Genomic DNA, 55200 nt, shown 5'->3' on the forward strand with positions numbered 1-55200 from the left:
AATTTGGTGGATCTATGCGCAAATGGGTTGTCTCTATTCTTTCTCTGATCGGCATCGCTGCTGTGATTGGAGGATCTTTTTACTGGTTGAATCAGGAAGAAACGCTTGCCGTCCCAAAGACGCACATGGAAGAGGCCCTTGAAATGCAGGTGGCTACTCGTTTTGTTGAGGATGGTCGTTTTGCAGAAGCTTTGGCGATTATTCGGCAATATGAGCCTGAAATGGAGCGATATTCTGCGAGTGGCAAGCAATGGCTAAGACTCATGATTGATGCCAGTGAGAAACAGGGGAACATTCAACAATTACTGATTTTGCATCGTTCATTTCCAGATGCCTTTGACGCAAACGAAAAGGCTGCTTTGACGATAGCGGATAAGTGTGTGCTTGATCAAAAGACGAAAGAGTATCAGTGCATTCGGTCTCTTTGGGAGGGGCAGGAGGGACAAAAAGAAAAATGGCTTTTCTTAGATGTGGAAATGTTGGCACGTGCAGGCCGTCTTTCAGATGCGATTACACTCCTTAAATTTCAACCATTGGGCGATCAAAAAAGCGAATTAAAACGGTTGAGCCATTTGGCGCTTCTTCATCTCAAAGATCAAAATCCACGCATGGCCTGGGATTACCTCAATCAAGCGCATAAGCTTTCTCCGCATGATCCAGAAATTCGTTCATATCGTGGAAAAGTTCTTGAAACCATCGGGAAAAAGCAGTTGGCCTTCAGTGAGTATTTAGCGGCTCTTCAAGAACATCCTGATAATCTGTTTTTGATTGACCAGGCTGCCGAATTTCAGCTTAGACAAAAAAATTATGTGGATGCAATCGACTTGTGGACCAGAGGGCTTCCTCTTCCGAGTTTAGACACTATTTGGTTGAAAGCCTTATTTTGGAGTCGCATGACAACTCCGGCTCAATTTAATTGGAAGGAAGAAAAGGCTCCGAGAGGGAAATTAAGGCCGTTCATCAATTATTTATTAGTTTTAAAGCCTGGTGAATTTTGGGATGCGCATGCATTTGCACAATTGAATGCCTCAGAGGTTTATCTCAACAATCAACAAGCCACATTTTGGTTGCAAATGTTAGCGGAGCTTAAACAAGGGAACGAAGAAGCTGCTTACCAATTGATTGCCAAAAATCCATTTAAATTTGAGTCTTGGAATCCAGAGCTTGAGCAGGCATTACGCCAAATCATCTCCTACAGACAACGGAAAGAGCTCGAATCTTTTGATGAATTATTAAAAAATGAATCGGCTCCTCACCCCGAAGACACGCTTTTTTCAGAGCTAAACACTTATGTGAGAAGTGGTTTCAGGCCGGATGAATTCCCTCAGCCCTTAAAAGAAATTCTGGAGAGTGACCATGCTTTTACGGTGGCACTTTTAGCTGCGGGATGGAATGAGGCGGCTTTGGCGATGTATAATGGAAGAGACCTCTCCGAAAATATTCCAGACTGGGTTGCTTATCGTTTAACGCACGCTCTATGGGAAAATCGCAATGCCGAAGAGGCATTACGTTTTGCGCTTGGACAAAAGAAGTCTCCAGAGCTCTCGTTAACGATCGGGGAACTCTTAATTGAGCGGGGCGATATTGACGTGGCTCGTGCAAGGCTTCATAATTTGGTTGGAGAGCCAGAAGTCGGATTAAGAGCCATTCAATTAGTCAGCGAATTGTACCAGAAACAAGGCCTCTATGGGCAAGCCAAAAAATTCATCGAGCAATTTCCCGATTTCAGCGATTCCATCATGGGAAAAGAGGCCCTGGCTCGCATCGCTTTAAAGCAAGGAGATGAATACTCAGCACGTATGTTTTATCGCTCAATTCAGGATGAATCAGCAGATGCGAAAGCTTATTTCGTGCGGAAAGCGATTGAAGAAAAAGATTGGGGACAGGCCAAAGCTTTAACTCTAAGTATGCTTGTCGAATCTCCAACGGATTCTTTTTGGTTGGATACACTGAAAAAAATCAAAGAAGAGCAACAAAAGTAAAAAATCATGAAAAAGAGAGTTGCAATAAAATCCGAAAATTTGCATACTCTCTATTTTCACTTGAGCCGCGCCTGTAGTTCAATGGTAGAACAGTAGCCTTCCAAGCTACGAGTGTCAGTTCGATTCTGATCAGGCGCTACTTTTCACAATCCAAATAAACATCAAAAAAAACCAAGACCGAAATTTTTCCCTCAGGGAGAAATGCCGTCGTCAAAAGAAAGGGACAAGGCTTGGCACAACAAGAAACATATCAAGAAGTTACAATAAAAGATTTATTGGAAGCTGGCGCGCATTTTGGACACCAAAAACGTCGCTGGAATCCAAAAATGAAGCGCTTCATTTTCGAAGAGCGCAACGGTCTTTACATCATTGACTTAGCAAAAACATTGCAGCAAATCCGCTACGCAAAAGAAATTGTTAAGCAAGTTGTCGAAAGCCATAAATCTATTCTGTTCGTTGGAACAAAAAAACAAGCAAAAGCCGTTGTTCGCGATTTAGCTGAACAGTGTGGCGAATTCTACGTTTGCGAGCGCTGGTTAGGTGGAATGTTGACAAACTTGACAACCATTCGTCAGTCAATCAAGAAACTTGAGCGTATCGAAAAGCGTATTGCAGCAGGAACAGAAGGATTCACCAAAAAAGAATTCTCCTTGCTCACTAAAGAACAAATTAAACTTGAAAAAAACCTTTCCGGCGTTCGTGGCATGCGCAAACCGCCAGGACTCGTGATCGTTGTTGACCCAAGCAAAGAACACTTAGCTGTTGCAGAAGCAAACAAACTAGGCATCCCAGTCATGGGCTTGGTCGATACAAACTGCGATCCAGATCCAATCGAATACGTCATCGCATGTAACGACGATGCTTTGAAAAGCGTTAAACTCATCGTGCAAGCATTGGCACAATCGATCATCGAGAAAAAGAATGAAATGCGCGTCGCATCTAGCAAAGGTGACTTTGTGGAAGAGGATGAGGAAGAAGGCGAAGAATTTATAGTGCGCGTTGGCTCAGATGATGATGCAGGCAGAGGGGAGGAGTAAACTATGTCCACACCCGTAACTGCAGCAATGATTAAAGAGCTTCGCGAGCGTACAGGCATCGGCATGGGTGCTTGTAAAAAAGCTTTGGAAGAAGCAAATGGCGACATGGAACTCGCGATCACTAATCTACGTAAATCTGGAGCAGCTTCAGCTGTGAAGAAAGAAGGACGTACGACGAATGAAGGCATGATCGGTGAAGCTCAGAACGATAAAGCCATCGCCCTTGTAGAAGTGAATGCAGAGACAGATTTCGTTGTTAAAAACGAACGTTTTCAGCAATTTGTACAAGCCATTGCGAAAGAAATTGCAGACACAAATCCAGTATCTTTAGAAGCATTTCTTCAACAGAAATATTCTCAAGACAGCAACATGACAATCGATGATCTGCGTTCTTCGCTCGTTCAAGCAATTGGCGAAAACATCCAAATTAAACGCTTAAAAGTGCTGCCTAAAAAGGCAAACACTTCGGTTGGAGTTTACTCTCACCTTGGCGGGAAAATGGTAACTGTCGTTGAAATCACAGGAAGCAATGAGCAAGAAGCCCTCGCAAAAGATATTGCGATGCATGTTGCAGCAGCAGCACCTGAGTATGTATCTCCAGAGCAAGTTCCAAGCGAAGTATTGGAAAAAGAAAAAGAGATCGCACGCAGCCAAGTTGTTGGAAAGCCTGATTTTGTAGCAGACAAGATTATTGCAGGGAAATTGAACTATTTCTACGATACAGCATGCTTAGTTTGCCAAAAGTACATCAAAGACGATTCAGTCAAAATCGAAGATCTCGTCAAACAGAAAGGCAAAGACCTTCAGTTGACAAGCTTTGAACGTTGGACTGTTTCTCAGTAATTTTATGAAACCAATCGTGAGTTATCTTGCGATTGGTTTTTTTTATGAAGTTCATTTTAAAGAGGATCAAATGACTAAGAAACTTTCTCTTCTGTTAGTTACTTTAGTTGCTTTAACCCAAACTTTATTCGCTGATGAGCTTCGTCCAATCACAGCCGATACTCCTCGTTTTAATCAATCCATTGAATCTGAAGCAAATCCTCTTGCACAATTAGACCACGTGATAAAAGCATCTGAAGAACTCTCGCAGCAACAAAAGCAGTTGAAAGAGTTATTAACAGAATATGTGCGTATGCAAAACGAGTATATTCACAACCAACAAGATCGTGAAATGCTTTTTCGCCTTGTGAAAGTGGCTTATAAGGCTCAAACTCTCATTGAAGAAACCCATTTGTCCCATGCATTTCCTCCTGAGTTTTTAAAAGAACTTAGCCTTTTCTCCCAAGTTGGAGCAAAGCGTGGATTGCCAAGACCCTCTTAATATGGAAACCATTCAGTATATCGATCGCCTTTCACAGACAGTAGAGACCGAAAAAGTTTACGGAGGACAATTCCTCAAGCTTTTATATGGACGCGATCTATTAAGTCGAACCTTGGGGGCATCCGTTCTGTTTTTTCTTGCGCGCTTTCCCATTTTTTCTTCCTTTTATGGTTGGTGGCAATCGCAATCGTGGACAGCAAAAAAAATTCAGCCTTTCATCGATGCATTTCAGGTAAATCCATCAGAATTTGCTCTGCCTGTGGAACAGTTTAAGTCCTTTAATGATTTTTTCATCCGTAAACTCAAACCAGATGCTCGTCCCCTTGCCAAAGAAGAGAATGTGGCGATCATGCCCGCTGATGGACGGTATTTGTGCTATCAAAACATTGAAACGATTGATGGGTTTGTTGTGAAAGGGAAGAAATTCTCTTTGGATGAATTGCTTAAGGATTCAGAATTAGCCAACCGATATCGACAGGCGACCATGGTGATGGCGCGTTTGTGCCCCACAGATTACCATCGGTACCATTTTCCTTGTGAGTGTATTCCTGGCATCACAAATATGATTCCTGGCGACCTTTATTCCGTTAACCCCATTGCCATTCGGCAAAACGTGGAAATCTTCACGGAAAACAAAAGAACGCTATGTGAGCTCGAAACGGCTCAGTTTGGCAAAGTGCTTTTCATTGAAATTGGAGCCACCTTCGTCGGTAGTATTCACCAAACTTACACTCCCCATTCCCCAATCAAAAAAGGGGACGAAAAAGGGTATTTTTCGTTTGGAGGATCCTCCCTTATTCTCCTTTTTGAGCCAAACACGTTGCATTTAGATGAAGATCTTGTTCAGGCAAGCTTGAACCATATCGAAACTAAATGTCTAATGGGTCAATCGCTCGGACGTAGATTATGAATAGATTGCTCCTTTTTCTCTTAGTTGTGTTTTCTTTATTGTGGTCCAGCCATTCCTTTGGGAAAATTTTAAGAAGGGGATATGTTTTGTAGTTTTTGTAAATAATTTTTTATTGGGTTTGTCGGCTGTGAAAATGTTCTTTTATGTGAGTTTTTAATAGATCCGCATTCTACAGAGACACAAAAATTAAGAGAAAAATACAATGAAGCTGACATTAAAATTTTAAAAAATTATAGACCTGATAACATCCTTCATATGTCTCTTCAAAAGCTAATGGAATGAATTGAGAATGCAGAAAAAGCTGCAAGCAATTTCTATAGTTGTATCATTACACTTCCTTTAGGATATCCTTGCTTTATTCTTTTCAATAATTATGCCACAAACAGCTTTTGAACCGTTTCCATGGGTAGAAATAATGTTAGATCACTATCTTGGCATTCTATAAAACCGAAATGCTTATAAAATGCTTTTGCATTTGAATCTTTGGCATCTACAATAATCGCAAAAGCTGCAATAAGTCGAGATGCTTCATGAATTCTTAAAAGAGCATCGATCAGCAAAAATTTGCCCACCCCACTTTTTTTAAATCTTTCATCAACAGCAAGTCGTCCTATTTTTGCTATAGGAGTGGGATATTTTGGTAAGCCTGCTCTTTTATCATTAGGAACTGAGGAAAAGGCTAAAGAACCCATACTTATGGTATAAAAACCTATAACAATGCCCTCTTCTTTCAATACAAACGTCTTTCCGAGGCCTTTTTATGGTTACCTTTTGCATATCTTTTTTAGATATTCATCGAGCTCTAAGCTGCCACAAGAAAAGTATTTATAGCTTTCGGGAGTGACTTCCAAAAGAGATAATGTATTTTTAAGTGCACTACTCATATTTTTTTTTGTATTCTAGAAAAGCATTTTTTAAGTTTTCATTTGGTTCTGGAGGATTTTCTAGAGCAGCTAAAAATGTATCTCTATCTCTATCTGACAGAACGAGAAGATTGCTTTCTTTTACAATTTCAGCAGATCTCTCTAGAGCAGCCATCCGTAAAAAAGCAGATAAATTTATACCAAGATACGTGGCTGCTTTCTCGAACTGCTCCCTTTCTTGATGGGAAGTTCTAGACTCTACGCGATCTTTTTTCATAAATGCTCCTATACTATTTCTTTAATTTTAGCAAAATGTACGTAATTTGTACAAACAAAGCGACCCTTTATTGCATTAAATCCTAGTATGGGATGAGGGTTTTTTTTAAATATTGTACTCTATTCGACATTTAATAGATTTTTTATTATCCTTGTTTAAAAGGAAAGAATTGAGAGATGTTGGTCTTCCACAAGAGGAAAGCATGGAAAAAATTTTGGAAGTTCTTCAAGAAGAATTCAAAGCATCATTGAGCAAAACGACAGATAGCATTAGGCGTAATTATCAGTTTCCTGAAGCAAAAAATATTGCCAAAGTTGCGGTTGGAATCATGCGCTCTGGAAAAACGTATTTTTTATTCCAAACAATGAGAGATCTCATTTCATAATATTTCATTAGATCGTCTACTTTATCTTAATTTTGAAGATGATAGATTGATGCCAATTGACCAAAAAAAAATGGGGGAAATGGTCGATGCTCTCTATATACTTCAACCCGATTTACACAACCATCGCTGCTTTCTTTTTCTTGATGAAGTTCAAAATGTAGAAGGATGGCCCTTGGTTATTTGGATACAAAAGACGTTGAAATTTATGTCACCGGCTCGTCGGCTAAGTTACTTAGCAAGGAAATTTCAACATCCTTACGTGGGCGGTCTCTATCCGTAGAAATTCAACCTTACAACTTTATTGAATATTTAGATTCTCAAAGTATTCCTTTGCCTTCTAAGCCATTTGGGAAAAAAATCTTAGATAGCTATCGCTTTCACCTATTAGGATTTTTCCAAAAAGGGGGATTTCCGGGCATCCAAGCATTATCGACTCACGAAAGACTAGAAACATTACAGAATTATGTGGAAGTGGTTGTTTTCAGGGATATTGTAGAACGGCATAAAGTAAGTAACATAAAATTGCTTAAGTATTTTGTGAATGTGCTTCTGAAAAATGCTGCTTCTAGATCCTCTATCAACAAGTTTTATAAAGATGTGACTAGCCAAGGACATAAAGTAGGAAAGGATACGTTATACAGTTACTTAGAGTATTTGGAAGACGCTTTTGTTATTTTTGCGATTCCCATGTTTACAGAATCTGTGCGCGCTTTAGAAACAACGCCGAAAAAGATCTATGCTGTTGACAATGGTTTAATTAATGCATACCTTCAATCTTTCTCTAAATTTTGGAAAACTGCTCGAAAATCAGGTTTATCTAGATTTGCGAAGGCAAAAAAAAGAGATTTTTTATTACAGCACCAGCGAAGGTTACGAAATAGATTTTATTACAAAAGATCGTGAAGGGCAGTTCGAAATGATTCAAGTTGTTTGGGATAAAAGCGATCCCCTTACATTTGAAAGAGAAGAAAGAGCTCTTATATCTGCAGAAAAGGAATTAGACATCAAGGGCAGAATGATCGATTATGAAACATATCTAAAATCTTTTCAGACGTTCTAGAGCGGACTTACATCATCGGTAAACAGTTTCACAAAAGTTTCAAAGTAACGACCATCTTTAAAAGCTTTTTGGAGATTCAATCGAGCATCTCTAAAACAGCGATAAATTTCCCTATTTTCTTTTGCGTTTGATTCATGATCAATGACCATACATCCAGGGCTTAAATAAGAACTTAAGTTCTTATTTCATCCAGAGAGACATAGGAAAGTGAGTTTTTGGATTGAACTTCTATTCGCAAAAGCAACAGAATTATTTCTTCCAAATCCAAGCGGAATCCCGAGTAAAATGTCACTATGAAGTCCTGTGTACTCTTTATTTTTTTGATTGCACAATTTATCTAAGAAATAATCAGTGGGTTGCATGGAGTGGGTGCTTTTTTGAAATAAATTTAGATTTTCCTCTATCACCTTTTTAGCAGCTGATTTATTCACGATCACAAACAAATTCGATTCTGGGATCAATCGTAGGACATAACATTTTGATGAGAAGAGGTGCTCGTATTTTTTCCTACGTATTCCAACCATTCCACTCAATCGAGTAGGGGAACCATTGGAGGAATTTTTGAAAGTTCACAAAATTGTTCAATAGAAACCGGTTTTTCACCGCATAAAGTATATCCAACAAACGTCTGGTGCATTAAATATTTTAAAAAAAGACTTGAGTTTTTCCTGGTCATTCGGAGGGCATAAGTATTTGAAACGATTAGGCGAACAATGCAAAAATAAAAGAAATATTTTTTCATGTAATAGTTAAAGAAAGCCACTCCCAGAGGAGTGGCTTGTGGATTTAGCGGTCTCTCAATTTAGATAGTAGGCGTAAAAACTCTACATACAGCCAAATTAAGGTCACCATTAAAGCGAATGCTCCATACCACTCCATGTACTTTGGAGCTCCTTGACGGGCACCTTTTTCGATGAAGTCAAAGTCCAAGATGAAGTTCAATGCTGCAATGACAACCACGAATAAGCTAAATAAAATGCCGAAAGGTCCGCTTCCATAAATATACGGAACATTGATTCCAAACATAGACAGGAGCATGGTTGCAACGTAGACGAGTGCAATGCCGCCTGTCGCAGCCACTATGCCTAGTTTAAAATTGTCGGTTGCTTGAATAAAGCCGGAACGGTAGGCGGCCAGCATGGAAAACAGTGTGCCGAAAGTCAGTGCTGTGGCTTGAATGACAATACCTGGGAATTGTTTTTCAAAAATGGACGAAATTCCCCCGATAAAGAGTCCTTCAAGTAAGGCATATCCAACGGATGTAACTGGTGCCCATTCTTTTTTAAAGGCTGTCACGAGAGCTAAAACTAAGCCTCCAATTGCACCGAGCATCATCCAAGGGTAAACCACTTGAACGTCACCTGTTTGGTAAAACTTAATCCATGTCCAGCCGGCTGTTAAAAGAACGCAGGATAAAAGGATTCCTGTTTTATTAACGACCCCAGACACAGTCATTTGTTCGTCTATCGAATAGTATCTTTCGCTTCGGAAAGTGTTGTCTTGTAAAGTAGGATTTGATGAACGCATAGTTCTTTCCTCCATGGTTAAGAAAGTATTCAGATTAACTGATTTTGGAATTCTTGACAAAGTTGAGAAAAAAAAGCTGCCAAGCGGCAGCCCTTCTTAATTTCCTAACACATAGTTGAAAACGAGCGGAGCGACGATTGAGGCGTCTGATTCAATGATAAAGCTGGGTGTTTCAACACTCAATTTTTCCCAGGTAATTTTTTCATTCGGAACGGCACCACTATACGAACCAAAAGAGGTAATACTGTCGCTGATCTGGCAAAAGTACGCCCATAAAGGAACTGGTTGCTTTAAATCTTGTCTCAGTAAGGGGACGGCACAAATGGAGAAATCTCCTGCAATCCCACCCCCAATTTGAAAAAAGCCCATCTTGTGTTGTTGGGATTGTTGCTTATACCAGTCCACGAGCACAGCCATTTGTTCAAAGCCTGTTTTCACAATTCCATAAGAGCTAAGGTCTTTTTTGATGACGTGTCCGATGAAGATATTCCCTAACGTAGAGTCCTCCCATCCAGGAGTAAAAATCGGAAGATGTTTTTCTTTTGCCGCGATTAGCCAGGAATCTTTCGGATCAATTTCGAACGATTTTTGAATGCTTGGCGAGTCCAAAAGTTGATACATGTACTCATAAGGAAAATAGCTTGAGTGGCTTTCGTCAGCCTTTTTCCAAAGTCCCAAAATGTCTTTTTCAATGCGTCGAATGGCTGTTTCTTCAGGAATACAGGTATCCGTAACTCGGTTCATCCCTTTCTTTAATAGCTCGTTCTCATCAGCTTTACTCAAGGTGCGATAGTGAGGAACGCGCACATAGTGATTGTGTGCGACCAGATTAAAGATATCTTCTTCTAAATTAGCCCCTGTACAACAAATGGCATGCACTTTGTCTTGTCGAATTATCTCTGCCAACGAGATGCCCAGCTCTGCAGTGCTCATGGCCCCTGCCATAGTTAGAAACATTTTCCCCGATTGGCTTAAATGGGTAATCCATGCTTCAGCGGCATCTACACAAACAGCGGCGTTAAAATGTTTGAAATTTTTTTGCATGAAAGTTCGAATGCTCATGATCTACAACCTATTTGAATAAAATGTATAGCTTAATAATTTATAAATGAGCTTGGCGGCCAAAAAATCGCAAGAAAGATTGGCGGGATTTGGGCAGAGTTCTACGACATCAAATCCCACAATTTTTTTGTGTTTAGCTACCTTTTTTAAAAGTTGTGTGGCCTGATTCCATTGCAATCCTCCTGGCTCAGGTGTGCCTGTAGATGACATTAAGGAAGAGTCGAATGCATCAAGATCGAAAGTGATGTATACCTGGTCTGACAGTTTTGAAAGGACTTGGTCGATCCAATGTTTGTTGTCATCTAGCGTATGCGCAAAGAAAGTATTTGGAGGATCAAGATTCGGGAGCTCTTCGGAGCTCATGCTACGTATGCCAACAGAGACTATTTTGTCGACTTGTGAAATCTCTTTTACACGGGCCATCACGGAGGCATGACTCCATGGATCATCTTCATAGGCATCTTGCAGGTCTGCATGCGCATCAAATTGTAAAACGGAGATGGAACCAAAGTGTTCGGCATGGGCGCGTATGGGGGCGTAGGAAATGGAATGCTCTCCACCAAGTGTAACGACAAATTTGTTATGGGAGAGGAGTGTCTTGGTACGCTCATGAGTTTGCTGTAACATGTCTTGAGAAGTCTTGGCTTGAATAGGCTGATCTGTATAGATGCCTTTTTTGTAGACTTCGGAATCGGTTTCAATATCATACAATTCCATGTTTCGAGAAGCTTCAATTAGGGCCGCAGGTCCTTTGTCACTGCCTTTTTGGTAAGTCGATGTTAAATCAAAGGGAACCGGGAGGATCACGATTTCAGCACCTGATAATTGTCCGTAGGGGTCTGGCAGCCCTACATATCTGCCGGCAACGCCTATGCCTTGCCCAATGGGGTGTTTTGATTGCATGGGATAAACCTTTTTTTAAACAACTAAATACGTATAACTTTCAAGGGCTTGCTTGAATTTTTTCTTAATTTGAGCCGATTCTGAAAGAGTAATACGACCAGCTTTTAAAGAACGCTCAATGTGTTCATGTAAGCGTGTCGTTAGCTTTTCTGAGTTATATTGCACATAGGAAAGCACATTGGCCATGGTATCGCCTTCAACAAGTCTCGATAAGTCCCATTGCCCATTGGCTCCAAGTTCTGCATGCACAACATTTGTATCTCCAAAAAGATTGTGCAAACCCCCTAAAATTTCCTGGTAGGCTCCCACAAGGAAAATGCCAACGTAATAGGGTTCATTGCGATAGTCGTGCAGTCTTAAAAAGTGATTGGGTTCGTATTCTCCAATAAAGGAATCAATCTTGCCGTCACTATCACAGGTAAGGTCAGCCAAAATGGCTTGATGGGAGGGTGTTTCATGTAAGCGTTGAATGGGCATTACAGGAAATAGTTGATCAATCGCCCAGGCATCTGTCAGCGATTGAAATACTGAGAAATTACAGAAATAGGTTTCGAGCAGGATTTTGTCTAATGTTTCGAGTTCTTCAGGAATTTGACGGAGCTGTTTGTAAAATGTGCGAATCTTGGCCAATAGGTGACGGATCGCTTTTTCTGCGTAGGCTCTTTCTTTTAAATTCATAGTTCCATAAATAAACTCTTCGAGTACCCGATCTTTCAATTCCATGACGTCATGTAATGTTTCACGGCAATTTTTTAAAGAAAGTTCATCCTGTAATTCATCCAAAGTTGTTAATATTTCATGCTTGCTATGTGCATTCCATTTTTCTGGGATATTGGGGGTGGTGGTGACATCGATGACTTCTGTAACTAAAACAGAATGATGGGCGACAATTGCACGTCCTGCTTCTGTGATGATGATTGGATCAGCAACATCGGCGGAAAGGCAGGCCTCTCCAATGGCAAAGACCACATCACGAGCATATTCTTCCATGGTGTAGTTCATAGATGAATCAGAATCGCTTTTTGATCCATCATAGTCAACAGCAAGTCCACCACCAACATCAAAGAAAGATAAAAAGGGAAGCATCGTGGCCAACTCTGTATACATGCGTGAAGCTTCTTTCAGGGTTTTTTTGACAGATTCAATCGTCGTAATTTGACTTCCCAAATGAAAGTGTAAGAGCTTCAGCCAATGGGTTTTTTCATGGTGTTGAAGCGTTTCGATGCATGCAATAATTTCATGGGAGAAGAGACCAAATTTAGAATGTTCGCCTCCAGAAGATTTCCAACGGCCAGAACCTGTATTGGATAGCTTCATTCTGAATCCAATTTCAGCCTCCACTCCTAATTTTTTGGCGGCATCTAAGACAAGCTGTAATTCGTAAGCTTGTTCAATAATAATGAGGGTTCGACGCCCTAATTTACTAGCGATTAACGCTAACGAAATGTATTCGATGTCTTTATATCCATTACAGAGTAGAATGGTGTCTGGATGTGTATCGATAGCAAAAACAGCGATGAGTTCAGGTTTACTGCCGACCTCTAATCCCATTTTAAACTCTTGGCCAGCATGTTGAACAGTTTCAACGACGTGCCGTTGTGGATTGACCTTAATGGGAAAAACCATTTGATGGGTATTGCGGTAGTTAAATTCCCGAATGGCAGCTTGGAAGGCGGCATTCAAGCGTTGAATACGATCCCTAACGATTCCATTGAATCGAATCAAAATGGGAGCTTCAATGCCTTGTTCGACTAAAGATGTCATGAGTTCAAAAAGATCGCCACCGGCTCCTTGTCGATTTGGTTTGACGACGATATGTCCTAGGGCGTTTACATCAAAATACTCTTCGCCCCATCTTTTGATCCAATAAAGGTCCTCATCATGCATTTAAATCATCCTCTTTAGGAATCACATCTATTTATTGTGGATATAACGCATGCGCGTTAATTTTGCGATAGCTAAAATAGAGCGAGTTTTTCTTTCTTCTTTTCGAAAATTGAGAGAAAATGAAGATCGAATGGATTAATTGGAATCGGCATGGCAAAAAATCGTGAACCCAGAAGGTTTTACCGACCTTCCATACAGAATTTAGATATTCCGGCAAAGGCCAATCGGGTCTTAAATGTGATCTTAGTTGCACTTTTGCTTGTGATCGTACGCGTATGGCATTTATCTGTGGTTCAGTATGAAGATCGTTTGGAATCATCTAGTAGACCACAGAAGAAAGTAGTCTTAGAAGCCTCTAAAAGGGGAACGATTCGGGATCGCTTTAATATTCCTTTAGCCGTTAACAAAATCCAGTACAACGCGGCGATTGTATATGCTGAATTGCAGCAAATTCCTTCTACGTCAACCGTTTATGGAGCTGACGGAAAAAAAACTAAGGTTTACAAAAGAAAAGAATATATTGAAAAACTCACCCAAATTTTGGGCAAAGAGTTGCAGCTGGATCCAAATTGGATTGAAGATATCATTTACTCAAAAGCTGCCTTCCAATATCACGTTCCTTTTGTCATTAAACGAGAAATTACGGAGCAGGAGTATTACCGACTCAAAGGTTTAGAAAGTGAATGGCTGGGTATTCATGTGATGTGCGTGCCTAGGCGTTATTATCCGCAAGGAAAAATAGGGTCTGACATCATCGGTTATATGGGCTCTATTAGCAAAGAAAAATATGAAGGAATTTTAGCTAAAATTTCAGAGTTAAAAGAGTATATCCACAAGGAAGAATCGGGAGAAGATCCCTTTCTACCTGATGGGTTTGATTCCTCTCAGCAGGTTCGACAAGCTTTAGTCGAGCTTGAAGAACATGCTTATACGATTAACGACTGGGTCGGCAAAACGGGAATTGAATCTCAATTCGAAGCTGATCTAAGGGGCTATCACGGCAAAAAATTTTACCATTCAGATGCACGTGGAAATTTTCTAAAAGAATTGCCAGGTTCCACCGAACCTTTATCAGGACGTCGTTTTCTTTTGACGATTTCTTCTGAATTACAAAGTTATGCGGAACAATTGCTTGCCCAAAACGAACAAATTCGGAAAGTCCGGGTAACCAAGGAAGATTCGGTCAATTTGACTACACGTGAGCCATGGATAAAAGGGGGCTCCATTGTCGCCATGGATCCAACCAGCGGGGAAATTTTGGCCATGGCAACCTATCCACGCTTTGATCCAAACGACTTTATCTCTTCTAGCCATAAAACAATTGGCAAACAAAAACGGGCAAATGTGCTTAGGTGGTTAGAGAATGAAACCTACATTGCAGATATCTGGAATCAGCGACGGCCATTTGAAAGAGAATTCTATGATAAGAAAAAAGAAGAGTTTTACGAAGAGGGAATCATGATGGAGTGGGAACAATTTCTGTCGATGATTTTGCCTCCTGATAATGCTGTAAGGACCCCTCTTCAAAAGATTAAAAATATCAAATTAGCTGTCGAATTTTTGAATCATATTGAAGCTTTGATTCAATTATGTGAAGATTGTCGCCTACCCGCCATTCTTAATCAGCTCTATAGGGAAGATGGGCACATTCTTTTAGGCAAGGCACTTCCTGCCATGGAAAAAGAAGCGTTACTTCGAAAGATTCGGGAAAACCAAGAGGCTATTCAGGCACTAAAACAAAAGCTTTCTCCTTATTTTGAATCTCTTTCCACCAACTATGACAAAATATTGCTGGTAGATATCTGTCGGTTAGCTGTGCAAGAACAAGCATTTTCTCCTGAGCTTTTAGCTGCTGTTGGAGATCAGACTCTCGTCTTCTATTGTGATGCTTCTGCAGCACAAGTCGGCCTTATGGAGGGCATTTGTGCCATCTCTAAAGAATTATTTCACAAAGTGGATTTCGCAGATTGGAGAAAGCAAAATCAGCAAGTCTTTTTAAAACAAAAGCGTCTTGAAGAAAAACAAGCGAAGCAATATGCCCGTCCCTATCTGGATTTGCTAGACCGGCAAGAAACGGTCCTGTTTAACGAATTTTGGGATCAAAATAAATGGGATCTCGTATCTGTATTTTTAACGGGAAAATGTGGGGCAGTAGATGAAAAGACAGCGGTTTATGTGGAGCATTTGAATCAAATGCGTCTTGAAGTTAAGGATGGGCTACATACCGAAGAAAAGTGGTTTATGGCGTATGCTAAGCTTCAAAAAGCCCTAAAGACCATTCCCGCCTCTCTGATTCCCGATTATTTAAAAACCATGCGTGGCTACCATGACCTCACGCGTCCTTTATTTGGTTCTTACCGAATGTTGCGCAAAAGTGGGGCGCAATGTCATCTTGAAAAAGATTTAGCAGCGGGATTTTATCCTAAATACGGATTTGGATATGGACGTTCACAAGCTTTTCGGCAGGCTGCTACTCAAGGATCTATTTTTAAACTGATTACAGGCTATGAGGCGCTCAGGCAGCGTTATATGCTTCTCGATGGGCAAGCTTATACTTACCAAGATTTGAATCCTTTAACATTAGATGATCGTGTTTTTCGAAAAGGTAAGGAATTATTTGTCGGGTTTACAGAAGAAGGAAAGGCTCTTCCACAGCACTACAAAGGGGGGAGATTGCCAAAGAGTCTTTCCTCTCAAATTGGAAAAATTGATATCAAAAGAGCGATAGAAACGTCGAGTAATCCCTACTTTTGCTTGCTTGCGGGAGATATTTTTCAAGATCCGAATGATTTGGCGCGTGCAGCCCAAGATTTCTCATATGGCTGTGCAACAGGAATTGATTTACCGGGTGAAATTTCAGGAAATGTCCCTAAAGATCTAGCTAGCAATCGCACAGGCTTGTATGCGACCGCGATTGGGCAACATACATTGATTGTCACGCCCTTGCAGACAGCTGTCATGCTATCTTCTCTAGCGAATGGAGGGAAAATTTTGAAACCCAAGATTGTCCGCATGGCAGCAGGGAAAAAGCTAGAAGTTGGAGGGATACTAAAACCTTGCGAAGAAAATGCGAAAAGTCATGTGGAATGGCTGCCGACGATTGTCAAAAAAGAAGTTTTCATGCCGACGGCCATTCGAAAGATTCTTTTGGAGGGATTACAGCAGGTCAATGCGCATCTCTATAAAAATAGTATGCCAGCGCTGTCTAAACTGTATCAAGGGCATCCAGAAGTTATTCAGAGCTTCCTAGAGCTGAAAGAACAAATGATTGGAAAATCGAGTACAGCTGAATCGGTAGAAAACCTGGATCTTGACTTTCGATTTGGAACCAATATTTATAATCATGTATGGTTTGGAAGTATTTCTTTTGACCCGAAACATGCAAACGGTTATGAATCAAATCGGTTTGTTTATCGAGATCCCTTTGGAAATCCAGAGCTCGTTGTCGTTGTCTATTTGCGCTATGGGGCTTTAGGAAAAGAGGCGGCACCACTTGGTGCTCAAATGGTTAAAAAATGGCGCGAGATAAAAAATCGTCACAGTGGTGAGTTTTTGTTAAACTCTCCATTAACTGTAAAAAATCCTAACAAGGAAAGCATATGAAAAAAATAGGCTTACTGGTTTTCGTTTTTTATGTGAATTTTTTGATAGCAGCAACACCCATCACACACACATATTTAGCCTATCAATTTTTGGAGAGATACCCATTTGAAGAGGAACTGGATAAAAAAAGCTTTCTTCTGGGAAATCTTTTTCCCGATATCCGCTACTTGGGTGGCATTAAGAGAGATCAAACCCATTTTACAGGAATGACATTAGTCAACGTTTTGGAGGAACCCTCTCCATTCGTGGCTGGGATGAAGTTTCATTCATTTGTTGATGCGGAACGCAACCGATTCATACAGGAAGAGGGAATTTATACCCGATTAATAGAGCTCAATGCGCCAAAAGATCCTTCTTTTTTAAAATTCGTTGAAGATGAGCTTGTTTTCCCTTTGTGGAACTGGGAAGAATGCCTATTGTGCTTACAAGAGACTGTAAAAGATGAAGAAAAATGGGGTGTCAGTCAAGAATCCGTTTTAAGATGGCATCAAATTTTACAAACTTTTTTTTCTTTGCCACCTAGTTTTTTCTTAGAAAACCATCATGCAAATGATAATTTTGGCATACCGTTAACACATGCCAAAGCGTGGAGTTCTTTGATTAAACCAACTTCTGAGGATGTTGTCATTCAAGAATATGTGTGCAAAATGTTAAAATATTTTGGGAATGCCATTCAAAATTCGACACTGTAAACTCTTTAAACCCACTTTTGAACAATAGGGAATTTTCTTCCAATTGTGAAGGCTTTTTCTGTCACTCTTAAGCCGGGAGGACTTTGTCTGCGCTTGTATTCATTTTGATGAATTTTACGAATTATGCTTTGTACTAGCTCTACAGGAAAGTGATGTTTTTCGGCAATCCATTGAGGTGTTTGATGTTCTTCCACGTAGTCTTTTAAAATAGCATCGAGAATTTCATAACTGGGTAGGGTGTCAGAATCTTTTTGATTAGGACGTAACTCGGCAGAAGGGGGCTTATGAATGGTGTTCCATGGAATAATTTCTCTATGTCGATTAATCCATTTGGAAAGGGCGTAAACCTCTTGTTTGGAAACATCGTTAATGACGCCTAATCCACCACACATATCTCCATATAATGTAGAATATCCCACTGCCAGTTCACTTTTATTTCCTGTACTTAGCACAATATATCCATGTTTATTCGAAAGGCTCATCAAAATCATGCCTCGAATGCGTGCTTGGAGGTTCTCTTCTGTAGCATCTGCAGGTTTATTTTCAAAAAAGGGATTCAAAAGGTGGAGGTAGCTCTGAAAGGGGCCTTCAATGGGAATGTTCAATAATTCTATCTGTAAATTTTTGGCGAGTTTTTTCGCATCCTCTAGACTACCAGTTGATGAATAACGGGATGGCATGGCAACACCGAGTACATTTTGATGCCCTAATGCTTCCACGGCGATGCAAGCAACCAGGGCTGAATCAATTCCTCCTGATAGACCTAAACATGCGTGCTTAAAGCCCGACTTGTGAAAATAATCGCGAACTCCAAGGACAAGGGCGGAATAAAGCATTTCAACTGGAGATTCTATCCACTCAAATGGAGGCAAGGGTTCTGAAAGATCAACAATATGCAAATCTTCCTGAAATCCTTTGGCAACACTGCATAGACGTCCCATGTTGTCTACAAAACAACTATGTCCGTCAAAAATTAAGCTATCATTACCGCCCACTTGATTGCACAATACAGCAGGGCATTGAAGCGTCATAGCGGCTTTACAAATGGTGGTGAAGCGATGTCTGAGTTGTCCAATGCAAAAAGGGGAGGCAGAGAGGTTGATCAATAAATCGGGGGATAAAGGAAGTAGATTTTGAATAGGGTCTTGCCGATAGTTGGTAAATTTTAGCAAATTGCTATGTTGCCACATGTCTTCACAAATGGTTATCGCAATATTTTTTCCGCATAAGGACCACAAACGTGTATGGTTGCCAGGTTCAAAGTAACGTCGTTCATCAAACACGTCGTAAGTGGGGAGGAGCTGCTTATCTTGGTATCCCAAAATTTTCTGATCTTGAATGATAGCAGCGCTGTTATAGAGCTTTTTTTCTAAAACGTCGGGATTAGAGCGTGGGAGACCTAAAAGTACGGCGATTCCTTGCGTTTGGGAGACAATGGTTTTTAAATGACATTCGACTTCTTCCATAAAATTGGGGAGAAGCAGAATATCTTCGGGCGGATATCCACACAAGGCTAATTCAGGAAAGACCATTAGATCGATCCGATTTTGCTTTCCTTTTTCGATAGCGGCCAAAATTTGTTGAGTATTTCCTTTTAAATCGCCAATGATCGGATTAATTTGGGCAAGGAGTACGCGCATAATAGGTTAATATATCCACTTTGTGTGTAAATGAGGAGAGAGCACACAGAAAAACTTTCTGATGTGCTCTCTTAAATATCCAAGATCAAAAATGCTTTAACTTCCAAAATCATCCAAAATAATACTTTTGCGAGGAACCCCATAATCATCTAGCAATTTCAGAACGCTGATGTTGTGCATAGGTGGTCCACAGACATAAAATAAACATTCTTCAGGACTTTCCATCTTACTCAGTTGCCCAAGTTCAAAAGCTTTGAAAAGGTAGTTTGTCTTAATGGGGTCGTCCTTAGGCCATCCAGCAGAAAGGTCTTCAGGAAGAGGCTCTGATAAGACAAGATTATAAGTAAAGTTAGGGTATTTTTGGGCAAGTTCTTCATATTCTTTTTGATAAATATTTTCTTTAATCGAGCGTGCTCCATACCACATGGACACTTGTCGTTGTGTGTGTTCGGTGTTAAACAGATGGAGAATGTGGCTGCGCCCAAATGATGATCCAGCACCCCCGATTAAGAAAATAAGCTCTCGATTGTCGTTGATCATAAAAGATTCCCCGTAAGGGCCTGATAAACGAACGTTATCTCCAGGTTTTAAACTAAAAGTATACGCGGAACAAATTCCCCAGGGAATTGAATCCGAAATTTTTCCCCCCACAAAAGGAGGAGTGGCGATTCGAATGTTAAACATCAGCTTTCGGCCTTCCGCTGGGTAGGAGGCCATGGAATATGCGCGGATAATTTCATTCGAGCCTGTTGGTAGATGACTAAAATCAATCGTTTTGTCAAATAATCCAAATTTTTCCCAATCCGCATAGAACATGGGATCCATAGTGCTTTTCCAATCCGCTGTATTTGTTTTAAAAGGCGGAACGTGGAATTGCAAATACCCTCCCGATTGATAAGGGACTTCTTCCCCTTCCGGAATTTCAACAATTAATTCCTTAATAAAAGTGGCCACATTTTTGTTGCTCACGACGGTTGCTTTCCACTCTTTGACGGCCAAAGAATGCTCGTCAACGAGAATATGAAGATCATGCTTAACCTTCGCTTGGCAGGAAAGTCTCCACCCTTCTTTTAACTCTTTTTTATTGAAAGTTCCTCGATCTGTTTCCAAAGGCTCATCTGCCCCTTCGACAATACGTACACGGCACTGCTTGCAAGTAGCTTTTCCTCCACAAGGAGAAGGGACGGGGATTCCATTAGAAGAGAGGGCTTGTAATAAAGTCGATCCACCTAGCACTTGTTTTGTCAATTTCGGATCGCTATTGACCTTGATCTCACATTCTTCGCTATTCACAAATTTTGCTTTTGTAAAAAGGATGAGGGAAGTTAAACCCACACCGATTAAAACAAAAGCGGCAATGGCATAAAGCGATAAAATGGGATCAATGCCAAAAAAATTGGCTAGTAAGGTTAAGGATAAATGACTCAAGTTAAACATAGCTCCATAAGAAGGTTAGGTCATTTTTATTTGCTTGCAATTTGAACCATAACGCGCAGTCTTTTTTCCCTCAAGAAAATAACTCAACTCTTAGCCGTATATAATCGCAGGGTGAATCACTGCAGCTGCAACTTCTCTCACAATTAACAAGGTTCGAAATGCAGGAAAAGTGACAAAAGCTAAAAAATCGTCAAATAAAGGTTGCGCATGTCTAAAAATGTTATTGCAATACCGATCGAAAGGGCCTGAAAGCGGTTCATTGTTTTTTATGCCTGGGTCGCTGTAAACATTTTCCATAAGATTAAAAAAGTTTTTAGCGAAATGGCTTACGATAAAGGCTGAGGAAAAAGGGGCTCCCGCAGCATGGACGATGGCCATTTTTAAAGCCTCTACCCTCAAGTAGATATTACTAAATGTGACGCGTTGACCCGTGCTTTTACGGCACGTTGATTTAATGTACTCATTTTGAAAGGTTGAAGTGGAATTGTAGATGCCTACAGCCATAAAAATCTCCGGTAGTGAAAATTAAATGTACTTAACTCCTCGATATCCAGTATCATAGATCACAAATTGTTTTTTAAAAAACAATTTCTATGCATAATATTAAAGACATTAATAGTCAAATACTAAGAGGCGATAAAGTGAATTTACTCCCGAAAGGCACTGGAAATTGTCCCTACCTTTTATTAGCGCCTATGGAAGGATTAGGTGACCGCCCTTTTCGCAAAGCGATGGCAAAAATGGGGGGATTCAATGAGGCCTGCACAGAATTTTTGCGTGTCCCATCGAATGCCCATGTGGCTAGTTTAGCCAAACAATATCAAAAGGATGACACCTTTCCCATTCCGCAAGCTGTCCAAATTATGGGATCCAACCCTGAGCTTATGGCAGCGATGGCGCAAGAACTGGCTCAACGAGGCGCGCATCGGATCGATTTAAATTGTGGATGTCCATCCAATACGGTGACGGGTCGAGGGGCTGGATCGAGCTTATTAAAAGATCCCTCACAACTTTATCGGATTGCGAAGGCCATGGTAGAGGCTGTCTCTGTTCCTGTTACAGCTAAACTCCGTTCAGGATATGAAGATATTTCCTTATTCAAAGAAAACCTTTTAGCAGCCCAAGAGAGTGGGATTAAGTTTATGACATTGCATCCACGCACAAAAGTGGATGGTTACACGCCACCAGCGAGATGGGATTTAATTGCCGAAGCGAAAGCGTTACTTAAAATTCCTGTTGTGGGAAATGGCGATATCTTAAATGTGGATGATGCTGTGAGAATGCTTAAAGAAACGGGGTGCGATGCACTCATGGTTGGACGAGGAAGCGTGATTAACCCATTGATTTTTCATCAAATTCGCGCTTTTTTTGCGGGACAACAGTATGTTCCAGAGAAAAATGCTCTTCAAAATTTTGTTCAAAATTTTTTATGCGCCATGGCAGAAGGGACTCCCATTTCAACGCAGCTCAATAAACTCAAACAGTTGATGAGCTTTCTTTTTAAAGGAAATGCACGACTCTTAGAGAGGCGAGGTGAGATGTTGTCAAAAAGATGTGCAAATCCAGCTGAATTCCTTGCATTTGTTTTTCCTATGTTGCTAGAAGGATAGAAAATAGCGAAGGGAGAAAATGATGGAAGATTGGGAAAAGGCTTATCAAGCGCTTCCTGGAGAACCTTACTTACAGGTCCTGGAAAAAATTCACGCCGCTTTAAAACCGAAGACATATCTAGAAATCGGTGTTCAATATGGTTTTAGCTTTTGTTTAGCGGGTCCACAAACCTTTGCTGTTGGTGTGGATCCCAATCCATGCATTCAAACCGATCTTCACGCTTGGTCGCGCATCTATCGTCAGACCAGTGAAGCTTTTTTTATTTCTTACCCTGGGGATCCTTTTGATTTGATCTTTATTGATGGGCTGCATCAATACGAAGCCATTGTGGATGACTTTTGCAATGCAGAGCAATACTGTACACCTCAGTCGATCATTTTGATTCACGATACCATTCCTTTAAGTGCAGAATCCTCTAAAAAAGATTTCGATCCCGGCTTTTGGACGGGGGATGTTTGGAAAATTGTGCCCACCTTACTTCAAGCCCGCCCTGATTTAACTATTTTTACAATCGCCTGCCCGCCAAGTGGACTCACTGTAATCAAAGGTTTTGGAAAAAGTGAAGGGATCTCATCTGAGGTCGTTGATCAGTTTCGAGAAAAGGAATATGCGTGGATAGAATCCCGGAAGAAAACCGCACTGGGTGTCGTAGAAAATCGAGAAGACATTTGGATGCCTCTTTTGCTCAACAAAAAATCTTGAAAGAAGATTAAAGAAGCTTCCTTCGATTTGGAAATAAATCTAATTTTAAGTTAGCATCTTGTCTTAACGCAATCTGGTTAGGAAAAGATATGAACATCGTGATCGTGGGGGCTGGGGATATGGGACGCCATATTGCAGCCATGCTTTCTAAAGAACAGCATAATGTTGTGCTCATCGATAATGATCCTAAAAAAATCGAGAAAGTTTCTTCCACATTGGATATTGCTGTGCGCGTGGGATCGGGAAGCGATTGGGTTCTTTTAGAAGATCTTTTAGAGTTATCTCCACACGTTTTATTAGCTCTGACAGGTGATGATGAAACAAATTTAGTGTCTTGTTCTATCGCCCGGCATCTTGGGTATCCCAGAACTGTAGCTCGTGTTGGGGATAGCCGGTTTTTAAATAATACCCGCTTAGATTATTCCCACATTTTTTCTGTCGATTACTTCATTGCTCCCGAACTCCTTGTTGCAAACGATATTGTAAAATACATGGTCAGCCCAGGATCTCGGGCGGTTGAACATTTTGCGCATGGTGCTGTGCAGTTAAGAACGCTTGTGATTCCGTCAAAATGGAAGAAAGGAGATCGGTCTTTAAAAGATTTGGGATTGCCTTCTGATGTTATGGTAGGGCTTATTCGTCGGCCAGATAAACAAGGGTTTCGGGTGATTTTTCCGCATGGAAAAGATCGTTTACTTCCTGGGGACGAGGTCACGTTTATTGGAGATGCTGAAACTGTATCAAACCTCCACCACTATTTTGGGGGGATTGATCGCGCTTTTAAATCCGCCACGATTATTGGGGGATCCTTAACGGCCATTAATTTGGCTAAACTTTTAATTCAAAAAGAAGTAGCGGTAAAAATTATCGATAAGAGCTATGACAAATGTGCGCAGTTGTCTGAAAAATTGCCGCAATGCACGATTGTTCATCATGATGCCACCGATCTAGAATTTTTACATGCTGAAAAAATTAAAAACGCAGATATTTTAATTGCTTGTACGCGAGATGATGAAACTAACTTAGTGACGGCTTGTCTTGCTAAAGAAGCGGGTTGTGAAGATGTTGTCGCCATTTTAACGAATTTAAGTTACCTCTCTTTAGTCGAGCGCTTGGGCGTTCATTATGCTGTTTCTCCTCGGATTAGCGCGGCCAATCACATTCTTTCGCAAATCTTTTCTGGGACAGTGACTTCACTTATCTCCCTCTATGAAAATCAAGCGGAAATTATGGAAATCAATGTATCCATGGATTCAAAAATTGTGGGGATTCCTTTGGCAGAGCTTGGTCCTTTTTTTCCAGAAGATTTTCTGATTGCTGTTATTCAAAATCGAGGAAGGGTGATGATTGCAAATGGAGGGCGTATTATTTCTCCTGGAGATACTGTGATTGTCATTACATCCCCTCAACACGTGGCTGAAATCCAAAAAATGTTTTAGTTATGCAATTTAAAGATTTATGCAAAATTCTCTCCATCTTTGTTTTTGGAATTGCTGGAACTTTACTCATTCCTCTCTGCGTCGCTTGTTACTATAAATTTTTTTTGGATCCAGCTTTACATCCTCAACCCTATGCCATCGATGCTTTTTTAGAATCTGTTGCGATTTGTTTAGTTCTCGGGATGTGGCTGAGGTATTGTGGAAGACGTTCTAATCGTAAAATGTACTTAAAAGAGGGGATCGCGGCGGTTGTATTTTTGTGGGTGCTTGCGCCCGCATTAGCCGCTCTCCCTTTCGTTTTAAGCGGGACCCTGACGAATCCTTTACAAGCTTATTTTGAAATGGCATCTGGTTTAACCACCACGGGTGCAACCGTTATGCAAGCAAAGTCTTATGATTTAAAAACAGGTGAAGAAATCCCTATTACACGCACATTTTGTGGAAGTCCAGATGTGGAGTATACTTTTCATGGAACGATAGAACCAATTAGAGATCCACACACACATGAAATTGTTTTGTCAGGGATTGAAGCGGTAGGTAAAGGACTTTTATTTTGGCGGAGCTTGACCCAGTGGATGGGAGGTGTGGGCATTGTCGTGTTATTTGTTGCCATTTTACCTGCTTTAGGAGCAGGAGGGCGAATTCTATTTCAAGCTGAAGTTCCAGGTCCTATGAAAGATTCCATTACTCCACGTATCAAAGACGCGGCTATCGTGCTTTGGAAAATTTATTGCTTCCTCACGCTTGTGCAAATTGGGCTGCTGATGTTCACTAACGCTCAGATGTCTTTGTTTGATGCGATTACAATTAGCTTTTCAACTCTTTCAACAGGGGGATTTAGCGTTCATTCGACCAGTATTGGATTTTATCACGACAGCTGGACCGAATGGATTGTCTTGCTATTCATGATTTTGGGCGGAGTCAACTTTACTTTGTATTTTTACATGTTTAAAGGGAAATTTTATCGGATTTATGAGCCCGAATTTTTATGCTATCTGGCCATTATTTTGAGTAGTACTTTGATTGCTATTTGGAAGCTTGTGGGAACTCCAAAAGTGCTTATTGGAGGAATTCCCGATGGCCTTTTTTCTTGGCAAGAGGCTGCTCGTTATGGGATGTTCCAGGTCGTTTCTGCACAGACATCAACGGGGTTTGCAACGGCCAATTATGATACTTGGCCCTATGCGATGCAAACACTTATGCTTATCCTCATGTTTGTGGGGGGAATGTCTGGATCCACGGCAGGGGGAATCAAAATTATGCGCCATTACATGCTTTTTCGGATTGCGCAATTCAAAGTCGAATCTTTGTTTAGCCCTGAGAGAGTGCGGACATTCCGGGTGGCCGATAAAGAGGTAGACGCTAGCTCGGCTATTATGGTACTCTGTTTCTTTTTAATTATCATAACACTATCTGTTCTTGGCACATACATCTATATTTTGGATGGAATCGATCCCCAAACATCTCTAGGAATTGTTGGATGTATGGTGAATAATGTTGGACTAGGTTTTCGCATGGCTGGACCTGTGGAAAGCTTCGCATTTCTATCCAATTTTGGGTTGATGTGGTCTTCGATTTTAATGATTGCTGGACGTTTAGAATTTTTTGCTGTGCTTGCCGTATTAACCCCGCATTTTTGGGAAGACCATTAAATGATCACCTATCGTTTTTTTATTAGACCCCAATTCTCGTCTGAACAGGCATGGGAAGAACTCGAAAATTTTGGGGCTCAGCCTCTTTACAGCGAAGAAACAGAAGGAAGCAAAGAGGTTGTAGCTAGTTTGGGGGACATCCCATTTTCTGATTTCCCTTTTACTTCTTTGCAAACTATTGGAGCTTTTGCGCCGATTCATTTTAGTCCGATAGATTGGGAGTCTCAATGGTCCGCACATGGTCTTGATTATCGAGATGGGTGCGTGCACTTAGACCTAAATCAATTGATCGATGCACAAAACTTACCCGTCATCAAACTTAAGCCCGGGCCTGGTTTTGGCGATCTATCCCATGCCTCGACACGTATTGTTCTCCGTCTCATGAAAGATCGGGTTCACGGACAAGCTATTTTAGACGTAGGATCGGGTAGCGGGGTGTTATCTTTAGCTGCTGCGATTATGGGAGCTAAGATTGTGTGGGGAATCGATATCGATCCAGAAGCAGTTGAGCATGCTAAAGAGAACCTATTGCTCAATGAGCTGGAAGGTGACATTACTTTTTCCATTGAACCTCCCACCCATGTCCTTCAACAACAGCAGAATATTCTTGTCTTAATGAATATGATCGCTTCCGAACAAGCTGTTGCTTGGAAAAGTCTTAAATCTGTCCATCATTTGCCAGGGGAGGCTCTTATTTCCGGCATTCTTCAAGAAGAACGCGAACTCTATCTCCAGCAGGCTCTAAGATGGGGATGGACGTTATTAGACGAAATTGAGGAAGAAGGTTGGCTTGGTCTACACTTTCTTCGGAAATAGTGTGAGTCTCTTTTTGATCATTTGGATTTTTTATTTAAATAAATGAAAAAGCCTTTTATCTTGGAAAATTCTTTTAATAAGATGCTAGGGTAAATGACAATGAAAAAATTTTTAAGATGTTTGTTTTTGTTTTGTCTGATTTTTAATCAGTTACAGTCAAGTTTAAGCGATTGCAGCCGCTCCAGAGGACACTCGCAAAATGATTTGATTCCCAATTTTACATTAGGCGTGATTCCCCGTTCTATTACGGATGAGGCCGCTGTTTCCTTTTTTGGGGAAGTTGGACGACGTAATTATCGCGCGAATGGAACTTTTGGGGTGTTATGGGGAGAAGATGATCGCGTAAAGCTTTCAGGTGAATTTTTAACTCAAAAACTCGGTTATCGTTTTTCTACTGGTCGAGAAGAGCGTTGGATGCACCAGTATGCTGTGGGTGTTGAATACCAGCATGATTTTTGTAATGCATTTCTTCCCAGTGCAGACGTGGGATTTTATTGTTCATATGCTCCAGCTCGTAAATTGGGACACAAGGAATGTAGGGATTTTCTTTATTCGAGACGCATCGCAGGATCTAATAGCTATGGGGGGTCATTAGGGACAACTCTCATTCCTTGGTGTTCAGGATATTTTCATGTCGATGCAGACTACGATTTTGTTAAATATAATCGAAAATATAAATCAAGAAAGGTTGTCTCAGGTTTCGGCGGTAGTTTTACTTATCACCAAGACTTAAAATACAACCTTTTCTTTGATCTATTGGGGGAATTTAAACGTCCCTATAATTATGGAAGAGTACGCCTCGGCTGGCATCATCCTGATTGGTCCGGATTAGTCGTAGGCTTATTTGGAGCGCATACAAGAGGTAAATCGCATCTCCCTAGCAATACAACAGCTGGTCTTGAATTAACATATGTCTTTGGTGATCGAGCAGATAGTCGCAATGAATGTACTCCCTGTTATTGTGAACCCATTTTAGCTGCTTGGGTAAGCTCTCCTGCCGTGTATATGCCTCAAGTTTTGGCTGTGGCAGAAGAAAAGAAAAGACGGTTAGGGCCTTGCCAAATTTTAGTGAGTAATCCAATTCCTAACGCGAACTTTACAGGGACAGAGCTTTATACGCTAAATATCAGCCCCTATTTTAGCGATCCAAGTGGAGCGGCTTTGGTGTTCAGTGCAGAAGGATTGCCTCCAGAAGCTACTTTCGATCCAACGATGGGAGTTATTTTTGGGGTTGGACTCAATGACAATAATTCTTACACGGTGACAATTCGAGCAACGGCTGCGGATGCATGCTCGGTTGCTATTCAGTCCTTTACGATTAGCTTTCCATGTACAACATTAGTCAGTACAACGATTCCTCCTGCCTCATTCACAGGAATTGGGAACTACTCTTTGGATGTTAGCTCCCATTTCACGAATCCAAGTGGATTGCCTTTAGTTTATAGTGCCGTTGGGTTACCTGCAGGTTCAACGATTGATGCCTCGACGGGGGTGATATCAGGTTCTATCTTGTCGGATACGCTCACTTATAACGTGGTCGTGACCGCGACATCAGCGGATGCATGTGCAAGTGTCAGTGAGCCTTTCACAATTACTTTTCCGTGCATTCCTCCATCAGTGCTTCCGATTCCGCCTATAAATATTGGGGCTCTTTCTGGAACACCGTACACATTGGATATGTCAGTCTATTTTGTCAGCCCAGGTGGCCAGCCATTCACTTATAGTGCAACAGGTTTACCGCCAGGATCAACAATCGATCCAACAACTGGGGTAATATCTGGGGTTTCAGTTGGTTCAGGACCCGTATTTATCATTTCCATTTCAGGTACGACAGTTTGTGGAACAGTCACAACAAATTTCCAACTAACCTTTAACTCGGCTTAGGGGATATTTTGAGCATACCAAAAGCTCATGATGAGCCTTTGGTAAAAAAATAAAACCTAAATGTGATTAAAACATTTGGGTTTTTTATTGAATGCGTGAAGTTTTTAAGAAAGAGAAGCCGGCTTAAGTTCGGGATGTGTTAAACGCTCCTTTGAAAAATCGATGGCTTCTTTTTGGGTTCCTTCACGTTTGTGTAAAGAAGAATCCGGATTTAAACGGGCTTCGTAGCTCATCAATTCGCTTAGAGGGGATGTTTTACGTGTATCCAATGCGATGCTTCGATTTAAACGCATACTAGATCCCCAACTCGCATCTTTGTTAAGCTCTACAGCGGATATTTTTGTTTCAATTTCTTGGATCAAAATAAATTGAAAAAGATCATCATCCTCTTTTTGAATAGCGGCTTTAAAATGTTCGCGGAGATCAAGGCTTTCTCCTCGAATAGCATCGGTACAAACTGGTGTGCAACTTCCTCCTGTTAAGACATAATCGATTTTTATAGGACCACTGCCCAAATTTTTAAAATACCTTTTAATTTCTTGAAACATCTGACCATAGGTTGCTCCTAAATCGATATGTGCTAATATTCCGATTCGATAAGCTTCATTAAAAGCAACAAATCCGATACAGGTTGCAAAATGCCAAGAGGCTAAAATCGGTTTGGGATCCATTGCACTAACGATGGCATATTCTCCTTGTTTGATTTCTTGAATCAGCTCAAATGCATCGAGAATAGGTGCAAGATAAGTTTGCGGTTGTTGAGTTATGAGATCCGAGGATTCTCTAAATAAAAAATTCCTTTTGCCATCTTTGGAGGGGACTATGACAAGATCATAAAAAAGATTTTTGATGCGCAGGATGGTATTGATTTTGATTTCTAAGTAGCTAGTTCCATGTCCTTTACCCATCTGAGACCAAATTTTTGTTATCAAATCGTCAAAATTTTCAGGAAGTGGAGTTATTTGAGCTAATTCTCTAAATCTATCCAATGAAAGAAGAAAACAAATATCTTTGACTTCGAATGGTTTCTTCATGCCCGAGGAATCGGTTATGTCTATCGTTATCTCTTGAGATTCTCGAGGTCTTTCTTCGAATTTTGTTGCAAAAGATTGGCTGACGGAGTCTAAAAAAACGTGATAATCCATATATCCTCAAACTTATAATGCAAGCTGGTAATTTAGGCGAGATAGTTCGTAGAAATACTGCGCAGGAAGTTCTTCCATCGAGTCTGCATAAGTTTTTTGATATGTGCTCCAGCTTTTAAGGCTTGCCTGTGGATCAATTTTCTGTTGAGGATGTTTTCTTAGCTGAACGTCGGCCAGGTATAAGTTTGTCAGAGACCAAAAAGCTTGATGGATCTTTTTTTGCAGGGTAAAACGACTCGTTTCCTCGACCGTGGGTTGTCGTTGCAAATAGGTCTTTAACAGGAGTGCTTCTTGTACTTCATCGTAATCATGTTTTAAGGCGAAATAGGTCAAGTCGTAAAAAGGGTCTTCCAAGCTTGATTCAGCCCAATCGATCAATAGCACACCATTATCATCTGTCAAAAAGATGTTTCTTGGATTTAAATCACCATGGACATTCACCTGTGGGCATGCATAGGCTGACAATTGTTCTCGATATCTCTTGATTAGCTCAAGTGCACCGTTTATGTTTTCCTCTGTTCCCAATCCGTCTTTTAGGACTTTTTCATGGCAACGGTGAGCATTGGATAAAAGACTTTCACCCACATGAGGATGGCCAACAATTTCATGGGCCTTGCGAATTGCGCAAGCTATTTTTACAATGTTTTCAGGTAATTTAGCTTTTTCAAGTGTCAGTGTTTTGTGATTAACGAATTCCATTAGGATGGCTCTATTATCTGATGATACATACGCGACATGAGGAGCAATGCCTAATTTAGCCGCTTCAATGAGTGCAAAATGTTCTCTTTCATCTTGAGAACTTAGCTGTGTCGATTGGTGTAGGCGTAAAACGTATTGTTGCGTTGGGGTCTCTATCTTATACAATGCAGTTCCCGAAAGACCGCCCTTTAATACTTGAATCATCCACTGTTCTTTAGGGATTGAGGGGAAACTTTGTTCGAGAATTGTATAAACATCAGGATCAATAATAGAGGCCGAAATAAGGGTGTCTACCGAAAATAAAAGGGACAAAAGTGCGATTAAAGTCTTTTTCATTAAAAGGATTCCTTGCAAAAAGTAAGCTTCCATTATACTCGTACTTCTAGAAATTAAAAATAGAAATGTGCGCTTTCAAATTTAAGTTTACTGCGCTTGTCGCAAATTTTGATAATGCTCGAAAGTTGAGGGAAACAGAATGCCATTTAACATAAGTGGAGAATGGGTGCCAAATCCAACAAAACCAAGCAATGTTTCGACGAAGGTTGTCAAAGTACGACTAATTAAACGGGGAAAAAGTATTTTGACCGTGATATTGAATTTAAATCTCTCTGTAAAAGAGAGGTCAGAATTGGCCTCAGACATCAAAAAAAAATTGGGATGTGGCGGAGCCGTTAAGGAAAATGATATTGAAATTCAAGGGGACAAAGTTGAGCAGGTCAAAAAAATGCTGATGGAGAAGGGCATTAAATCAGCTTAATATCAGCAAGCAACACGCTGAATGTCAGCATGACTTTGCTCTCTCTTTCTTCTGTTTTTTTGTAGAAAACAAAAAAGAGTTTATGTCTTCCGCAATTTAGTAGCGTGAACTATTTAGGTATTGCTTGTATGTGGATTTTGAGATGCCATTCTTCAAAATGGGATATTGCTTTGATTGGCTGGAGAGATAAAACTAGATTCCACCGCAGCCGTTGCCCCGGCTTTATCGGAATGGATGGACGGTAGAGCTGATAAGTGTCATACTAAGGCTTCAAATCATTTATTCAGTAAGTAGTGGTAGACCTAACATTCGTATCGCCAGTCGTATCCACCAGCCCCCACTTGGACCAATGAAGAGTTCTAGCTTATTTATTTTCACTAGAACGTTTACAATTAACGTGTCCGCCATGACCACCATTTCCTCCGTTGCCACCACTTAACCAACCATTTCCACCCTTTCCCCCATGTCCACCATGCTGACCAGGTTTTCCATTTTGGCCATTACTACCGTTTTCTCCATCTTTTCCATTCTCTCCATCTTTTGCACGAGAAGAACCAGTTGTTTCATCTGAACTAGATGCACAAACAAATCCAAATTGTAAAAGAGTAAGCCCTAGTATTGTCAAAATAAGTTTTTTCACTTTTAATCCTTAACGTTATTTTTTGTTCCCATCTTGTCTGTCACATCCATTTCCTGCATGGCCAGAGCCACCAAATTCGTTACCTTCGTTATTAGCTAATATGGTGTCTCATCAAAACAATGAAAGGCTCGTCGTTGTTTTCCAATTGGTTTTTTATTACATAGAATACTGGATGATTATACACAGTGGTTTATGTGGTTTCCCCTTGAAAAAATATCAATTTTTTGCTAATCTTTTTCTTAAACCTCTAAGAAGGGAATTATAACAAAGGATTAAAAATGAACTCCTATTCTAAATTTTTGTGTCCGCAATTCTGCCATAACCAATCATCTGTTTCTCTCTTCATTTCTCCTTCTATTATTATTTCCATTATTATTTAAGTCTTGTTTTTATCGCTGCTCCTAATAGAAAAGCGATTGTCGAATTTTCGTATTCAATATCCGTTTCTTTAGAAGAAAAATGACATCTCTTTTATGCAGATACTGCGAAGAGAAATCCGTTCGCTTGAGTGCAATTAGATACAGATTATTTAAAAATAGGTTGTAAAATGAAAAATAAATCTCTCGTCGTCAGCACTGGCTTAGCTATGTTTTCGATGTTTTTTGGATCAGGAAATCTTGTATTTCCTCTTACTGTCGGGCGTGATGCTGGAGGGCAATTTGCCCTGGCTTCAATTGGATTTTTGCTGACCGGAGTGATTGTTCCCTTTTTAGGCGTTTTGGCGATGTTTCTTTATCGAGGTGAAGCGCGTTCTTTTTTCTCTTCTTTAGGAAAAGGCGCCGCGTTTTGGTTTCCCTTGTGTGCACTTTCTCTTATGGGTCCTTTTGGTGTATTGGCTCGTTGTATTACAGTCGCTCATGGTATTTTTTGCCTAGTTGTACCTGGTGTTTCGCTTCCTCTATTTAGTATCATATTTTGTGCTGTTATCTTTTTGCTTACTATGAATAAGGGAAGAATTGTGTCTTTGCTAGGTAGTTATCTGACTCCTGTTTTGCTTCTCTCTTTGGGTGCTATTGTTGCTCTTGGACTATGGCATGGAAATTTCCCTTCGGTTTATACGGTGACAGATTGGGGCGCTTTTAAACTGGGATTTTTAAAGGGCTATCAAACCATGGATTTGTTAGCGGCGTTCTTTTTTTCCACATTTATTATTGAACATTTACAAAAAAATTCTGCTCAAGAGCTTAGTCAATCTTCATTGATCAAGATCTTCTTTAAAGCTTCTGTGATTGGAGCAAGTTTATTGTCTGTTATTTATGTGGCTTTGGTTACTTTAGGAACCGTTTATGGAAGTTCTTTTGGACATGTTCCTCAAGAACAAATGTTGGGAATGATCGCAGAGCATGCTTTAGGACCTTATGCGTCTATCGTCTTATGTGTGGCTGTTATCCTAGCTTGCTTGACAACGGCGATAGTCTTGGCTTCTCTTTTTGCAGACTTTTTGCGTGTAGAAGTTTCAAAAGAAAAAATCTCTGAGCCTGTTTCCTTGCTCGTGACGCTTGGCATTTCTTTCACGGTTTCAACGTTCGAATTTGCGGGCATCGCTGGATTTTTAGGGCCTTTACTCGAAGCGATTTATCCTGCTTTAATTACGCTGACTATTTTAAGTATTGTGCATAAATTATGGGGATATCAACTTCATCGTTGGCCGATTGCTGCTACACTTGCAACCAAAGTTCTTTGGTTCTAAATCTCTCTCTAAAGGGGAAGTCCTTTATGGATTTTCCCTTTGTCATTTCAATCTATGCACACTTGTTTTGGTTTTTTTATTTAAAAATGGTAGTGTGTGTCTGTTTTCGAAGAATAATATGATTTATCGCCAGGGAAGGAGCTGCTAACGTATGATTTTAGTGACGGGGGGTGCCGGTTTTATTGGATCAAATTTCATTAAAAATTGGCTTCACTATGAAAAAGATCCTATTATCAATCTGGATAAATTAACATACGCCGGGAATCTTCATAATCTCTCTGGAATTTGTGAAAATCCTCTTTACCATTTTGTGCAAGGCGACATTCAAGATCGAGCACTTGTGCGAGAGATTTTGCATAAATACCATCCACATTCGATTATTCACTTTGCAGCTGAATCGCATGTTGACCGTTCTATTCACGCCCCAGAAGCTTTTATTCAAACAAATATTCTTGGCACTTATTGTTTACTCGAAGAAGCTTTAGCCTATTGGAATGAGCTTTCAGACGAGCGGAAAAAACATTTTCGCTTTCTGCAAATTTCAACAGATGAGGTATTTGGTTCATTAACGTCCTTTGCTCCTGCCTCTACAGAAGTGAGTCCTTATCGCCCTAATAACCCGTATTCAGCTTCAAAGGCTTCTGCTGATCACTTGGTCGAGGCTTTTGGGCATACTTACCATCTGCCTATCTTAATCACGCGCAGTGCGAATAATTTTGGCCCTTTTCAATTTCCTGAAAAATTCATTCCACATCTTATTCTTCAAGCGATACAGGGTAACACCATCCCGATTTATGGCGATGGTTTACAGGTGCGTAATTGGATTTATGTGCACGACCATTGTAACGCGATTCGACAAGTTTTGGAGAAGGGAACCGTGGGGGAGTCCTACAATATCGCCGGAATAAAAGAGACCACTAATCTCGAATTAGCGGAAATGATTTGTGGAATCTTAGACGAATTGAAGCCTGATTCTCCTGTTCTGCCGCATTCCTCTTTAATTGTGCATGTGAAAGATCGTCCGGGTCATGATCGCCGCTATTCGTTAAATGGCACAAAAATATGGAAAGAATTAGGTTGGATGCCAGAGGCTAGTTTTGAACAGCAATTGCGTGAAACTGTTCAGTGGTATTTGAGCCATTCTCATTGGGTGGAAAATATTTTATCTGGAGAATATCAAAACTGGATTAAACAGCATTATCAGGGGTGAGCATGAGAAAGGGGATTATATTAGCAGGAGGCAGTGGAACTAGGCTATATCCATTGACTGCCGCACTGTCTAAGCAATTGCTACCAGTTTACGATAAGCCAATGATTTATTATCCCATTTCTACTTTAATGTTAGCGGGGATTCGGGAAATCCTCATTATTTCAACACCTGAGGATACACCACGCTTTCAACAATTGCTGGGAGATGGTTCTCAATGGGGATTGGATTTTCATTATGCGGTGCAACCTCATCCAGGGGGATTAGCGCAAGCCTTCATTATTGGAAAATTCTTTCTTCAAAACCAACCTTGTGTACTCATTTTAGGGGATAATCTCTTCTTTGGAAACGAACTATCACAACTATTAAAAGCTGCTGAAGAGGAAAAAGATGGTGCAACGATCTTTGCCTATAAGGTGCATAATCCACAAAGATATGGTGTGGTTGAGTTTGATAAAGATAAGCGACCTAAGGGCATTGTAGAAAAGCCCATAGTTCCTAAATCTCGTTATGCTGTCACCGGTTTATATTTTTATGATCATCAGGTGTGTGATATTGCTGCAGATCTGAAGCCCTCTGCAAGAGGAGAGTTGGAGATTACAGATGTGAACAATTACTATCTGAAACAAGGAACTCTGCACTTAGAAATTTTTGGGCGGGGGATTGCCTGGCTTGATACAGGTACCTTTGAGTCCTTGCTTGAGGCTTCGGTTTTTATCCAGACAATTCAGCACAGACAAGGTGTCAAAATTGGTTGCTTGGAAGAAATTGCTTATCGGATGGGTTATATTCCCAGCATTCAATTGGAAAAAATCGCGCATGCCATGCGTGATAGTGAGTATGCCTCTTATTTACTTGAACTTTTGGATGATTAAATTCAATGCATGCCATTAAAACTGAGATTCCCGATGTGATACTGTTCGAGCACAGTGTGTTTCGTGATGCACGAGGCTTTTTTTTAGAAAGTTATCGTGCAAGTGATTTTGCGCAAGAAATAGGTGCGCATAAAGCATTTGTTCAAGACAACCATTCGCATTCTCTTCAAGGAGTGCTGCGAGGATTGCATTATCAATATAAAAAGCCTCAAGGAAAACTTGTCAGAGTCGTTACGGGTGAAATTTTTGATGTGGCGGTGGATTTGCGTCAATCTTCCCCAACCTATGGTAAATGGGTTGGCAGGCATCTTTCAGCTGAAAGGCCTTGTTCAATGTGGATTCCTCCGGAATTCGCGCATGGGTTTCTAGTGTTGTCCAGCCATGCCGATGTTCTGTATAAAACGACGGATTATTATGATCCCTCTTCGGAGTTCTGTTTGCGATGGAATGATCCACAATTGGCAATTAACTGGCCCCTTCAACAGCCGCCCATGTTGTCAAAAAAAGACACAGACGGAAAGTTATTTAAGGAGCTGCCGCATTTTCTCTAGTTATTCACTACCCAAAGATCGAATGCAGATAAAATGGCAATTGCAAAGACCGCTCGAATAAGTATTTTTAAAAGATGTTTTATGTCGATTCCAGAAGGTTTTCCTTGTCGATGGCAAGAGATAACGCTGAATTGTCAAGGTTGCCAATTCGACAAATAATACCAGGGTGGCTCTTCGGAGTAAAACCGATGGCATAAATATTCCTAAAATTTAACTTTTTAGCAATCTTTTTATGTTAGCAAAGCTCCCGGCAAATGAAGGGCATTTAAATTAAAGAAAAGCAATGAGAATTGTCAAGAAAAACCGATAAAAAATCAATGAAAAGGATGTAAGATAAATTTTAATGCGCGAGTTTTGAATATTTTCTTCTTCTACCTTGAGCTTAAACGCCATCCATGATAAGGTGCGTTTTTCGTCAAATACAATGATCCCATGATGTACATGAAGCGTCCGATTGCAATTTTAATCTCTTTAGCTCTGTTAATCCTTAGTTATCCCCTACAGGCAAACTCACTACCCAAGCAATTCCTCGATAAGATGGCAGAACTGAAGCAGCCATTAACGCGTCATGTCATTGTCGTAGACGTTACTTCGCAAAAATTATTTTTATACAACGACCATAAAATAGTAACAAGCTATCCCATTTCCACCTCAAGTAAAGGAACCGGACAAGAATCCAATAGCTATAAAACTCCTTTAGGTGCTCACCGAATCGCTGAAAAAATTGGACAGAACGCTCCTATTAATGCGATTTTTGTGGAAAGAAAGAATACTGGTAAAATTTGGTCCCCTCTTCCTAAAGGAAAACGAGAAAAAGTTGATCTAGTCCTAACGCGCATCTTATGGTTAGAAGGATTAGAAAAAGGCTTCAATCAAGGCATTGGAAAAGGTGGGAAAAGTGTGGACAGCTTTCAAAGGTATATTTACATCCATGGCACTAACGCTGAAGATTTAATCGGAACCCCAGCCTCAAAAGGATGTATTCGCATGAAAAATGAAGATCTTATCTCTTTGTTTGCGTTTGTTGATTCTGGATCTCTCGTGTATATTTCGTATTTTTAAAAGACTAAAGAAAAAAATCGTTCTATCCACTATACTAGTTACTGTTTATATTTTAATGGTTGTATGAAAGCATTGGATTTGTTAGCTCAAAATATTTCAAATATTGAATTAAGGTTAGGTTATAAATTTCAAGATCGAGACTTGCTGGCACTTGCCTTTGTCCACCGGTCTTTTATCAATGAAAATCGGGAAATTCACGAACATAATGAACGCTTAGAATTTTTGGGCGATTCTGTTTTAGGATTATTGATTGCGGATTACCTTTACCGTTATCTTCCCTCAACGCCTGAAGGAGAACTCTCCTATCTGAAATCCAGGCTAGTGGAGGCTAGTTCATGCGTGACATACATTCATAAGCTGGACCTTGAACAGTTTTTGTTGCTGGGTCGTGGCGAGCGTATGAATGACGGTAGAGGAAGAGAATCGATCCTAGCCGATCTATTAGAAGCTATTATTGGAGCCGTTTATCTCGATGGCGGATTAGAAAGCGCTAAAGCTTTTCTTTTCAAAAACTTTTCGACAGAAATCGAAGCCATATTAAAAACTCCCGTGCGCAATTGGAAAGCCCTACTGCAAGATTATTGCCAGAAAAAATATCAAACAACACCTTCTTATCATGTTATCGATGAAAAAGGACCTGATCATAGTAAAACATTTAAAATTTCCGTGTTTTTAAATGATGAGGAAGTTGGCAAAGGAGAAGGGGGATCTAAAAAAGAGGCCCAGCAGAAAGCTGCCGAAGATGCACTTTCTAAAATGGATATTCATGAATAGTGAGGCAAAATTGTGGCGATTAAGCAAAAAAATGTGTGGTATTGTAGTGAATGTGGACATAAACAGACAAAATGGTTAGGTCAATGTCCTCAATGTTCCCGCTGGAATACTTTTCATGAAGAAGTTGAGTTTTTAGGAAACGTTCGCTTCGAATCCGCTCCCTCTATCTCTGCAAACAAGCCGATGCGTATTAAAGATGTTTCTTCAGTAGAAACTCCTCGTATTTCCACCCATATCCAAGAATGCGATCGCTTAATTGGCGGAGGGATTGTTCCGGGTTCTCTGACGCTTGTCGGAGGGGATCCAGGTATTGGCAAGTCCACCTTGTTACTCCAGCTTTCGAATGCTTTAGCTATGCAAGGGCTTATTATCCTGTATGTGTGCGGAGAAGAGTCCGTCGAGCAAACATCGATGCGTGCAAAGCGCTTAGGCATTGAATCTGATAACCTCTATCTCTTGAACGAAACCAATTTCTCGGCCATTAAAGTCCAAATCGACAACATCAAACCCGACGTTCTCATTGTCGACTCGATTCAAATTGTTTACAAAAGTGAGATCAGCTCGGCTCCTGGTTCCGTTTCGCAAGTGCGAGAAACCACGACAGAATTTATGCACCTAGCAAAAGGGCGAAGAATTGCCACTTTCTTGATTGGTCACGTGACAAAGTCTGGAGAGATCGCAGGTCCACGTGTGCTTGAGCACTTAGTGGATACAGTGCTCTATTTCGAAGGGGACAAGCAGCAGAACTACCGCATGATTCGGGTTGTGAAAAACCGTTTTGGTCCAACGGATGAGATCGCGGTATTTCAAATGAATTCAAGTGGTTTAACGCAAGTCCCAAATCCTTCACATATATTCCTCGAGGAAAGAACCAAAAATAGAGTGGGTTCTGTGGTTATTCCTACCATTGAGGGGACTCGTCCCATTTTAATTGAAGCCCAGGCTCTTGTCACAGAAACGGTTTTTAGTACCCCTTCCCGTCGTTGCACAGGCTTGGACCAAAATCGTTTGGCTCTTTTGTTGGCCGTTTTAGAGAAAAGAATGCGCTATCAATTATATAAGTGTGACGTCTTTGTTTCGATCGCCGGAGGCATTCGTGTGACAGAACCTGGCTTAGATCTCGGTGTTTTGCTAGCGGTTGCATCATCCATGCGCAACCGAGTCATCGATCCAGAAACAGTTGTGGTTGGAGAAGTGGGCCTTGGAGGTGAAATTCGAAGCGTTCCCCGCGTCGATAGCCGCATTAAAGAGGCTTTGCATATGGGTTTCACACGGTGTGTCATTCCTAAACGCAATTTAAAAGGTGTTTCAGAAGAAATTCGCCAAAAAGTTTCTTTAATTGGTGTTGAATTTGTTGAGGAGGCCGTAGATGCCCTTATCTCCTAAATGTCTTCGAGTGGCAGCACGAGAATCTCCATTATCAAAAGCTCAGGTCTTAGAAGTCCAACAGGCTTTGCATCCTCATCATCCTATGATTGAGCTGATTCCTGTTTGGGTGGCCACGACAGGGGATAAACAGCAAGAGATCTCCCTGCGAAATATGGAAAAAACAGATTTCTTCACCAAGGAATTGGATGCGTTATTGCTCTCGGGACAATGTGATGTGGCTGTGCATTCTGCCAAAGATTTGCCCGACCCATTGCCTCAGGGCTTATCTTTAATTGCTTTAACAGAGGGCGTCGATAATCGAGATGTGCTAGTGATTCGAGAAGGACTTAGTCTTGCGGCACTCCCTCAAGCAGCCATGATCGCCACTTCTTCCGAGCGTCGCGAGCAGCAAGCTCGCATGCTGCGCACAGATTTTCGTTTTATGGATTTACGCGGAACCATTGGTCAACGATTAAGTCTTTTAGAGGCTGGTGTGGCGGATGGTATCATCGTGGCAGAAGCAGCCTTGATTCGCTTAGGACTTTGCCATTTAAATCGCGTTTATTTGCCGGGAGAGACCGCGCCTATGCAAGGACGACTCGCTATTTTGGCTAAGACAGAGCATGTCGAGATGCGTGAAATTTTTGCTTGCCTTGATGCTGAGAGTGGATTATGTCTCGCATCCTCTATCTAGGATTAAAAATCCCCAAAGCTTTATATCGGCAAGCGATCCATTGTCCCATCATTAAAATCGCTCCTCGAGCATTTTTTGAGCCTGATATTATACAGGCTTTTTCTCGTTTTTCGGATTATACCCATCTTATTTTAACCAGCCAAACAGCCGTTCAGCTATTCTTAGAAGCAGCTATCTTCTTTCAGATAAATGCAGATGTCATCAATACTAAAAAGATCGTGGCTGTAGGGAAGAAAACAGCTGCCGAGCTGGCTAAGCACCGGTTTTCTGCCGATTTTGTTCCACTGGAAGAAACTGCGGAAGGGATTAGAGACTTATTTGCAAATTGGGACCGAACTTCCTTGTATGTGTTTTGGCCACATTCAGCACTTTCTAGACCCTTATTGACCGATTATTGGAAACAAAATGGAATTAAGCATACTGATTGTGTCCTCTACGATACCTTTACAAATCATGAAGTCACATTACCCGATCTTTCTACAATCGATGAAATTGTCTTTACAAGCCCTTCTACAGTAGATGCCTTTTTAGAGAGGTATTACCATATTCCTAGAGACAAAAAATTGACATTCATTGGACCTGTAACAGCTGCCAGACTAGCAAAAAGCTTGTGAGAAGATACGGCTTTATGCGAAATAAATGGGTCCTGAGCATGTGGCTTGCTCTGCCTTTAGTTTGTTCTCTTTTAAGTTTTGTTTAAGAAAAGATTCCTGAACCGCGCTCTAAAAATATGGTCAATTTGGATACCATGGGCAAGATGGCGGGAATGGTGGAGATGCTGTGTGAGGGATCAATGCGAAATTTTAAATAAATTTATGTCTTTGTGTTTTTTTTGTTGATTTAAATTTTTGATTGCTTTTTTCTTGTCGCGTGAATCTTAAGCTTGCGAGGAGGTAAAATGAAGAAGAATATATATGGTCTTTTGCTATGCAGTTAATTCATTTGCGGAAGATAAAATTTATGTTGAGCCAAACAGGATTATTGTTCTCAATTCCGGAATATTTGTTGAATATAACGATGTAACTGTTCAGGTGGACGGCGTTCATTGCGATGATCAAGGTATCTTTCTAATCAATACAACAATTCAATCGCCCCAAGAATGGGTCTGTGATAAGTGTTACAGCCATAATTGACCATGGGAAGACACATGCTATTATTGCAGAAAAAATCGTTTTGAAAACTAAATGGTAATCATGAAATTTGCTATTTTATTTATTTTCTGCAGTCAATTGAGCTTTCTTAGTGCTGTCAGTCTTAACGAGAAAATAGTGACAATTCCTCTGGAAGATCGCAAGGCTCTGGAGGAATTGTTTCGCGATGTCGTTAACAATGATCACTTTGGATATACCTTATATGGGGACAAGCCTGTTTCAATCGCAGCTCATTTTCGAGTTACTCCTTGGGAAAATACCTTAGAGCTTGGTCAGTGTGATGGCCTTTTTTGGAAAAGATGGGAAATTTGGGAAAAATACAAAGACAAATTTCCTAGTTCGAACTATCTTCTTTTGCGTGAAAAAAATTCCGCTTCCCCTCTTTTTTTTAGCGACATGGTTGTATTGATAAATAAAGGCGCATTTTTACAAACAATAAAACGTTACTTGCTCATTTTTGAAAGTGTTTTGAAGCAAAAAGTTATTCCAGAACAATTTTTAGCACAAATTGAAGAAGGTAAAAAAACTTTTCTTGACAGTATTTTGGATCACGATTTATTGCTAGGAATCCTTTTAGGATATGGACAACATAATGCGACGTTATTTTGTCACAAAGATAAAATTTTTAAACAAACATGCTTGGGACTATATGCGCGTAGTAAGCGTTTTCCTCTAATAATACAAGATCTGTCTTTTGCAGCTGATCTTCAGCATCCTGAAACAAAATATTTGAAGAAAAAATATGATCATCTGAGAGGTGTGATCTCGGCAATATATGCTAAAGAAGGGTTCTTAGTAGGTTCATTATCCCGTTTTACCTAATAAGGAATTGTAAAAACTTTTAAAAAGTGAGCAAGCATTGGTTGATAAGTATCGTAAATTTGCTGTTCTTTGATCGTTGAGATGTTTACTTCGATACTATATTTACAAGATAGATTCGATAAATAAAGCATTGTAAAAGTCATCTCAAATCGCTATTCTGCCGTCCAATAATACAAATACTTGTGATTAGGAGAATAACGTGAATCTTTTTCATTCTATGGTTGATAAGTTACCTGGATCATCTTACATTAAAGTCTGTTTATCTTCTTCTTGCAAGTCAGCAACAAGATGGGGGCATCGAATTGTTTCGACTTTCGAACATATGCCTTTATTCGGAAAGTTTGCCCTGCAGGTGAAATTGATTGCGATTTTGGCATTAAGAAAATTGTTTCTGCCTAGGGATGTTTCCTGGAAACCAAGACGATTGCCGGTTGAGCATGCGTTTGAAAAAATGCGTCGCAATGCTTACAAAGCTGTTCAAGAGCATTACAATAAAGCATCTTGTGAAAGCTACATCTCTCCCTGTGAAATGCAATTATTGGCAGCGCCTGGCAAATCTTCACTCCACTTTTTCCCAGCAGTATGCAGTAGCAAAGGGAATAGACCGACTATGGAGGATACCCAGTTTTATTTGGAATTCCCAAAGGGAATTCTTTTAGCAGTCTTTGATGGACATCGTGGACGGGGTGTGGCGGATTTTGCACGAGATGAATTTCAGAAAAGATTTCCGATTGCATTAGCTGATGCCGAAGGGAATGTGCATGAAGCCTTTGAACAATTATTTTATGCGATTCATTCCGACATCGTAAAAGCACATGATATCAATTTAATCTGCAAGGGAAGCGCGGCTGTTGTGTGTTACATTGATAAAATGACACAAAAAATTTACGCAGCGACTCTAGGTGATAGTGAGGCTAATATTTATAGAAAAATTGATGGAGAGCTAAAATCCATTCCTCTTTCATGTGTTAGGGATTGGAGCCATGAAAAAGAAGCTTTGCGGGCTGCAATAGCCCAAAAAGACCTCTCAATTGTGTATAAATGGACGCATACGGATGAGCCGAAGAGTTTACGTTATTACAAAAGAACTTTTTCTGGTAAGTATGGGCTTAATTTAAGCCGATCGCTTGGTGATGCAGATTTTGCAGGGACTCCCGCGGAACCGATCATGATTGCAAAGCCAAAGATTACAGTTTGGGAGCTTATGCAGGATGATATCCTTGTACTAGCTAGCGATGGATTAAAGGATTATGTTTCAGAAGAACGGATTGTGGATGTTCTTCAAGAAGAATGCGATAACATTGCGGAATGTCTCATTAACGAAGCCATAAAAGAGAAAAGTGAAAATGTAACGGTGATAGCGGTTAAGGTGTGTGGTATAGGCATTGGATCGCAATAGGGCAGGAGCATGCAATGAATGCCAAATCTCAAGTTCACTAAATAAAACATCATCAATACGCATGTGGGTGTTTTTTTCTGATGCTTTCTTAATTTGTTGATTTTAGAAAAAATCATCGATGAAAGCGGCGGGTATTTCTATGGATAAGTATAAAATTTCTTTCATCTGCTTGCGAAAATACCCTTAATCGGTCAGAATGCCAGAAGATTCTGTTTAACCATCAACTTTAAAGGAGTCTAATATGACGCTGCAATACAAATTGCCCGATTTGCCGTATGACCTTGGCGATCTTGAACCTGTGATTTCTAAAGAGATCATGTCTTTGCACTATAACAAGCATCATGCGACTTATGTGGCGAATTTGAATAAAGCCCTTGAGCAATACGCTGAGGCTGAAGCTAAAAATGATCTTCCTGCATTAATTACCTTGCAATCCGCAATTAATTTCAATGGTGGTGGACATATCAACCATTCGATTTTCTGGACAAATTTAGCCCCTCAAAAAAGTGGTGGGGGAGCTCCTCCGGAAGGTGCTATCGCGGAAGCTATCCAAAAACAGTTTGGTTCCCTCGAGAAGTTTATCGAAACAATGAACACCAAAACAGCCGCAATTCAAGGCTCTGGTTGGGGTTGGCTCGGTTATTGCAAGAACAAAAAACAATTAGAAATTGTGACTTGTTCAAACCAAGATCCTTTAGCTGCAAAAGGTTTAGTACCTTTATTAGGGATTGACGTTTGGGAGCATGCTTATTATCTTCAGTATAAAAATGTACGTGCAGATTATCTGAAGGCTATTTGGAATATTGTGAATTGGAAGAACGTAGAAGAGCGTTTTACAAAGGCTAAAGCTGAGTAAGCTTTTGATTCTCAACATGATTAATTTTTTAAATTTCATGTTGAGAATTTTAAAAAATTTGGAAAACATCTTGAGTTAATCCCGAGTGTCTCGTAAACTTACAACTGTCATCAATCATAAAAACGTAACTTACTGGAGCTCTTAATCTAACGATGTAAACTGGAGCGCTTGAGTTTCTAGTTAAAGTGCGACTGAGAGTTAAAATATGGGTTTGTTTTCCCGCGATAAGCCAAAAATTAAAATCCAAACGACCAAAAAAGACGGATTTAGTGGATGGTTAAAATGCACGCATTGTAATGAGCTCATTCATACCAATCAAATTGAGCAAAATAACAATTGTTGTCCAAAATGCGATTATCATTACCGCTTATCTGTCGAAGAAAGGCTAAAATCTCTTGCCGATCCAGACTCATTTCAAGTGATGTTTACTGAATATCAACCCGTTGATTCTTTAGGGTTTGTGGATACAGAACCTTATCCGCAACGTTTAACTGCAGCAAGAGAAAAATCCGGCCGCGATGAAGCTGTATTGGTTGGACGCTGTTTAATGGGTGGTCGTCCGGTTGCGCTTGGTATCATGGATTTCCAATTTATGGGCGGGTCCATGGGGTCTGTTGTCGGTGAAAGACTCACTTTGTTAATGGAATATGCATTATCTCATCATCTCCCTTTGGTCATTGTCTCAACTTCTGGTGGCGCACGTATGCAAGAATCTGTGCTATCTCTCATGCAAATGGCAAAAACGTCTGGAGCATTGGCCAAACTGCATGAAGCCAAAATTCCTTATATTTCCGTTTTGACAAATCCCACAACGGGGGGGGTAACAGCCTCATTCGCTTCTTTAGGTGATATTATCATTGCGGAACCTAATGCTTTAATTTGTTTTGCAGGTCCACGTGTGATTGAGCAGACAATTGGTCAACAACTTCCTCCTGGTGCTCAGAAATCGGAATTCTTACTGAAACATGGTATGATTGACTGCATTGTAAGACGTCCAGAATTAAAAGGTAAAATTGTGGAGTTTTTAGATTTCCTCGCTGCTGATTTGAAGGAAGTCACTCCAGACTCTTCGCAAGAAGGGGGAAAGAAAAAAGGTGGGACTAAGCGCTAGTCCCCAAAGAAAGAGGAATATATGAGTTCTCATTGTAACGTATGGATAAAAACGGAAGAGGGTGCCTCTTTGCCTGCTTATGGATCAATCGATGCTGCGGGGGCCGATGTTAGAGCCTATCTCAAAGAAGATGTGATCCTGTCTCCAGGCAGTAGTGCACGTATACCCACAGGAATTTATTTTGAAATCCCCCAAGGGTTCGAAATTCAAGTTCGCCCTAGAAGCGGTTTAGCTGCCAATCATCAGATTACGGTTTTAAATACTCCGGGAACCATTGATGCCGATTACCGCGGCGAGCTGCAAATTATCTTGATCAATCATGGAAAAGAACCATTTATCGTCACCAATGGTATGCGGATTGCTCAAATAGTTCTTTCTCCCGTTGTTCAAGCCATTTTTGCATTCAAAGAACAACTAGCCGAAACAGTCCGTGGTACTGGCGGCTTTGGACATACAGGGCTCAATTGAGCCCTACCTAAACGATTTCAGATATTTTCTAACAAACGAACTCTCTATGATTAAAATATCCAAATATTTGGATGCCGATCTCGTCACCTTTTTAGACGTCGATACGCGCGATGAAGCTCTTCACACTTTAGTTGAAATGGTTCATAATGCTCATTTAATTAAAGACAAAGAAGCTTTTTATAACGCAATTATTGAAAGAGAAAAAATTGTATCAACGGGTATTGGAATGGGAGTTGCTATTCCACATGCCAAGCTTGTTTCCTACGATCACTTTTTCGTTGCGATTGCCATACTGCGCAGGGGCATTGATTGGAATGCGTTGGATCATGCGCCTGTAAGAATCATTTTTATGATTGGCGGTCCCGATGATAAGCAAACGGAGTACCTTCAAATCCTATCCTCATTGACTCTAATGTTAAAAGATGAGCAAAGAAGAAAAAAAATGTTAACTTTGAATTCCGGAGACGCTATTCTTGCTCTTTTCGATGAAACATAAAAAAGTTAAGACAGGAGGCTAATCTATGGATTTAAAAATCAAAGATGTTGCAGATCTTCTCAATGTATCAGAAACCACCATTCGTCGATGGCTGGTGGATCGAAAAATTCCTGCTTATCGGATTAACCATCAATATCGCTTCAGCCGAATTGAAATTGAAGATTGGGTGTTAAAGCATAAACTGGGAAAAACACAGGAAGATGGATATTCTCCGTTTGACAAGCAAGACGTTCGAGTGAAAACTGAAGAGAATGGATCTAAAGATGGGGAAAGCGCAAAAGGGGGCAGCAAGCAGTACGGATTATACCGCGCGATTCACAAAGGAAATGTGTTGCACAATGTCCCTGGAGCAACGAAAGAAGAAGTCATAAAAAATGCGACAGCGATCATTGCGAAAGATCTCAATCTAGATGCGGGCGTATTGACAGACCTCCTTTTAGACAGAGAGAATCTTCAGCCAACGGCCTTAAACAATGGAATTGGTATTCCGCATACACGTGACTTTGTCATGAATACCCATCACGACATTGTGGTTGTGGTATTCCCTCAACAGCCGATTGAGTATGGGGCTTTGGATGGCCAACCAGTCCATACGCTTTTTTTCTTATTTGCATGTGAAGATAAACGCCACTTGCATCTCCTAGCAAAAATAGCCCATCTAAGTCATCAAGCAAGCACTCTAGAGCTTTTACAAAGCAAACCGGATAAAGAAGCCTTTCTAGAATATGTTAAAAACTGGGAAAGCAGCATTCAAAAAGTGCAAACTACCTAATCTTTATATGATCACGGCAAGGATCCTTGTCGTGATCTTTCTTAAATTCATAGGAAATAAAAGTGTAAGTATTTATTGTATTTAAAAAAAACAATACAATGGATGTTTTATGCAAATCAATGATCTACCCGCAGAAGCTCTAACTCTCGTTCTTTCTTTTTTAGAAGTGAAAGATTTGGCCCAAGTCAACTTAGTGAGTCAGCAACTGAGAAAGGCTGTAGCAGATGATAAGCTTTGGAAAGGGTTATACAAACGGGATTTCCCTAATTCATACAAGGGAAGAATTGCAACGGAAATCATGGGGCAATCTCGCTATACACAAGATCCGCCCAATTGGCAGAACAATTATAAGGCACAGGCGTGCTTTCTACATTTTATGTATCATTTTAAGAAATCTGCAGAGCAAGAAAGCAAAATCTAAGCCTCAAATGGAAGGTTCCGATGAGGCTTAGACCATCACTTTTAAAGTGAACTTGGTAAGGAAATCGAGTTTTCCTGATTTTGTTGCTTATCCTTCTCTGTCAAAATCAGATGGTCTCCTTCAGCTGAAACAAAATAATGCAACTTTTCGTCTGGGTGCATTAAGATTTTTTCGGCTAGCGGATCCTCCAAATACTGTTCGATGGTGCGACGCAACGGACGCGCACCCATCTCTGGTTGGAATCCTTGATCGACCAAGAAGTCTTTTGCTTTTGCATCGAGCTCAATGGTAATGTCTCGACGTGCAAGTCTCTTCTGCACTTTGACAATTTCCAGTTCAATCACTTGTAAGAGAGCTTCGCGCTTGAGTGGATGGAAAATGACCATGTCATTCAAACGGTTTAAGAACTCTGGCTTAAAGTGTTTCTTGGTCGCTTTTTCAATTTTCTCTTTAATATGTGCATAATCCATGGAGCCTTCCATTGCGCCAAAGCCTACTTCTGTGCTCTTCTTAATTAGGTCGGCACCCAAGTTAGAAGTCATGATAATGATGGTATTACGGAAGTCAACTTTGCGTCCAAAGGAGTCTGAAAGGCGCCCTTCTTCCAAAATTTGCAGGAGCAAGTCCATCACATCTGGGTGCGCCTTTTCAATCTCATCGAAAAGCACGACAGAATAAGGGCGTTGTCTAACTTGTTCTGTGAGCTGGCCACCTTCTTCATGTCCCACATATCCGGGAGGAGAACCTGTCATGCGGCTGACTGCAAATTTTTCCATATATTCAGACATGTCCACCTGAATGAGCGCATCTTCTCCGCCAAAAAGATGAATAGCCAACAATCGCGCTAATAAGGTTTTTCCAACACCTGTAGGCCCAAGGAACATAAAGGCACCAATGGGGCGATTTGGATCTTTAATGTCGGCACGGCTACGTCTAATGGCTCTGCTGACTGTTCTAATGGCTTCATCTTGACCAATAATGCTATTGCGTAAGATTTCTTCCATTTTGAGCACTTTTTGTGTTTCGCCTTCTGTGAGTCGATTAATAGGGATTCCAGTCTGACGGGCCACGACATTCGCAATGTCCTCGTCTTCGACCACCACTTCATGCTCTTCTTTATTGATTTCCCACTGTGCTCTAAGCTGTTGAAGTTGCTCTCTTAATGTTTTCTCTTTATCGCGCAATTTTGCAGCTTTTTCATATTCTTGCTTGCCAATGGCCTCTTCTTTTCCAAGGCGAATATCTTCAATTTCTGTCTCGAACTTGCTGATATCCTGAGGTTGATTCATCATCGAAATGCGCATTTTAGCGCCTGCTTCATCAATCAAGTCAATCGCTTTATCGGGGAGGAAACGTCCGTGGATATAGCGGTCTGACAAAATAGCTGCGGCATGTAGGGCTTGTTCGGTGTAGATACACTTGTGGTGCTCTTCATATTTGCTTTTGAGTCCCGTCAAAATCTGAATGGTTTCATCCACACTTGGAGGTTGAATGATAATCTTTTGAAAGCGGCGCTCTAGAGCAGCATCTTTTTCAATGTGCTTGCGGTATTCATCAACAGTGGTTGCACCAATACACTGCAATTCACCACGTGAAAGCGCGGGTTTTAAGATATTAGATGCATCGATAGCACCTTCTGCAGCACCTGCTCCCACAATCGTGTGCAATTCGTCAATAAAGAGAAGGACGTTGCCGTTTTTCTTGATTTCTTCCATGACAGCTTTAATGCGCTCTTCAAATTGTCCTCGGTATTTCGTTCCCGCAATCATGAGGGCAAGGTCGAGAGTAATTAGCTTTTTCTTACGCAAATTGTCTGGAACTTCCCCTTTGACTATCGCTTGCGCTAATCCTTCCACAATCGCGGTTTTACCCACACCGGCTTCACCCACTAACACGGGGTTGTTTTTGCGTCGGCGACATAAAATCAAGATTAAACGTTCAACCTCTTCACGACGGCCTATCACAGGGTCCATTTTCCCTTCGCGCGACATTTCTGTTAAATCATGTCCATATGCACGGAGTGCTGGCATTTTATCTGTCGAATTTCCTGTACTTCCTGTCGGCTTCTCGAACGGTTTTGGATTCGCCGAAGCCGATGGGCGAGACTGTGAAGGTTCTTGCGTGCCACCACTTGTTCCAATCGGAGGTAGCTGAAGATTGAAGGTTTCAAGCTCTTTTAGAACTTCTTTACGCACTTCTTTCAAGTTAACGTTAAGGTTTTCTAGGACTTGAGCTGCAACCCCATCTGTTTGTCTAAGCAAGCCTAAGAGAAGGTGCTCGGTGCCGACATAATTGTGATTTAAATTGGCGGCTTCCTCGTTAGCATACTCGAATACTTTTTTAACTTTTCCTGTTAAGGCGGGATCGCCATAGACTTGAATTTCAGGGCCATATCCCACTAGTTTTTCTACTTCTGCGCGAACGGTTTCAAAATCGATGTTTAGATTGCGCAAGACGTTGACGGCAACTCCTTGGCCTAGCTTAAGAAGCCCTAGCAAGACATGCTCTGTACCTAAATAGTTATGATTTAACCGCTGAGCTTCTTTTTTTGCTAACTTGATCACTTGCTTAGCGCGGTTGGTGAATTTATCAAACATGATGTCTACTCACTTGTTTGGTATTAAATGCAGTAATAAACACAGAGATGAGAGCTATAAGTGCAACACACTTCGTGATTTCCTCGGAAATTGCTTTTCCAAGGAGGGCTTTTCTAAATTTCAATTTAGGATGGGCCTATTTTTTTTGCAAATTGTTAAATGATGGAAGAGGGGTAGCTCGCTCTTTTTAAACGCTCAGAAATTGTAAGCCATAACCCTTTTTGTGGAAAGTCACTATCCACCCATATGCACTGAATTTTAGCATCATCCAACGATCGTAACGTATCGTAAAGGTTTTCGGCAACTTGTTCCGGATTGTCTGATTTACCCAAGGAAAAAATTTTGCAATTCGGGTATTGCCGATCAGAAAATCCTAAAACGTAGCCAATCGATTCAGGAGATGCTTTATTATCCAATAGTAACTTAGCCTGAGGGGCATAGTGTCTGTACAATTGTCCAGGACATAGAGGTTTGGCTTGATTCGTCTCTTGTCGAATCACAGGTTGATAACCCAGAATAGGTTGAAATTGTTCGGGAGCTAAAGATCCTAAACGCACAATTTCCCATTGGTTATCAATGAAATATAAAATGGTAGACTCCAATCCACATGTGCACCCACCCCCATCTAACACAGGAAAAGCAGTTCCAAAATCCTCTTCTACACGGCTAGCTTGTGTCGCAGAAGGTCTGCCAGACAAATTTGCAGAAGGCATGACAACAGGGCCTACCTGCTTGATCACAGCTTGTGATAGTGGATGCTGGGGAATACGAAAAGCGGCAGTTGTAAGGCCAGCTCTAACCGTATTTGGGATAGTTGCCGGTTGAATAGGGAGCACCAATGTTAACGGACCTGGCCAAAAATGCTGGGCAAGTTTCACAAAATAAGGAGGTATCGACTGTGCATAAGGATATATTTGTTCGTAATGCGATACGTGAATAATTAAAGGATTATTCGCAGGGCGATTTTTTAAGGCAAAGATGTTTTCAATAGCGTTTGGATGGCGCAAAGACGCTGCAAGACCATATACGGTTTCTGTGGGGAGCGCAACAACCTCTCCTTGAGAAAGCAATTCGCAAGCTTTTTCTAGTAAAACACGCATAAGGACCCTTTAGTGAAAAAGAACTGCAATTTCTTGTAGGGCTTCCGCAAAAGCCTCGATTTCTTCTTTTGTGTTGTAGAGTCCAAAGGAAGCTCTGGCTGTTCCTGGGACATGAAAGCGTCTCATTGCAGGCTGGGCGCAATGATGGCCAGTCCGAATCGCGATTCCTTTTAAATCAAGCATAGTGCCGACGTCCAAAGGATGGATCCCTTCCATGCAAAAGCTAATAATCGCTCCTTTTTCTGCGGCAGTCCCAATGATTTTAAATCCGGGAATTTCAGACCACAGTTTCGTCGCATAGTCTAGAAGTTCGTGTTCCCAGGTTTTGATCTCTTCTCGTCCGATTCCTATTATGTAGTCAATCGCTGCGCCTAATCCGATTGCTTCGGTTATCATCGGTGTGCCAGCTTCAAATTTGAGGGGAAGCGTATTATATGTTGTCTTAGTAAACGTCACGGTATCTATCATGTCTCCGCCACCTTGATAAGGAGGCATTTTTTCTAGGAGGACTTCTTTCCCATACAAAATTCCAATGCCCGTAGGGCCGTAAGCTTTGTGACCAGAAAAAACGTAAAAATCGACATCTAGGGCTTGCACATCAATTGCCATATGGGGAGCGGCCTGCGCACCATCCACCAAGACTTTAGCTCCCACATCGTGGGCAAGGTCAACGATTTGTTTAATGGGGTGCAAAGTTCCTAAAGCGTTTGAAATGTGGCCAATCGCAACTAGCTTCGTTTTTTCATTGAGCAGTTCTCGATAGACATCCATCATCAGTTCGCCGCGGTCATTAACTGGAATGACTTTAAGAGTGGCTCCTCGATCTTCACAAAGCATTTGCCAGGGAACAATATTGGAATGGTGTTCAATTTCAGAAATAATGATTTCATCGCCTGCATGAATAAATGCCTTGCCGAAGGAATGAGCCACTAAATTAATTGACTCTGTTGTTCCGCGTGTAAAAATAATCTCTTCAGGCCTTTTTGCATTTAGAAAATGCATGGCTTTGAGACGTGCCGCTTGATAGAGATAGGTTGAGTGGGCTGCAAGCTCATAGATAGCGCGATGCACGGTGCCGTAGCTATCTTCATAAAAATGGGTCATGCAATCAATCACAGCTTGAGGCTTTTGCGCAGTTGCCGCTGTATCAAAATAGACGAGTGGCTTCCCATGCATGGTTTTGGAAAGCATGGGAAAATCGGATCGATAATCGGAAACTGTTTTATGCTTTTTTGAGTGGCTCATATTCACCTCCGCTTATAAATAATTTTGCATGCGCTGGGCTAAATGTTGACGAACTGAGGGGATAGAGATTTTATTATACACTTCTTGGGCAAAACCATCGACCAATAAGCGCTTTGCATCCACAGGGGGACAACCACGCGTTTTTAAATAGAAGAGCTGCTCTTTGTCCAATTGCCCCACTGTGGCTCCGTGCGACGCTTTGACATCATCTGCAAAGATTTCTAGGTTTGGTTTGCTTTCGGCTCTGGCTGTATCGCTCAAAATAATGTTGTTATTCAATTGAAAAGCATTTGTCTTTTGAGCAGCTTGTCGAACCAAAATTTTACCTTCAAAGCTAGAATGACTAGAGCCATTTAAGATCCCTTTGAAAAGCTGCAAAGATTGACAATTCGGGCTTTGATGATCCACCAGAACGTGCGTATGCGCTTCTCGCTTCTCATCCAATGTCCAGGCGCCATTTAGTTCTGCATGGGCGTTTTCGCCATTTAATACCACACGGTAGTCGTGTCGAGCAGTTGTGCTGCCTTCTGTCGCATGAACGGCGAGGAATGTGCTGTTTTTTTTGAGATAAGCTCGTGTCGAAGTCATTTGCCAGCATTCAGGGGGAAGTGGATAAGAGGTTTGTGTATAACGTACATGAGCCTGTTCTTCGATGGAAAAATCGGCGACCTGATTCACCCAATATGTGCTGCCAGATAACGAACCTAGTGTGGAAAGAACGTTTAGCTCGGATTGTGCACCCACAAAAAAGTGGAGGCGAGGCATGGACATGAAAGGAACTTCTGTATCCATGATTTCTAAAATCTGTATTGGTTTTTCAACTTGTAAACGAGGGGGAATATACACAAAAATTCCATCTGTATGTATAGCCGCGTTTAAGGTTGCAAAAGGATCCGTCTCTTCCATCAACGTTTTGCCCCACTGGTTGGTCAAAAATGCACCAAATGAGCGAACTGCCTGTTCAAGGGGGGTGACGACCACTTTGGTTGGTAAGCCCGAGATATCAGATAAGCTGGGGACGTAATAGCCATTTACAAAAACGAGCACAGAATGGGTACATTCAGGGGCAATAAAATCAGCAATTTTGGCTTTGTCAAGCGCTGGTGTTAGTGCAGTTGCATAAGTATGTGCAAAAAGTTTTCGCAGGGGGACGTAGCGAAAAACATCGTTTCTTGGAGTCGGGAGTCCCAGCTCTAAAAAATGATCCCACGCTTTTTGACGGATTTTTTTTAAGAGGGGGTCACCTGCCACATTGCGAAATGCTTCTTCGAGAGAAGAGTGAAAAGATTCTTGGTTTGATTGAGAAAGAGTCATCATTCCGACGCTCCTTGTGGCGATTCTATGAGCCAATCATATCCTTTACTTTCTAATTCAAGTGCAAGCTCGGGTCCTCCAGATTGCACAATTTTGCCCTCTAACATCACATGGACATAAGTTGGTTTAATGTAATCCAAAAGTCTTTGATAGTGCGTGATTAAGATGATTTCAGTCTCAGGAGTCATCAGCTGGTTGACACCGCGTGCCACAATTCGCATTGCATCGATGTCTAGGCCCGAATCTGTTTCATCCAAAATGGCGAGTTTGGGAGTTAAAATGGCCATTTGTAAGATTTCGTTTCTCTTTTTCTCTCCACCAGAAAAGCCTTCATTTAAGCTTCGTTCTTTGAATTCTGGCTTGATTTCCATGAGCTTCATTTTTTCATCGAGAAGCTGATCAAATTCTTCTAAAGAAAGAGTCGGTTCATTTTTAGCTTTTCGATTAGCATTGTAAGCGGTATGCAAAAATTGGATGTTGCTCACGCCTGAAATTTCCACCGGATATTGAAAGCTCATGAATAAACCCAGATGCGCTCTCTCTTCAGGTTCTAGTTCCAAGACATCTTGATCATTAAAAAGGATTTGTCCTTCGGTCACTTCATAAGCAGGGTGGCCAGCCAAGACTTTTGCTAGGGTGGATTTCCCGGCCCCGTTAGGTCCCATGATGGCATGGATTTCTCCAGGATGAACGGTGAGGTTGAGTCCTTTTAGAATCGGTTTTCCTTCAACAGAAGCATGTAAATTGATGATTTTAATCATGATAAGTCCTAAATCTTTATCCCACGGAATTTTCAAGTTTGAGAGTTAATAATTTTTGAGCTTCAACGGCAAACTCGAGGGGAAGCTCTCGGATCACATCCTTGCAAAAACCGTTTACAATCATGCTGATTGCATCTTCTTGCGAAATGCCTCGTTGTCTAAAGTAAAATAGCTGCTCTTCGTTTAATTTAGAAGTGGAAGCTTCGTGCTCTACAGATCCTGTAGAATTGCCTACTTCAATGTAAGGGAAGGTATTAGCCGTGCATTGATCACCGACAAGCATGGAATCGCATTGGGTGTAGTTCCGGGCTCCCTCAGCGCGGGGGGCTACCTTTACAAGACCTCGATAACTATTATGTGATGAATCTGCGGAGATCCCTTTGGAAATAATGGTTGAGCTTGTGTTTTTGCCCAAGTGAATCATCTTAGTTCCTGTATCTGCTTGCATTTTCCCATTTGTGAGAGCGACAGAGTAAAACTCTCCAATCGAATTGTCCCCCTGCAAAATACAACTAGGGTGTTTCCATGTAAT

Annotated in this window: 50 protein-coding genes, 1 tRNA gene and 1 pseudogene; 34 read left to right on the top strand and 18 right to left on the bottom strand. The window is 40.9% G+C overall.

Going from position 1 to position 55200, the window contains the following annotated elements; translation table 11 throughout:
- The 6 genes from AB7E63_RS02355 to AB7E63_RS02380 all read left to right on the top strand — a co-directional run.
- A partial coding sequence (locus tag AB7E63_RS02355; protein ID WP_428418599.1) for a hypothetical protein occupies window positions 1-1982 on the top strand: 1982 nt, incomplete at its 5' end.
- Window positions 1983-2049: 67 nt separating this feature from the next.
- A tRNA-Gly gene (locus AB7E63_RS02360) sits at window positions 2050-2120 on the top strand.
- Window positions 2121-2212: 92 nt separating this feature from the next.
- The gene (rpsB, locus tag AB7E63_RS02365; RefSeq protein ID WP_006341968.1) at window positions 2213-3019 is read left to right on the top strand and encodes a 30S ribosomal protein S2; all 807 of its coding nucleotides are present in this window, start codon (window positions 2213-2215) and stop codon (window positions 3017-3019) included.
- Between the two features lie 3 nt (window positions 3020-3022).
- Entirely contained in the window at window positions 3023-3862 is an 840-nt protein-coding gene (gene tsf / locus AB7E63_RS02370; protein WP_006341967.1) for a translation elongation factor Ts, read from the top strand.
- 70 nt (window positions 3863-3932) lie between these two features.
- The gene (locus tag AB7E63_RS02375; RefSeq protein WP_232503235.1) at window positions 3933-4343 is read left to right on the top strand and encodes a hypothetical protein; all 411 of its coding nucleotides are present in this window, start codon (window positions 3933-3935) and stop codon (window positions 4341-4343) included.
- Window position 4344: 1 nt separating this feature from the next.
- Window positions 4345-5253, top strand: a complete 909-nt coding sequence (locus tag AB7E63_RS02380; protein ID WP_428418628.1) for a phosphatidylserine decarboxylase — start codon at window positions 4345-4347, stop codon at window positions 5251-5253.
- A 371-nt stretch (window positions 5254-5624) separates the two neighbouring features.
- On the opposite strand, the gene AB7E63_RS02385 is transcribed toward AB7E63_RS02380, so the two are convergent.
- Window positions 5625-5987 (bottom strand): GNAT family N-acetyltransferase, encoded by a 363-nt coding sequence (locus tag AB7E63_RS02385; protein ID WP_013924349.1) that lies wholly within the window; start codon window positions 5985-5987, stop codon window positions 5625-5627.
- 142 nt (window positions 5988-6129) lie between these two features.
- Window positions 6130-6393: a DUF1778 domain-containing protein gene (locus tag AB7E63_RS02390; RefSeq protein WP_428418602.1), complete on the bottom strand. Its 264-nt coding sequence runs from the start codon at window positions 6391-6393 to the stop codon at window positions 6130-6132.
- Window positions 6394-6595: 202 nt separating this feature from the next.
- On the opposite strand from AB7E63_RS02390, the gene AB7E63_RS02395 reads away from it, so the two are divergent.
- Both AB7E63_RS02395 and AB7E63_RS02400 read left to right on the top strand, forming a co-directional pair.
- Window positions 6596-6778: a hypothetical protein gene (locus tag AB7E63_RS02395; RefSeq protein ID WP_148265713.1), complete on the top strand. Its 183-nt coding sequence runs from the start codon at window positions 6596-6598 to the stop codon at window positions 6776-6778.
- 70 nt (window positions 6779-6848) lie between these two features.
- A pseudogene (locus tag AB7E63_RS02400) lies at window positions 6849-7838 on the top strand (ATP-binding protein).
- A 786-nt stretch (window positions 7839-8624) separates the two neighbouring features.
- On the opposite strand, the gene AB7E63_RS02405 reads toward AB7E63_RS02400, so the two are convergent.
- From AB7E63_RS02405 to speA, 4 genes are all read right to left on the bottom strand, one after another.
- Complete coding sequence (locus AB7E63_RS02405) at window positions 8625-9365, bottom strand: Bax inhibitor-1/YccA family protein (protein WP_013924358.1); 741 nt, start codon at window positions 9363-9365, stop codon at window positions 8625-8627.
- 96 nt (window positions 9366-9461) lie between these two features.
- Entirely contained in the window at window positions 9462-10427 is a 966-nt protein-coding gene (locus tag AB7E63_RS02410) for a deoxyhypusine synthase family protein (RefSeq protein ID WP_428418605.1), read from the bottom strand.
- 3 nt (window positions 10428-10430) lie between these two features.
- Window positions 10431-11330 carry an agmatinase gene (gene speB / locus AB7E63_RS02415; protein WP_428418607.1) on the bottom strand — a complete coding sequence of 300 codons (900 nt, stop codon included), beginning with the start codon at window positions 11328-11330 and terminating at the stop codon, window positions 10431-10433.
- Window positions 11331-11345: 15 nt separating this feature from the next.
- Window positions 11346-13217 (bottom strand): biosynthetic arginine decarboxylase, encoded by a 1872-nt coding sequence (gene speA / locus AB7E63_RS02420; protein ID WP_013924360.1) that lies wholly within the window; start codon window positions 13215-13217, stop codon window positions 11346-11348.
- A 150-nt stretch (window positions 13218-13367) separates the two neighbouring features.
- Here speA and AB7E63_RS02425 point away from each other — a divergent pair, with 150 nt between their 5' ends.
- Window positions 13368-16820: a penicillin-binding transpeptidase domain-containing protein gene (locus AB7E63_RS02425; protein WP_006342356.1), complete on the top strand. Its 3453-nt coding sequence runs from the start codon at window positions 13368-13370 to the stop codon at window positions 16818-16820.
- The gene (locus tag AB7E63_RS02430) at window positions 16817-17512 is read left to right on the top strand and encodes a hypothetical protein (protein WP_006342357.1); all 696 of its coding nucleotides are present in this window, start codon (window positions 16817-16819) and stop codon (window positions 17510-17512) included. Before AB7E63_RS02425 ends, AB7E63_RS02430 begins: the two co-directional genes overlap by 4 nt.
- A 5-nt stretch (window positions 17513-17517) precedes the next feature.
- On the opposite strand, the gene AB7E63_RS02435 is transcribed toward AB7E63_RS02430, so the two are convergent.
- The 3 genes from AB7E63_RS02435 to AB7E63_RS02445 form a co-directional block, all read right to left on the bottom strand.
- Window positions 17518-19152, bottom strand: a complete 1635-nt coding sequence (locus tag AB7E63_RS02435) for an NAD+ synthase (protein WP_059360185.1) — start codon at window positions 19150-19152, stop codon at window positions 17518-17520.
- A gap of 96 nt (window positions 19153-19248) precedes the next feature.
- A complete protein-coding gene (gene nqrF / locus AB7E63_RS02440) occupies window positions 19249-20589 on the bottom strand; it encodes an NADH:ubiquinone reductase (Na(+)-transporting) subunit F (RefSeq protein WP_006342359.1) in 1341 nt (446 codons plus the stop codon).
- Window positions 20590-20679: 90 nt separating this feature from the next.
- Window positions 20680-21093: a hypothetical protein gene (locus AB7E63_RS02445; protein WP_006342360.1), complete on the bottom strand. Its 414-nt coding sequence runs from the start codon at window positions 21091-21093 to the stop codon at window positions 20680-20682.
- Between the two features lie 137 nt (window positions 21094-21230).
- Here AB7E63_RS02445 and AB7E63_RS02450 point away from each other — a divergent pair, with 137 nt between their 5' ends.
- The 6 genes from AB7E63_RS02450 to AB7E63_RS02475 all read left to right on the top strand — a co-directional run bounded on the left by AB7E63_RS02450 (window position 21231) and on the right by AB7E63_RS02475 (window position 28693).
- The gene (locus tag AB7E63_RS02450; RefSeq protein WP_036746527.1) at window positions 21231-22199 is read left to right on the top strand and encodes a tRNA dihydrouridine synthase; all 969 of its coding nucleotides are present in this window, start codon (window positions 21231-21233) and stop codon (window positions 22197-22199) included.
- Between the two features lie 19 nt (window positions 22200-22218).
- On the top strand, window positions 22219-22902 hold the full coding sequence (locus AB7E63_RS02455; protein WP_006342362.1) for a class I SAM-dependent methyltransferase: 684 nt from the start codon (window positions 22219-22221) through the stop codon (window positions 22900-22902).
- A gap of 89 nt (window positions 22903-22991) precedes the next feature.
- Window positions 22992-24341 carry a Trk system potassium transporter TrkA gene (gene trkA, locus AB7E63_RS02460; RefSeq protein WP_013924365.1) on the top strand — a complete coding sequence of 450 codons (1350 nt, stop codon included), beginning with the start codon at window positions 22992-22994 and terminating at the stop codon, window positions 24339-24341.
- A 2-nt stretch (window positions 24342-24343) separates the two neighbouring features.
- Window positions 24344-25993 (top strand): TrkH family potassium uptake protein, encoded by a 1650-nt coding sequence (locus tag AB7E63_RS02465; RefSeq protein WP_006342364.1) that lies wholly within the window; start codon window positions 24344-24346, stop codon window positions 25991-25993.
- The gene (locus tag AB7E63_RS02470) at window positions 25994-26809 is read left to right on the top strand and encodes a 50S ribosomal protein L11 methyltransferase (protein ID WP_006342365.1); all 816 of its coding nucleotides are present in this window, start codon (window positions 25994-25996) and stop codon (window positions 26807-26809) included.
- A 99-nt stretch (window positions 26810-26908) separates the two neighbouring features.
- On the top strand, window positions 26909-28693 hold the full coding sequence (locus AB7E63_RS02475; RefSeq protein ID WP_006342366.1) for a putative Ig domain-containing protein: 1785 nt from the start codon (window positions 26909-26911) through the stop codon (window positions 28691-28693).
- Between the two features lie 104 nt (window positions 28694-28797).
- Here AB7E63_RS02475 and AB7E63_RS02480 read toward each other — a convergent pair whose 3' ends face one another.
- Window positions 28798-29838 carry a hypothetical protein gene (locus AB7E63_RS02480; protein ID WP_006342367.1) on the bottom strand — a complete coding sequence of 347 codons (1041 nt, stop codon included), beginning with the start codon at window positions 29836-29838 and terminating at the stop codon, window positions 28798-28800.
- 12 nt (window positions 29839-29850) lie between these two features.
- Entirely contained in the window at window positions 29851-30873 is a 1023-nt protein-coding gene (locus AB7E63_RS02485) for a phosphotransferase (RefSeq protein WP_232503236.1), read from the bottom strand.
- A gap of 139 nt (window positions 30874-31012) precedes the next feature.
- Between AB7E63_RS02485 and AB7E63_RS02490 the strand changes: the two genes are divergently transcribed.
- Window positions 31013-31294, top strand: a complete 282-nt coding sequence (locus tag AB7E63_RS02490) for a translation initiation factor (protein WP_050784583.1) — start codon at window positions 31013-31015, stop codon at window positions 31292-31294.
- Window positions 31295-31658: 364 nt separating this feature from the next.
- Here the strand turns inward: AB7E63_RS02490 and AB7E63_RS02495 are convergent, their stop codons facing one another.
- Window positions 31659-31934, bottom strand: a complete 276-nt coding sequence (locus tag AB7E63_RS02495) for a hypothetical protein (protein WP_006342372.1) — start codon at window positions 31932-31934, stop codon at window positions 31659-31661.
- Between the two features lie 547 nt (window positions 31935-32481).
- On the opposite strand from AB7E63_RS02495, the gene AB7E63_RS02500 reads away from it, so the two are divergent.
- The 17 genes from AB7E63_RS02500 to AB7E63_RS02580 all read left to right on the top strand — a co-directional run bounded on the left by AB7E63_RS02500 (window position 32482) and on the right by AB7E63_RS02580 (window position 47651).
- A complete protein-coding gene (locus AB7E63_RS02500; protein ID WP_036746529.1) occupies window positions 32482-33624 on the top strand; it encodes a branched-chain amino acid transport system II carrier protein in 1143 nt (380 codons plus the stop codon).
- 151 nt (window positions 33625-33775) lie between these two features.
- Complete coding sequence (gene rfbB, locus AB7E63_RS02505; RefSeq protein ID WP_006342374.1) at window positions 33776-34834, top strand: dTDP-glucose 4,6-dehydratase; 1059 nt, start codon at window positions 33776-33778, stop codon at window positions 34832-34834.
- 2 nt (window positions 34835-34836) lie between these two features.
- Window positions 34837-35706 carry a glucose-1-phosphate thymidylyltransferase RfbA gene (rfbA, locus tag AB7E63_RS02510; protein WP_036746531.1) on the top strand — a complete coding sequence of 290 codons (870 nt, stop codon included), beginning with the start codon at window positions 34837-34839 and terminating at the stop codon, window positions 35704-35706.
- Between the two features lie 5 nt (window positions 35707-35711).
- On the top strand, window positions 35712-36257 hold the full coding sequence (rfbC, locus tag AB7E63_RS02515) for a dTDP-4-dehydrorhamnose 3,5-epimerase (protein ID WP_013924373.1): 546 nt from the start codon (window positions 35712-35714) through the stop codon (window positions 36255-36257).
- A 441-nt stretch (window positions 36258-36698) separates the two neighbouring features.
- Window positions 36699-37319 (top strand): L,D-transpeptidase, encoded by a 621-nt coding sequence (locus AB7E63_RS02520; protein ID WP_006342378.1) that lies wholly within the window; start codon window positions 36699-36701, stop codon window positions 37317-37319.
- 63 nt (window positions 37320-37382) lie between these two features.
- Window positions 37383-38093, top strand: a complete 711-nt coding sequence (rnc, locus tag AB7E63_RS02525; protein WP_006342379.1) for a ribonuclease III — start codon at window positions 37383-37385, stop codon at window positions 38091-38093.
- A 9-nt stretch (window positions 38094-38102) separates the two neighbouring features.
- Window positions 38103-39479, top strand: coding sequence for a DNA repair protein RadA (gene radA / locus AB7E63_RS02530; protein WP_408633530.1), 1377 nt, complete (start codon window positions 38103-38105; stop codon window positions 39477-39479).
- Complete coding sequence (gene hemC / locus AB7E63_RS02535; protein ID WP_013924376.1) at window positions 39463-40155, top strand: hydroxymethylbilane synthase; 693 nt, start codon at window positions 39463-39465, stop codon at window positions 40153-40155. Before radA ends, hemC begins: the two co-directional genes overlap by 17 nt.
- Complete coding sequence (locus AB7E63_RS02540; protein ID WP_006342382.1) at window positions 40134-40769, top strand: uroporphyrinogen-III synthase; 636 nt, start codon at window positions 40134-40136, stop codon at window positions 40767-40769. Before hemC ends, AB7E63_RS02540 begins: the two co-directional genes overlap by 22 nt.
- 579 nt (window positions 40770-41348) lie before the next feature.
- Window positions 41349-42128, top strand: coding sequence for a hypothetical protein (locus tag AB7E63_RS02545; protein ID WP_006342383.1), 780 nt, complete (start codon window positions 41349-41351; stop codon window positions 42126-42128).
- 199 nt (window positions 42129-42327) lie between these two features.
- On the top strand, window positions 42328-43527 hold the full coding sequence (locus AB7E63_RS02550; protein WP_013924382.1) for a PP2C family serine/threonine-protein phosphatase: 1200 nt from the start codon (window positions 42328-42330) through the stop codon (window positions 43525-43527).
- A gap of 241 nt (window positions 43528-43768) precedes the next feature.
- Window positions 43769-44383 (top strand): superoxide dismutase, encoded by a 615-nt coding sequence (locus tag AB7E63_RS02555; protein ID WP_006342386.1) that lies wholly within the window; start codon window positions 43769-43771, stop codon window positions 44381-44383.
- Window positions 44384-44588: 205 nt separating this feature from the next.
- Complete coding sequence (gene accD, locus AB7E63_RS02560; protein WP_013924383.1) at window positions 44589-45494, top strand: acetyl-CoA carboxylase, carboxyltransferase subunit beta; 906 nt, start codon at window positions 44589-44591, stop codon at window positions 45492-45494.
- A 21-nt stretch (window positions 45495-45515) separates the two neighbouring features.
- Window positions 45516-45962 (top strand): dUTP diphosphatase, encoded by a 447-nt coding sequence (gene dut, locus AB7E63_RS02565; protein WP_006342388.1) that lies wholly within the window; start codon window positions 45516-45518, stop codon window positions 45960-45962.
- 46 nt (window positions 45963-46008) lie between these two features.
- Complete coding sequence (locus AB7E63_RS02570; protein ID WP_428418620.1) at window positions 46009-46458, top strand: PTS sugar transporter subunit IIA; 450 nt, start codon at window positions 46009-46011, stop codon at window positions 46456-46458.
- Between the two features lie 25 nt (window positions 46459-46483).
- The gene (locus AB7E63_RS02575; protein WP_039378447.1) at window positions 46484-47230 is read left to right on the top strand and encodes a PTS sugar transporter subunit IIA; all 747 of its coding nucleotides are present in this window, start codon (window positions 46484-46486) and stop codon (window positions 47228-47230) included.
- A 109-nt stretch (window positions 47231-47339) separates the two neighbouring features.
- Window positions 47340-47651, top strand: coding sequence for an F-box protein (locus AB7E63_RS02580; protein WP_006342391.1), 312 nt, complete (start codon window positions 47340-47342; stop codon window positions 47649-47651).
- A gap of 41 nt (window positions 47652-47692) precedes the next feature.
- Here the strand turns inward: AB7E63_RS02580 and AB7E63_RS02585 are convergent, their stop codons facing one another.
- The 6 genes from AB7E63_RS02585 to AB7E63_RS02610 form a co-directional block, all read right to left on the bottom strand.
- Window positions 47693-50248: an ATP-dependent Clp protease ATP-binding subunit gene (locus AB7E63_RS02585; protein WP_006342392.1), complete on the bottom strand. Its 2556-nt coding sequence runs from the start codon at window positions 50246-50248 to the stop codon at window positions 47693-47695.
- A 155-nt stretch (window positions 50249-50403) separates the two neighbouring features.
- On the bottom strand, window positions 50404-51348 hold the full coding sequence (locus tag AB7E63_RS02590; protein WP_013924384.1) for an L-threonylcarbamoyladenylate synthase: 945 nt from the start codon (window positions 51346-51348) through the stop codon (window positions 50404-50406).
- A gap of 9 nt (window positions 51349-51357) precedes the next feature.
- The gene (locus tag AB7E63_RS02595; RefSeq protein ID WP_013924385.1) at window positions 51358-52593 is read right to left on the bottom strand and encodes a cysteine desulfurase; all 1236 of its coding nucleotides are present in this window, start codon (window positions 52591-52593) and stop codon (window positions 51358-51360) included.
- A gap of 12 nt (window positions 52594-52605) precedes the next feature.
- Entirely contained in the window at window positions 52606-53910 is a 1305-nt protein-coding gene (gene sufD, locus AB7E63_RS02600; RefSeq protein ID WP_428418624.1) for a Fe-S cluster assembly protein SufD, read from the bottom strand.
- The gene (gene sufC, locus AB7E63_RS02605; protein WP_006342396.1) at window positions 53907-54668 is read right to left on the bottom strand and encodes a Fe-S cluster assembly ATPase SufC; all 762 of its coding nucleotides are present in this window, start codon (window positions 54666-54668) and stop codon (window positions 53907-53909) included. The genes sufD and sufC overlap by 4 nt, the downstream gene beginning before the upstream one ends.
- Before the next feature lie 16 nt (window positions 54669-54684).
- A partial coding sequence (locus tag AB7E63_RS02610; protein WP_428418626.1) for a SufD family Fe-S cluster assembly protein occupies window positions 54685-55200 on the bottom strand: 516 nt, incomplete at its 5' end.

Source organism: Parachlamydia sp. (assembly GCF_050255895.1).
Lineage (GTDB): Bacteria > Chlamydiota > Chlamydiia > Chlamydiales > Parachlamydiaceae > Parachlamydia > Parachlamydia acanthamoebae.

What these genes read in the sequence shown, in the direction of transcription:
- rfbA (WP_036746531.1), top strand. Translation starts at nt 34,837, where the DNA reads ATGAGAAAGGGGATTATATTAGCAGGAGGCAGTGGAACTAGGCTATAT.
- AB7E63_RS02545 (WP_006342383.1), top strand. Translation starts at nt 41,349, where the DNA reads ATGAAATTTGCTATTTTATTTATTTTCTGCAGTCAATTGAGCTTTCTT.
- AB7E63_RS02540 (WP_006342382.1), top strand. Translation starts at nt 40,134, where the DNA reads ATGTCTCGCATCCTCTATCTAGGATTAAAAATCCCCAAAGCTTTATAT.
- nqrF (WP_006342359.1), bottom strand. Translation starts at nt 20,589, where the DNA reads ATGTTTAACTTGAGTCATTTATCCTTAACCTTACTAGCCAATTTTTTT.
- speB (WP_428418607.1), bottom strand. Translation starts at nt 11,330, where the DNA reads ATGCAATCAAAACACCCCATTGGGCAAGGCATAGGCGTTGCCGGCAGA.
- AB7E63_RS02375 (WP_232503235.1), top strand. Translation starts at nt 3,933, where the DNA reads ATGACTAAGAAACTTTCTCTTCTGTTAGTTACTTTAGTTGCTTTAACC.
- AB7E63_RS02470 (WP_006342365.1), top strand. Translation starts at nt 25,994, where the DNA reads ATGATCACCTATCGTTTTTTTATTAGACCCCAATTCTCGTCTGAACAG.
- AB7E63_RS02590 (WP_013924384.1), bottom strand. Translation starts at nt 51,348, where the DNA reads ATGCGTGTTTTACTAGAAAAAGCTTGCGAATTGCTTTCTCAAGGAGAG.
- AB7E63_RS02555 (WP_006342386.1), top strand. Translation starts at nt 43,769, where the DNA reads ATGACGCTGCAATACAAATTGCCCGATTTGCCGTATGACCTTGGCGAT.
- speA (WP_013924360.1), bottom strand. Translation starts at nt 13,217, where the DNA reads ATGCATGATGAGGACCTTTATTGGATCAAAAGATGGGGCGAAGAGTAT.
- AB7E63_RS02435 (WP_059360185.1), bottom strand. Translation starts at nt 19,152, where the DNA reads ATGCGCGTACTCCTTGCCCAAATTAATCCGATCATTGGCGATTTAAAA.
- rfbB (WP_006342374.1), top strand. Translation starts at nt 33,776, where the DNA reads ATGATTTTAGTGACGGGGGGTGCCGGTTTTATTGGATCAAATTTCATT.
- AB7E63_RS02475 (WP_006342366.1), top strand. Translation starts at nt 26,909, where the DNA reads ATGAAAAAATTTTTAAGATGTTTGTTTTTGTTTTGTCTGATTTTTAAT.
- AB7E63_RS02380 (WP_428418628.1), top strand. Translation starts at nt 4,345, where the DNA reads ATGGAAACCATTCAGTATATCGATCGCCTTTCACAGACAGTAGAGACC.
- AB7E63_RS02585 (WP_006342392.1), bottom strand. Translation starts at nt 50,248, where the DNA reads ATGTTTGATAAATTCACCAACCGCGCTAAGCAAGTGATCAAGTTAGCA.
- AB7E63_RS02430 (WP_006342357.1), top strand. Translation starts at nt 16,817, where the DNA reads ATGAAAAAAATAGGCTTACTGGTTTTCGTTTTTTATGTGAATTTTTTG.
- hemC (WP_013924376.1), top strand. Translation starts at nt 39,463, where the DNA reads ATGCCCTTATCTCCTAAATGTCTTCGAGTGGCAGCACGAGAATCTCCA.
- AB7E63_RS02575 (WP_039378447.1), top strand. Translation starts at nt 46,484, where the DNA reads ATGGATTTAAAAATCAAAGATGTTGCAGATCTTCTCAATGTATCAGAA.
- AB7E63_RS02405 (WP_013924358.1), bottom strand. Translation starts at nt 9,365, where the DNA reads ATGCGTTCATCAAATCCTACTTTACAAGACAACACTTTCCGAAGCGAA.
- dut (WP_006342388.1), top strand. Translation starts at nt 45,516, where the DNA reads ATGAGTTCTCATTGTAACGTATGGATAAAAACGGAAGAGGGTGCCTCT.
- AB7E63_RS02520 (WP_006342378.1), top strand. Translation starts at nt 36,699, where the DNA reads ATGAAGCGTCCGATTGCAATTTTAATCTCTTTAGCTCTGTTAATCCTT.
- AB7E63_RS02390 (WP_428418602.1), bottom strand. Translation starts at nt 6,393, where the DNA reads ATGAAAAAAGATCGCGTAGAGTCTAGAACTTCCCATCAAGAAAGGGAG.
- AB7E63_RS02485 (WP_232503236.1), bottom strand. Translation starts at nt 30,873, where the DNA reads ATGAAAAAGACTTTAATCGCACTTTTGTCCCTTTTATTTTCGGTAGAC.
- AB7E63_RS02580 (WP_006342391.1), top strand. Translation starts at nt 47,340, where the DNA reads ATGCAAATCAATGATCTACCCGCAGAAGCTCTAACTCTCGTTCTTTCT.
- rnc (WP_006342379.1), top strand. Translation starts at nt 37,383, where the DNA reads ATGAAAGCATTGGATTTGTTAGCTCAAAATATTTCAAATATTGAATTA.
- AB7E63_RS02455 (WP_006342362.1), top strand. Translation starts at nt 22,219, where the DNA reads ATGATGGAAGATTGGGAAAAGGCTTATCAAGCGCTTCCTGGAGAACCT.
- sufC (WP_006342396.1), bottom strand. Translation starts at nt 54,668, where the DNA reads ATGATTAAAATCATCAATTTACATGCTTCTGTTGAAGGAAAACCGATT.
- rfbC (WP_013924373.1), top strand. Translation starts at nt 35,712, where the DNA reads ATGCATGCCATTAAAACTGAGATTCCCGATGTGATACTGTTCGAGCAC.
- AB7E63_RS02425 (WP_006342356.1), top strand. Translation starts at nt 13,368, where the DNA reads ATGGCAAAAAATCGTGAACCCAGAAGGTTTTACCGACCTTCCATACAG.
- accD (WP_013924383.1), top strand. Translation starts at nt 44,589, where the DNA reads ATGGGTTTGTTTTCCCGCGATAAGCCAAAAATTAAAATCCAAACGACC.
- trkA (WP_013924365.1), top strand. Translation starts at nt 22,992, where the DNA reads ATGAACATCGTGATCGTGGGGGCTGGGGATATGGGACGCCATATTGCA.
- AB7E63_RS02595 (WP_013924385.1), bottom strand. Translation starts at nt 52,593, where the DNA reads ATGAGCCACTCAAAAAAGCATAAAACAGTTTCCGATTATCGATCCGAT.
- sufD (WP_428418624.1), bottom strand. Translation starts at nt 53,910, where the DNA reads ATGATGACTCTTTCTCAATCAAACCAAGAATCTTTTCACTCTTCTCTC.
- AB7E63_RS02480 (WP_006342367.1), bottom strand. Translation starts at nt 29,838, where the DNA reads ATGGATTATCACGTTTTTTTAGACTCCGTCAGCCAATCTTTTGCAACA.
- AB7E63_RS02465 (WP_006342364.1), top strand. Translation starts at nt 24,344, where the DNA reads ATGCAATTTAAAGATTTATGCAAAATTCTCTCCATCTTTGTTTTTGGA.
- tsf (WP_006341967.1), top strand. Translation starts at nt 3,023, where the DNA reads ATGTCCACACCCGTAACTGCAGCAATGATTAAAGAGCTTCGCGAGCGT.
- AB7E63_RS02500 (WP_036746529.1), top strand. Translation starts at nt 32,482, where the DNA reads ATGAAAAATAAATCTCTCGTCGTCAGCACTGGCTTAGCTATGTTTTCG.
- AB7E63_RS02410 (WP_428418605.1), bottom strand. Translation starts at nt 10,427, where the DNA reads ATGAGCATTCGAACTTTCATGCAAAAAAATTTCAAACATTTTAACGCC.
- AB7E63_RS02445 (WP_006342360.1), bottom strand. Translation starts at nt 21,093, where the DNA reads ATGGCTGTAGGCATCTACAATTCCACTTCAACCTTTCAAAATGAGTAC.
- AB7E63_RS02570 (WP_428418620.1), top strand. Translation starts at nt 46,009, where the DNA reads ATGATTAAAATATCCAAATATTTGGATGCCGATCTCGTCACCTTTTTA.
- AB7E63_RS02490 (WP_050784583.1), top strand. Translation starts at nt 31,013, where the DNA reads ATGCCATTTAACATAAGTGGAGAATGGGTGCCAAATCCAACAAAACCA.
- AB7E63_RS02395 (WP_148265713.1), top strand. Translation starts at nt 6,596, where the DNA reads ATGGAAAAAATTTTGGAAGTTCTTCAAGAAGAATTCAAAGCATCATTG.